Source organism: Neoaquamicrobium sediminum (genome assembly GCF_013240295.1).
GTDB lineage: Bacteria > Pseudomonadota > Alphaproteobacteria > Rhizobiales > Rhizobiaceae > Aerobium > Aerobium sediminum.
Genome location: NZ_JABETK010000002.1, coordinates 340,494 through 396,799 on the forward strand (window position 1 = coordinate 340,494; position 56,306 = coordinate 396,799).

Here is a 56,306-nt window from a genome sequence, read left to right on the forward strand (position 1 = left end):
AAAGCAGGCACGGCCGCGTCCGGTTCTCGAACATCGAGTCGGCGCAGGAGCGCAGGAGGAATGCGCGCTGAAGGGCGTTGATGGTGCGGTCGACCGCGCCAGCCGATGCGAACGGGCCGAAATAGTCGCCCTTTCGCGAGCGCGCCCCGCGATGCTTGAAGATGCCCGGCGAGGGATGATCGGTCATCAGGATATATGGAAACGACTTGTCGTCGCGCAGAAGCACATTAAAGCGCGGTCGCAAGCGCTTGATCAGATCGCTTCCAGCAGCAGCGCTTCGGTTTCCGTACGGGTGACGACGAATTCCATCGCCGCGGTCTCGCGCACCATGCGCCCGATGCGATTGGTGTGGCCGCGCCCCTGCGCGTAGTTGGTGACGCGCTTCTTGAGGCTGCGCGCCTTGCCGACATAGAGCACGTCGCCGGCTGTGTTCATCATCCGGTAGACGCCGGGCGCATTCGGCAGACGCTTCACCAGCTCTTGTATGACCTCGATGCCGGCCTTGCTCTCCCCGTGCCGGCCGTCAGTGTGCCCCATTCGATGTCGAGAGCGACTTCGGCTGCGGGTTCGGCAGTTTCTGCGAGCTCGGTATCGTCGTCAGCGTCATCGCCGGGCATGATCCCTGCGACGTCCTCATCGGCTTTCGGGCGAAGCGGGTCGTGTTTGGGGATGGGCGGCTTCATTCGGCCACTCCATAGACGTCCGGCGTTTTCCAGGAGAGGTGCTGGCCTCCGTCGAGCGCGATCATCTGCCCGGTCACCGAGCGCGCCTGCCACAGATAGCGGATCGTCGCGCCGAATTCGGACAGGTCCGGCCCCCGCTTGAGGAGCAGGGCGTCGCTCTGCTTGCGAAAGTCGTCCGTGTCCTGCCGTTCGTTCTTGAGCGTCGGGCCCGGCCCGATCGCATTGACGCGAAGGCGCGGGCCGAAGGCCTGCGCCATGGTTTGAGTGGCTGTCCACAGCGCCGATTTCGACAAGGTGTATGAAAAGAAGCGCGGGGTGAGCCGCCACACCCTCTGGTCGATAACGTTCACGACCAGGCCCTCGACGCCTTTCGGCAGGGATGTGGCGACATCCCGCGCCAGCGCCACGGGTGCCTTGAGGTGAACGTCAAAATGCCGGTCCCAGACCTGCCAGTTGAAATCGTCGGCCGCATCGTCCTCGAACAGGGATGCGTTGTTGACCAGCAATCTCACCGGGCCGAGAGCTGCCTGTACCTCTGGTATGATGCGATCGACCGCATTCATGTCGTTCAGGTCTGCCTGAACGACATGTGCCTGCCCGCATGCCGAGGCGATTTCAGCGGCCAGAGCGTCGGCCTCACCGCGCGAAGTGTTGCAGTGAATCGCCACGGCAAACCCGTTGGCCGCGAGGTCGCGTACGATCGCTGCGCCAACACGCCGCGCCCCGCCTGTAACCAGGGCGACTGTCAACTCTTCCTTTACCATGAAGCGGTCGTCCTCAAGGATTTGGCCGGTCTTCCATCGGCTCCTTCTCAGGATTCGGGAAGCCGGAAAACCTTGATATAGGCCAGCTTTCGCCTGCAACCAAGCCGGACCCCGGCGCTGCGCCACGGGCACCTGACACCGGTGTTGCCAAATCGCAACGTCAAGTTTCAGCCTCATTCTCGCCGATGAAACACCTACTTTCAGGTGTTGTTCAGCCGCAATCGGGGACCAAGTAGGGAACCGTGGACGCCGACGACCGTTTGCCTCCCGTTACGGCGAGGGCGTCAAACCAAGGGGGAAGCGCGTAAAGCTTCCTGCGGCAAAGGAGTTAGAATAACATGCAGACCAAGACCAGATTTGCCATCAAGGCAGCCGCAGGCCTGGGCCTGGCGGCATTCACCGTCCCGGCAATGGCGGCTGACGTTGTGTACCAGGAGCCCCCGGCACCTGCACCGATCGTTCAGGCCGCTCCGGTCAGCACTTGGGCCGGCCCTTACGCCGGTGTTCAGGCTGGTTACGGCTTCTCGGGCGACGTGTCCGATGGCACCGGTGGCTCGATCGGCACCAATGGCTGGCTCGGCGGTGCGTTCGGCGGTTTCAACATGCAGAACGGCCAGTTCGTGTACGGTGTTGAAGGCGACGTGAACTACAGCAACATCGACGGTTCCGACGGCACGTTCACTGCGCGTTCGCGCATGGACGGCTCGATCCGCGGCCGCGCCGGTGTGGCTGTGACCGACGACATCCTGCTCTATGGTACGGCAGGTCTCGCCGCTGAGCGTCTGCGCATCACCGAAGACGCGACCGGCAATGCCGACACCAACACCATGCTCGGCTACACGGTCGGCGCTGGTACGGACGTCAAGTTGACCGATCAGGTGTTTGCGCGTGGCGAGTATCGCTACACCGACTACGGCTCCAAGGAGTTCACGCTCCCGGGCGTCGGCACTGCGGACATCGATTCCAGCAACCACCGCGTGACGATGGGTGTTGGTATCAAGTTCTGATCGTCCAACGACGAACAGTAAAAGAAGGCCCGGAGCGATCCGGGCCTTTCTTTTGCGCGCCCTCTAGCGCGGCGTCAGCGCGGCGAGTTCCGGAAAACGCTCGTCGAAGCGCTTTGCCCAGCGTGTCAGCTTTGAGCGACCGCGCTCCCATTTGCCGTCGAAGCGCAATGCCAGGTAACCGAGCATCGCCCGCATGGCGATCTGCCCGCCGGTCGCCTTCTTGGTCATCTTCGGCGGGTTGGCGTTCAATGCGTCAAGCCCACGCTCGGCCTTCGCCCACTGTTTGTCGAGCCAGGGCTGGTGGACCATGTCTTCCGGACGGCTGCGGCGCTCATAAACATGTGCGAGCAGGCAATCGCAGATGCCGTCGGCCAATGCCTCCAGCCTTTCCGCTTCCAGCCGCTTCTGGGCGTTGCGCGGAAAAAGCGCATTGCCGGAGAGGCGATTGAGATACTGCGTGATGGCGCGACTGTCGTAGACGGTCTCACCGTCATCGGTGATCAGTACCGGGATCTTGCCCAGCGGATTGGCGTCGATCAGTTGTGCCGGTTCGGCATTGGTGTCGACCACCTTTGCATCGACTTCTATGCCGCACCATGCGGCTGCCATGCGAACCTTGGCACTGTAGGGGGAGGCGGGTGAGTACAAGACGACGGGCATGCGTGAACTCCAGGAGCGATTCATCCGGGGCAGACGCTATTGCTTTGCTCGGTTGGCATCAATCCGTCGGAGTTGGTCCAGCCTCAGCCCCCGGCGCCGGCATCAGGGCGCGGGGCATCCGGCAGGCGCGTGCGTTCACTTCCGCGCATGAGCGGAATTCCAGTTCCTTCGTCATGCAGATGCGCACCTCGCGCACGAAGCGCCCGTCGCAGGTCACCGCGATGCCATCCTCCGGCATCGTCGGATTGGCGGCAATGAAGTCCGCCTCGACATCGTCCGGCTCGATCTCCACGCGCTTGGCCGACCGGGCGAAGCGGGTAGGGATATTGATGCGATCGCGCGCGGCGCGCACCACGGAGAAATAGTCCTGCTGGCTCATGCCGGCGCAGGATCCATGTTTGCGCCATTGGTGGCCGACAAGACCAGCAGACGGCATCACGTCGAGCATCTGCCGCACAGTCGCGTCGGGAACGCGCTCCGGTTCGGTGCTGTCGCAGAATTCGGGCCAGCCGCTTTCGAACTGCGGCCATAGGCCGTGCACCACGAAAGCGTGATCCCGACCGGTCCCGCATTGCTGGCGATTGGCATCGGACCCTTCCGCCGCGCAGTAGCTAGGCGACCAGGATAACGATAGGACGAAGAAATCGAACCCGTCACCCGTAGGCAGGTCCGGCTGCTGGGACGCGGATGGAGCGCAGGCGCTCGCGACCAGCAACACTGCCAGCAGCGGCGCCTGAATAATTCTGGCCGTGAAGATTACCACTTTGCTGGGCGGAGGACCCGGCAGCGGCTGTTATAGACGTTCCAGCGGTCGAAGCCCGACACGCAGAACTCGACATTGCTGCCGATGCCGGCGAAGCCCATCGGGCGTTCGATCAGGTACCAGACGTCGCGGCTATGGCCATCGGAGAGTGCAGCGGTCGCATGGCAATAGCGCCTGTCGATCGGTCGCTCGGCATGGCTGGGCTGGTAACGCGTTTCGCTGATCCGGTAGAAATCGACGATGTCGACCTGCGGCAGCCGCGGCACGTTGCGCACCTGGTGGCGGAAGCGATTGGTGATCTTGCTCAGCACCTTCTCGTTGCCGCAGATGCCGGGCTCGTCGATGCGCACAGCAACCGGGTCGGCCGCCGACGCGGCAACGACTGCTCCCGACAGAGCGAGCATCGAAGCCAGAAGCAGTCTGGCGAAACGGATCATTGGGGCCTCCGGCCTGTTGTTGAGCGCGCGATTCCCGCCGCCGCGGCAGTCTGGTCAAAGCCTTGCCGCTGGTCAAGCAGGCGTCAGCCATACGGTTTCCGCAAGTGCCGACCGGTCTTCGGCAAGCACGTCGCGCAGCGCCGGCAGCAGAACCTTCAGTTCGTCCTCGAGGACATAGGGCGGATTGACGACGATCATCCCCGTACCATCGAAACGTGGTTCCGGCGAGGGCTGCCGCAGTTCGAAGACCACGTCCATGATCTTCGGTATGCCGGTCTGTTTCAGCATCTCGCGCATGGCCGTCACCGCATTGTGGTCCTTGATGGGATACCAAAGCGCGTAGGTGCCGCCCGGCCAGCGGCGATGTGCTTTCTGAAGGCCATCCACGATTCGCTTGAATTCGCCTTCCTTCTCGAATGGCGGATCGACGATCACAAGCCCGCGCTTTTCCTTCGGCGGCACCTGCGAGCCCATGGCGAGCCAGCCGTCGAGTTCGATTACCCGCACCTGCCAGTCGCCGGCAAAGCGTGTCCGCAGCGCGAAACAGTCATCCGGATGCAGCTCGATTGCGGTCAACCTATCGGCGCCGCGCAATAGCTGTTTCGTCAGGACAGGCGAGCCGGGATAGTAGCGGAATGGATGACCGACGTTGAACGCGCGAACCGCGTGGAGATAGGGCGCAGCCAATGACGCCGCCGCGTCAGGCAGCGCGGCATCGAGTAGCCTGCCGATGCCGTCGCGCCATTCACCGGTTTTCTGCGCTTCTTCCGAAGACAGGTCGTAAAGCCCGGTGCCGGCATGCGTATCGATCACACGGAATGCCCCCGGCTTGCGCTTGAGATATTCGATGATGCGCGTCAGCAGCAGGTGCTTGACCACGTCGGCGAAATTTCCGGCGTGATAGGCGTGGCGGTAGTTCATGCCTGCTCCGTCTGGCTTGCCTTTTGCGAAGCTGGCTCTACTCCGCGCGCTCGATTTCGGCTAGGTCTTACACCATGAACCAGCATGCCAAAATCCGCACCGGCCATTCGGCCTGCCCGCACGATTGCCCGTCCACCTGCGCGCTCGATGTCGAACTCCTCGACGAGCGCACGATCGGGCGTGTGCATGGTGCCAAGGACAACAGCTACACCGCCGGCGTCATCTGCGCCAAGGTCGCGCGTTATGCAGAACGCATCCACCATCCTGACCGGCTGACGAAGCCGCTCGTCCGCGCTGGAGCCAAGGGCGAGGGCGCATGGAAGGAAGCGAGCTGGGAAGCCGCACTCGACCTCGTGGCGGAGAAATTCATCGCGGCGGAGGAGAAATACGGCTCGGAGACCGTCTGGCCTTACTTCTATGCTGGCACCATGGGCCTCGTGCAGCGCGACGGCATCGAGCGGCTGCGCCACGCCAAGAAATATTCCGGCTTCTTCGGCTCGATCTGCACCAACCTTGCCTGGACCGGCTGGATGATGGGCACCGGCAAGCTCGCCGGCTCCGATCCGCGCGAGATGGCAAAGTCGGATTGCGTGGTGATCTGGGGCACCAACGCCGTCGTCACCCAGGTCAATGTGATGACCCATGCGATCAAGGCCCGCAAGGAGCGCGGCGCCAAGATCGTCGTCATCGACATCTACGAAAACGCCACCATGAAGCAGGCCGACATGGGCCTGACCCTCAAGCCCGGCACGGACGGCGCGCTCGCCTGCGCGGTCATGCACGTGCTTTTTCGCGAGGGCATGGCGGACTGGGCCTATCTCGAGAAATACACCGACGATCCGAAGGGCCTCGAGGCGCATCTGGCGACGCGCACGCCGCAATGGGCCTCTGGGATCACGGGCCTTTCGGTGGAGGAGATCGAAGCCTTCGCACGGCTGATCGGAACGACGAATAAGACGTTTTTCCGGCTGGGCTACGGCTTCGCGCGCCAGCGCAACGGCTCGGTCAACATGCACGCGGCACTGTCGGTCGCCGCTGTCACCGGCTGCTGGCAATATGAGGGCGGCGGTGCGTTCCACTCCAATTCCGGGATACTGAAGCTCGACACACAACTGCTGGAAGGCACCAGCCTGCGCGACCCGAACATCCGCCATCTTGACCATTCGCGCATCGGGCCGGTGCTGATGGGCCATGAGGACGCGCTCTATGGTGGGCCGCCAGTCACGGCGATGCTGATCCAGAACACCAATCCCGCAAACGTCGCGCCCGAGCAACGCCTTGTGAAGCAGGGCTTCCTTCGCGACGATCTCTTCACCTGCGTCCACGAACAGTTCATGACGGACACGGCGAAGCTGGCCGACGTCGTGTTGCCGGCAACGATGTTCATGGAACATGACGACATCTACAAGGGCGGCGGCAACCAGCACGTCACACTCGGCCCCAAGCTGATCGAGCCGCCGGAAGGTCCGTGCACCAATCATTTCGTGATCGAGGAACTGGCGAAGCGGCTCGGCGTCTCCCATCTGCCGGGCTTCGGCATGACGGAGCGCGAGCACATCGACGTCATGCTTGCTGCCAGGGGCCTCGGCACCTTCGACACCTTCCGAGAGCAGCGCTGGGCGGACCTGCAGCCGCCCTTCGAGGACGCGCATTACATCAAGGGCTTCGGCCATGCCGATGGAAGGTACCGCTTCCGGCCCGACTGGACCGGCCAGGCCGCGCCGAACCGCCCGCCGAAATCCATGGGCATCTTCGGCCCTCACCATCAACTGCCCGAGTTTCCGGACCATGTGGAGCTGATCGAGGTTGCCGACGAGGAGCACCCCTTCCGTCTCGCGACATCGCCGGCGCGCACCTTCCTCAATTCCAGCTTCACCGAGACACCTGGATCGCGGAAGCGTGAAGGGCGGCCCGAACTGTTGCTCCACCCGGGCGATGCCGAAGCGCTGGGTGTTTCGGACGGCGGACGGGTCGAGATCGGCAACACGCGCGGCGAGGTGGTGCTCCACGCGAAGCTGTTCGACGGCGTACGACGCGGCGTGGTGGTGGCGGAGGGCATTTGGCCGAATTCCGATCACGAGCGCGGCGAGGGCATCAATGTGCTCACCGGCGCGGACGCCCCTGCGCCCTACGGTGGTGCTGCTTTCCACGACAATAAGGTGTGGGTAAGGGCTCTCTGAAGCGGTGTGAGGCAGGGCTCACGTTGCCGGGTTTCAGCCAAGCTCTTTCGGCGTGACGAACCCTTCAAGCATAGCCGCGCCAGGTCCGAGCGCCCGCCATGGTCCGCCAAAGCCGAAGCGCGCAATGGCGGCCGTCGGAAACTTGGCTGACAGCCTCGCCATCGCCTCGTCGTTGCTTTCCTGCGAGGCTATAAGGGCGGCAAGTTCCTCAAGACCCGGATTATGCCCGACGACGAGCAGGCAGCCCGCTTCGTCAGGGGCTGACCTGACGGCCTCCAGAATACGCGCGGCCGGTGCCTCGTAGATCGCCGGCACGAAGTCGCGTGGAAAGTTGCCCCGCAGGATTTCCGCAACCAGTTCCCACGTCTGTCGCGTCCTCAGCGCCGGCGAGATGAGCGCGTGGTCCGGCTGCCAGCCGCGCAGCGCCATCTCCTCGGCAATCCTCGAAGCCGCCTCGCGCCCGCGCTTTGCCAGCGGCCGGTCGAAATCGTCGAGCGACGGGTCGTCCCAGCTCGATTTCGCGTGACGCAGCAGGAGCAGGCTTCTCTCCGTCATGCCTTCTTGCGGCTGTGATAGGTCAGCGCCAGCGCGATGCAGTGCTTCAACTCGTCTTCCGGCAACGCGTCCGAGGCGGAAAAATGCATGGCGCGATTGCCCTCGAACGCGAAGCTGTCGGGATAGAGACGCCGGAACGTCGCCACCAGATCGGTCTGGCAATGAAAATATATGGCGAAACGCTGCGGATCATCCTTGATCGCATCGATGCGGATCGTGCTGCCGCTACGCGTCTGCGGGGTCAGATAGCTTGGCTGCCCCCATTTCAGCGTTTCTTCGATGTGGCCGACACCTGCCGTCTCCGCCGCCGTGTCGAAGATCAGGCGGCGGAGGTCCAGGAGCTTGTCCTGCGACGGACGGGGGTAGCCGTCGAAAGTTGCGGCCACATCGGCATTGTCGAACGTTGGTGTCGTCTCTGTGTCAGGCATGGCCGGTCGCTTGTGGCAAATCCATTTTCGGCCATCCTAGCGCATTGCTGCTGCCAGCGCATGGCAGCAGTCTTCAGGGCGTCATGCGGGCAAGGCTCTCGATGTCGACGGCTTCGCTGGCCGATCCAGGCGAAAGCAGGCTGCCTTCTGCGCCCACGCCGCTGAGCACGGCGCGGCCGTTCTCCATGCGCGCCTTGCCCTCGGCAACGAGACGCAATGCCAGCGGATAGAGCTGGTGCTCCACGCCCAGAACGCGCGCGGCAAGCGTATCTGCGTCGTCGTTGGGCAGGATTGGCACCGCGGCCTGCGCGATGATCGGGCCGCCATCCATTTCCGCCGTCACGAAGTGCACGGAACAGCCGTGGATTCGCATCCCTTCCTTGAGCGCGCGTTCATGGGTATCGAGACCTTTGAAAAGCGGCAGCAGCGAGGGGTGGATGTTGATAAGGCGGCCGGCCCATTTCTCGGTGAAGGCTGGCGAAAGCAGCCGCATGTAGCCTGCCAGGCAGACGATGTCGGCGCGGAGCTCTTTCAGCTTCGCATCCAGCGCTTCGTCCATTGCTGCCTTGTCGGCGTGGTCCGCCTTGGTGATGGCCATCGTCTCGATGTCCTGCGCCGCGGCGACCGACAGGCCTTTCGCATCGGCCTTGTCGGCGATGACGCCGACGATCTCGGCCGGGTAGGCGGGGTCGCCGGTCGCCTCGATCAGGGCGTTCATGTTCGAGCCGCGTCCCGAAATCAGGATGACGACGCGTTTGCGTGCGGTACTCACAGGCCAATTTCTCCACGATATACGACGCCGGCCTCGCGGCGCGGCATGATCCGTCCGATGGTCGTCACCTCCTCGCCCTGCTGAGCCAGAACGGCGGCGACCTGTGCGGCCTGGCCGGCAGCCACCACCATCACCATGCCGATCCCGCAGTTGAAGGTGCGCATCATTTCCGCAGGGGCTACGCCGCCGGTCTTGGCAAGCCACGAAAATACCGGCGGTACGTCGATCGCGTCGAGGTCCAGCTCGGCTGCGAAATCCTTCGGCAGCACGCGGGGTATGTTTTCCGGAAATCCGCCACCGGTGATATGCGCCAGCGCCTTGATGCCGTGGGTCGAGCGGATCGCGGCAAGAACGGATTTGACGTAGATCCGCGTCGGTGTCAGTAGCGCCTCGCCAAGCGAGCGGTAACCGTCGAACGGTGCCCTGTCGTCCCACCCGATACCCGAGGATGCCACGATGCGGCGAACCAGCGAATAGCCGTTGGAATGAACGCCCGAGGAGGCGAGCCCCAGAACGATATCGCCTTCGACCATGTCGTCGGTCGGCAGCAATTGCCCGCGCTCGGCCGCACCCACCGCAAATCCTGCAAGGTCATAGTCGCCTTCGCTGTACATGCCGGGCATCTCGGCCGTTTCCCCGCCGATGAGTGCGCATCCCGCTTGCCGGCAGCCTTCTGCGATGCCGCTGACGATGGCCGCGCCCTGGTCGGGGTCGAGCTTGCCGGTAGCGAAATAGTCGAGGAAGAACAGCGGCTCCGCGCCCTGCACGACGAGGTCGTTGACGCACATGGCGACGAGGTCGATGCCGACCGTATCGTGCCGGCCCGCCTCGATCGCGACCTTCAGCTTTGTGCCGACGCCGTCATTGGCAGCGATGAGTATCGGATCGCCGAAACCGGCAGCCTTTAGGTCGAACAGGCCGCCAAAGCCGCCAATCTCGCCGTCGGCGCCGGGCCTGCGCGTGGAGCGCACCATCGGCTTGATTTTTTCGACAAGCGCGTTGCCTGCGTCGATGTCGACGCCCGCATCGGCATAGGTGAGGCCGTTCTTACGTTCGCTCATGGCTGCGCGCCCCGATCCTGATTCAAGGCGGGCTCTTCGCACGAAGCGACCGCGCGGGCAAGCACAAGCACGCCTGTGGACAGGCACGGGACGACTTAAACCGTGGATACGTGGACGGAGAAACGTGGCATCTTGATCGCAACGGCGGCCGCGATCATCTAACAGGCGCCGATGCAGCGCCATGGGAGAGAATTGCAGGCGTGACCATACCCAATTTCATCACGATCTTCCGTTTCCTGCTCGTCCCGGCGGTCATTTGGGCACTGGTGACGGACAACAAGGAATGGGCGCTGGTCTGCTTCGTCGTCGCCGGCCTGTCCGATGGCATCGACGGCTTCATAGCGAGGCACTTCAACCAGAGGTCCGAACTCGGCGCCTATCTCGACCCGATGGCCGACAAGCTGCTGCTGGTCAGCGTCTTCGTGGTCCTGGGCTATATGGGCGAGCTGCCGCTCTGGCTGGTGATTGCCGCGGTCTCGCGCGACGCGCTGATCGTCGCCGCGGTGCTGCTTTCGAACCTGATGGGGAACCCCGTTGCGATGAAGCCGTTGTTCGTTTCCAAGGCGAACACCGCGGCGCAGATCGTTCTGGCGATCGTCGTTCTCGCCGAATTGGCTTTAGACACCATGTTCGGTCCGGCTAGGTTGCTTCTGGTCATTGCTTCCGCCCTCTTGACCGTGGCTTCGGCGGCGGCCTATCTCGTGGAATGGCTGAGGCATATGGGCCGCTATGAACAAGCAGGAAGCTGAACTCCAGAAAAAGGCGGTCGAAGTCGTCGTCGCGTCGGCCTTTCGCCGGCAGGTGATCTTCTGGCTGGTGGCCGCTGCCGTCCTCATCGGCTTTCTCTACCTGTTCTCTGCGATCCTGCTGCCGTTCTTCGCCGGCATGATCCTGGCTTATTTCCTGGATCCCGTGGCCGACTGGCTGGAGCGCAGGGGCCTGTCGCGCATGGCTGCCACGGTCCTCATCCTCATCATGTTCCTGATCGCGCTGGTCATCGGGCTTATGCTCATCATCCCGGTTCTGGCCTCGCAGTTGGCTGACTTCATCGGTCGCCTGCCGGACTACATGTCCCGGCTGCAGGCGCTGGTGACTGGCGTCGACGCGGAATGGCTGAGCCAGCGTCTCGGCGTTGACCCTGCGTCGCTCCGCGATGGGCTCAACTCGCTGCTCACCCAGGCCGGGGGCTTCATCTCGGGTCTGTTCTCGTCGATCCTGAGTTCCGGCAAGACGCTGATCGACATCGCCGGCCTGTTCGTCATCACCCCCGTGGTGGCTTTCTACATGCTGCTGGACTGGGACAAGATGGTCGCGCGCGTCGATAGCTGGGTTCCTCGGGACCATCTGGGAACCGTGCGGCAGATCGCGCTCGACATCGACCGTGCCGTGGCAGGCTTCGTGCGCGGGCAGGGCACCGTCTGCATCATCCTCGGCGTCTTCTACGCCATCGGCCTCACCGCTGTCGGTCTGAATTTCGGCCTGCTGATCGGGCTGTTCGCAGGGCTCGTAAGCTTCATCCCCTATGTCGGCTCGCTGCTCGGCCTCGTTCTGTCGATCGGTGTCGCGCTGGTCCAGTTCTGGCCGGAATGGCACTGGGTGGCGGCGGTGGCGGCCATCTTCTTTGCCGGCCAGTTCGTCGAGGGCAACATCCTGCAGCCCAACCTCGTGGGCAAGAGCGTCGGGCTGCACCCCGTGTGGCTTATGTTCGCACTCTTCGCCTTCGGCGCGCTGTTCGGCTTCGTCGGCCTGCTCGTCGCCGTGCCAGCGGCAGCCGCGGTGGGTGTCCTGGTGCGTTTCGGCCTTTCGCGCTACCTAGCCTCGCCGCTCTATCGCGGCCACGCGGTGGACGAAGAGTCCGCGTCGAAGTAGGACAGTGCAACGCATGTCGACACGACCGAGGCAGTTGCCGCTGGACCTCGCGCACAACCCCGCGCAAAGCCGTGACGACCTCGTCGTCGGCCCGTCCAATATCGCTGCGACGGCGCTGGTGGATCGCTGGCCGGACTGGCCATCGCCCGTTGTCGTGCTCGCCGGGCCGGCCGGCTCGGGCAAATCCCATCTGGCGGCCATCTGGCGGGAGCTGAGCGGCGCTACCGAATTCGCGCCCGGCAGGCTCGCGGCGGAGGCTGTCGAAGCGTCGGGCAGGGGGCCTGTGCTGATCGACGACGTGGATTCCGCACCGATCGACGAGGCAGGCCTTTTCCATCTCATCAATGCGGTGCGCCAGGCCGGAACCACGCTGCTGCTGACGGCACGGCGTTTCCCGCTGGCATGGGGCGTAAAGCTTCCCGATCTGGAATCCCGGCTCAAGGCGGCGTCCACCGTCGAGATCCACGAACCCGACGATGCGCTTCTGGCCGGCGTGGTCACCAAGCTTTTCGCCGACCGGCAGGTCGAGGTCGAGCCGCATGTCGTGCAGTTTCTCGTCCGACGGATCGAACGATCCCTGTCGACGGCTATCGATGTCGTGGCACGGCTCGATCATGCCGCGCTGGAGCACAAATCGCGGATAACCCGGGCGCTTGCCGCGCAGGTGGTGGATGCGATGGATACGGGACAGGGCCGGTTCGACCTTTAGCGCTGGCGCCCCGCTAACGAACGGTTAACCATAATCGGGTCTACACTCGGCAAGCGCCGGCACGTTGGTCTGCGCTTCGCCCGCCCATCAAGTTCCCGCGTTGGCAGGTGGCTTTAGTTCGACATCGATTTGCGGAGTTCCGTCGATGCGCCAGCCACGCCGCATGGTTGCGATCCTGTCTGTCAGTGCGGCAGCAATCGTATCCGCCTGCGCGGGTAACCCGAAGCCCGATACCGTTGATCCGGTGACTGTATCGTCGACGACCCGCGATACCGCTCCCGGCACGGCTCCACGCACCGCCGCCGCGACGGATGCGGGCGCAGCAGCGCCGCAAACGCCGCCCAAGGGACCGCTGACGCTTGAAAGCGCGGTACAGCACGCTGTCTCTTACCACCCCTCCGTCGTCGAGGCCGTGAGCAGGCTCAACCAGCAGGGTGAGGCGGTCAACGAGGCGCGCGCGGGCTACCGGCCACGCGTGAGTTGGGGCGTGAATACCAATTTCGATTCGCGCGAGGGCGACTATCGGCCGAGCCTCGACGTCAGCGCATCGCAGATGATCTACGATTTCGGCAAGGTCGACGGACACGTGAAGATCGCGACTGCCGGCATAGAAGGCCGCAAGTCGCAGGTGCTTATGGCCGTGGATGATCTGATACGCGAGACGGCCCAGGCCGCGATCGAGGTGCAGCGCAACAAGGCGCTCGCCGGGGTGGCGAGCGACCAGGTGAAGGATACCAGCGCCATCCTCGATCTGGTCAAATCGCGCACGCAAAAAGGCGCCAGCACCCGGTCGGACGAGCTTCAGGCGGCCGCCCGTGTTCAGGCCGCAGAGGCGACGACCCTTGAAGTGCAGGCGCAGACCCGCCGTTGGACTAGCGCGCTCGCGGCGTTGACGGGCACAAATGGCGCGATGGCGCGCGGCGCACGCGCTCCGGGCTGGCTGTCCAAGGCATGCGATTCGGTCGACCCCGACTGGTCGCGCGTTCCGGCGGTGATGCAGGCGGAGGCGGAACGGTCCGCCGCCGTCGCGCAGATCGGCCTCAGCCGGGCCGAAAGCCTGCCCACGGTGTCGCTGGATGCGGGAGTAGGCACCGACCTGACGCGTATCGGTTCAAGCGACCCGGACTACACGATTGGCCTGAACGTCACCGGCAGCATCTATAATGGCGGAGAAGCCGGCGCACGTCGTGCCGCCGCCGGACACGCGCTGCGCTCGTCCGAGGCTGCCAAGCAGCGTGCGCAGGTGGAAATCCGTCGCAGCCTCACCGAGGCGACTGGTCAGATTGCAAGCATGCGCGCGCTTCTTGCATCGTTGACGAAGCGCCAGGCGATGATGGACGAAACACGCAGTCTCTATCAGACCCAGTATCTCGAGCTTGGCACCCGCACGCTGCTGGATCTGCTCAACGCGGACCAGGAGTTTCACGCGGCGCGGTTTGACGAGATCAACATACGATACGATCTTCAGAGGCTTGCCATCGACTGCGCTTACAGCGCTGGCGATTTGCGCGGAAAGTTCGCACTGGAGGGCAAACCGCTTTTCGGTGTGTCCCTGTAGCGGGGCATGGGCCCTGCCGCTGCCTGCAAATGGCGCAACTGTGCCAGTATGGCACGGCCGTCGCGCGTGTTTTCATCGCGGATAACGGGTGGATATGGATGGCGTAATGCCAAATCGGCTGCACACGATTCGTCGCTAAAGTAGAATCGCCTAGAAAGCGCCTTGCATATAAGTAAATGATAATCAGAAATATATGTAAAAACAACCATTGCGTAAAATTTTAATAAAAATGCGCGGTGGAACGTAGTAAGTTATAAATGCAAGCTTAACGTTTCATGTTCCGAACTGGCACAGTTGTGCGTTTCCATTTGCCAACATTTTCACGATATGGCCGATTGTGGGACATGAAGGCCGTATCCGCAGCAGGCGGAACGAGCCTGCGGCGGCTTGTATCGCAGTAGTTTGCCTGGGTAAGGCACCGCCGTCTCTGATTGAAAACTTGATGAAACGCTGTTTGGCGGGGGCTCGGCGATTGCCGAATCCTTGCGGCGGGCTCAGGCAATGAGGAGGCAGTCCAGTGGTGGCAGTTGTTACCGATAAATCCAATGGAACATCGCAAAGTTTCCCCGATGGCGATGTCGTCCTGAACAATCCCAGCGTGGTCAAGCTGTCGCTGTCGCCGCGAGATGTGGTTTCGGCGGCGCGCGAAGGCGACGATCTCGTGCTGCGACTGACGTCGGGAGAAGCTGTCAGGATCGGCAATTTCTACGCGGCGGGAGAGGAGCAGAGCCAGCTCGTTCTGGAGGACGAGGACGGCAATCTCTGGCTGGGCGAGCACTCAGAAGGCCTTGCCGATTTCCAGTTCTCGCAGATCGAGTCGGTCGACGAGCTTGTCGCTGCCTCCAGCGGGGATGATTCGATCCTCGGTCTTGCTGGCCTGGGCCTTCTGGCAGCCGGTGGTCTCGCCCTGGGCGGCGGCGGCGGTGATGATGGCGATGCAGACGCCGACTCGGATGCAGACGCTGATGCTGACTCGGACTCGGATGCCGACGCGGACTCGGATTCTGATTCGGATGCAGATGCCGATTCTGACGCAGACGCTGATGCCGATTCGGATTCCGACGCAGATGCGGACGCTGACGCGGATGCAGACGCCGATGCCGACGCTGACGCTGACGCTGATGCAGATTCCGACGCTGATGCGGATGCAGATGCTGATGCCGACGCAGATGCGGATGCTGACGCGGATGCAGACGCTGATGCGGATGCCGACGCAGATGCTGATGCCGACGCAGATGCGGATGCCGACGCAGATGCGGATGCTGACGCGGATGCAGACGCTGATGCGGATGCCGACGCAGATGCTGATGCCGACGCAGATGCGGACGCGGACGCAGACGCAGACGCCGATGCTGACGCAGACGCCGATGCCGACGCAGATGCGGACGCTGATGCGGATGCCGACGCTGATGCGGATGCCGACGCAGATGCCGATGCGGATGCTGATGCCGACGCAGACGCCGATGCAGACGCTGACGCCGACGCGGATGCTGATGCCGACGCGGATGCTGATGCAGACGCGGACGCAGACGCTGATGCAGACGCTGATGCAGATGCCGACGCCGATGCAGATGCGGACGCTGATGCAGATGCAGATGCGGATGCTGATGCAGACGCTGATGCAGATGCGGACGCTGATGCCGATGCTGACGCTGACGCTGATGCGGATGCGGATGCTGATGCTGATGCAGACGCAGATGCTGATGCAGACGCCGATGCCGATGCAGACGCTGATGCCGATGCTGACGCGGATGCGGACGCCGATGCGGATGCTGACGCCGACGCCGACGCTGATGCAGACGCGGACGCCGACGCCGATGCGGATGCTGACGCTGATGCAGACGCCGATGCTGACGCCGACGCCGACGCTGACGCCGATGCGGATGCTGACGCTGACGCTGACGCAGATGCGGATGCGGATGCGGATGCTGACGCAGATGCGGATGCGGATGCGGATGCTGACGCTGACGCAGATGCGGATGCCGATGCGGATGCTGACGCAGATGCGGATGCGGATGCTGATGCCGACGCTGACGCGGATGCCGACGCTGACGCAGATGCCGACGCCGACGCAGATGCCGATGCTGACGCCGATGCGGATGCAGATGCGGACGCCGATGCAGACGCGGATGCCGATGCTGACGCTGACGCAGATGCGGACGCCGATGCAGACGCCGACATCGAAGCTTTCGACGATATCGGCAACGCCGGCCTGAACATCCTGCCGACCTCGACGGACGTCGATCTAGGTGACGCGAACTACCTTGCGCTCGTGTCCGTGGGCGTGTTGGACCTGCAGGCAACGGTGCTCGGTACCCCGAGCGTGGAATTCAATGTCGAGGAAGGCCACACACTTGAAGCCGACTTCGACTACAGTGCGCTCGCGTCACTGGGCGTGCTCAGTAACTACGCAGTAGTGGTGCAGAAGTTTGATCCGGAGCTGGGCCAGTGGGTCGGTATAGACGGCTCGGGCGAGGCGACCGTCCTCGACATCGGTCTGCTTAGCGGCAACACCTATCAGGCCACCGCAACGCTTGATGCGGGTCAATATCGTGCCTTCGTGACATTCGAAGGTGTGGGCTTGGGTGTCCTTGGCGAACTCGGTGTAGGGGGAACCGATCTCGATTACACGGAGATCGGCGGCTACGAGGTGGAGCCTGCCAGCGGCAATGTCATCACCGATGTCAATGGCGATGGCGACTCCGATGTCGTCACGCCGACGACGATCGTCTCGGAGGTCAACGGCGAAGCGATCCTTGCCGGTGGCACGACGATCATCGGCACCTACGGCACGCTGGTGATCGACCAGGACGGCTCATACACCTACACGCCGAACGAGGATGCGGCCGCCATAGGCCAGGTCGATCAGTTCCAGTACACGCTGTTCGACCCGGATACGGGCAACACGGCGACGGCAACGCTCTACGCGCAGATCGGCAGCGACAGCGTGGCGCTGACGTTCGACCCCGCCAATCCGGACCAGCCGGCGACGTTGGGCTTCAGCACGACGGATGATGCAGGCGGCGCGTCGGTCGTCTGGGCCAATGTGAGCGATGATGCGTTCTTTGACGATAGCGGAGCGGCATCTCTGGGTGCACTCGGCGGAAGCACGTCGTACACCAGTGAGCTTTGTCATCACTGACCAGATGGACGTGTCAGGCAGCATCGATGTTTCTGTGGTGCTGGCGGCCCTTTCAAGCGGCACGCTGTTCCTGGAGCAGGAGACGAGCCCGGGCGTATGGGAGACCGTAGCAAGCGATCCATACAGCATGCTCGTTGGAGCCGTCGGCACGGTTGCATCCTTGGACCTCGGCGCATTGGCGCTTGATGAGGGGACGTATCGGGTACGCGTAACATTGACCAGTACACTGGTATCGACGGGAGTCAGCGTGACGACTGACGTCGATGTCACCTACCTCGACCAGTTCGAGATCGAGACCTCCACCGGTGACAACGGAAACCTGCTCGACAATGACGAGCCGGGGTCCGAGTTCACCACGGTTCAGATCTTCGACGCCGATCTCGGCTCCTTCGTCGAGATTCCGAGCGGGTCGCCGGTAACCGTTCAGGGCACATACGGCACCCTTACGGTCGATGCGGGGGCAACTACACCTACACCCCCGATCCAGCTTCCGCATACTTCGATACGCCGCAGCTCGACAGCTTCACCTATCAACTCGTCCATCCGACCGGTGCGGTCGTGACGGGCAGTGTCGATGTCACGGTGACCCCCTCGGGGGCGGGCGTCGCGGGTGCTCCGCTGGCATTGTTCAGCGACGATGTCGTGGGTATCGACGACCTCGAGGTGGCGTCCCAGGACGAACATCAGGACGGCGGGACGCATTCCACGACCGAGGAACTGGCCCTGACTCTCGACGAAGGCGACGACCAGGACATCCCGCTCGGCGGTATCGACAATCTCGGTGATGCACCGGCCGAGGATACAGCGTTCGATGGAGCGGCGGTCATGCAGGAAAGCATGGTCGAGGCAAGCACCGAGACCGTCGATCCGTTCGGCCATCTGGTGACGGATGACGACTGGACCGAAAACAACTCGGTCGTTTGACCGCCGAAATGAGTGCGCGCGGCGCTACGGCGCCGCGCATCGCCGGGCAACTGGAGAAAACTGAAGGCATCATGATCGACCCCGAGCTACAGATCGAACCAAACGTAGCCAGCGGCTTCGGACGGACTGAGCTGGAAGCCTGGATAGATGCTTTTGAGCATGTAGCCCGTCACTATAACGTTCCCTTTTCGCCGCGTGGCGCCCTGCAGCTTGGCCGCGCTCTTGAAGGCGACGACGCCGCCACCCAGATCGGTCGCCTCGCGCGCAAGCTGGGTCTGCGGGTGCGGCAGGCCGACCCGTTGTCGATCTCGCTGACGAGTTGGCGCCTGCCCGTCATCGTCCAGCTCAACGATCGCTCGGTCGGCGTCATCATGACGCTCAGCGGCGATGGTAATGCGTCGGTCGTCTTCAGCGGCGACGGCGGCCAGTCCGTTTCCATTCCCGTCGACACATTGATGCACGAAACGCGGCATCTCGTCATTCCGCGCCCCGAACGCGCAATGGCTGACGAGCGGGTGGATGCCTACATCGCGCCATATCGCCGGCACTGGTTCCGACGCCTGGCCTTCAGCGACATACGGCCCTATGGCCACGTGATGCTGGCCTCGCTGGTCGCCAACACGCTTGCCCTTTCAGGCGTGCTGTTTTCCATGCAGGTCTACGACCGGGTTGTGCCGGCGCATTCCTACAGCACGCTCTACGTCCTGTTCATCGGCGTGATGCTCGCGGTCGCGTTCGACTTCGCGATGCGCCGTGTGCGCACGCGCATCATCGACATCGTCGGCAAGCGCACCGACATGCGCATGTCGGACATGGTGTTCGGCCATGCCCTGCGGGTGAAGAACCGCGTGCGGCCAAGCTCCACCGGCACATTTATTTCCCAACTTCGCGATCTCGAACAGGTGCGCGAGCTGTTGACGTCGACGACACTCGCGGCCGTCGCGGATCTGCCGTTCTTCATCCTGTTCCTGTTTATCTTCCTGCAGATCGGCGGCGTGCTGGCGGCGGTGCCAGCCACGGCGCTGGTGCTCCTGGTCCTGCCCGGCCTGCTTGCTCAGCGCCGGCTGCGCGCGAGTGCCAACGAATCGATGCGCGAAGCGTCTCTCCGGAACGCCATGCTGGTGGAGGCGATCCAGGGCATCGAGGACATCAAGGCGCTGCAGGCGGAAGACCGCTTCCAGCAGCGCTGGAACCACCTCAACGCCGTCACGGCCGAGGCGCAGTTGCGGCAGCGCTCCATCACCAATTCGCTCACGGCGTGGAGCCATGGCGTCCAGACCAGCACTTTCGCGGTCATCGTCTTCATCGGCGCGCCGATGGTGATGGCGGGCGACATGACCACCGGTTCGCTCGTCGCCTGCTCCATCCTGGGTTCGCGCATGATGGCGCCGATGGCCCAGATCACCCAGGTGCTCGCGCGTTTCCAGCAGGCGCGTGTCGGGCTCAAAAGCATAGACAGCATCATGCACATGCCGGTCGATCATCCCGAGGCCGAGACCCGTGTCAGCGCGCCCGTGCTCAAGGGCGCGTACCGCATGAAGGATGCGGTCTTTCATTATGGCGATGCCGCCGCGAAGCCGGCGCTCACGGTTCGCGGCCTCGCGATCGGAGCGGGCGAGAAAATCGCGCTGCTTGGCAAGAACGGCGCCGGCAAGTCGACATTCCTGCTCGGTCTTTCCGGCCTGATGGAGCCTGCGCTCGGCGAGGTTCATCTAGACGATCTCGCCCTCAGCCAGATCGATCCCGCCGACGTGCGGCGTGGCGTCGGGTTGCTGACGCAGAATTCCCGCCTGTTTCACGGCACCATCCGCGACAACGTCACCATGGGCGCTCCGCACGCTGGGCAGCCGGCATTGCTGGACGCACTCGCCATGGTCGGCGCAGACGATTTCATCCGCAAGCTGCCGCGCGGCCTCGATCATCCCATCCTGGAAGGCGGGCGCGGGCTGTCCGGCGGCCAGCAGCAGGCATTGCTGCTAGCGCGGCTGCTGATCCGCGATCCGTCGATCGTGCTCCTGGACGAACCGACCGCCGCGATGGATGAAGCCACGGAGCGCGCCTTCATCACGCGTTTCCGGGCGTGGAGCCATGAGCGCACGGTGGTGATCGCGACCCACCGCATGCGGGTGCTCGATCTCGTCGACAGGATCATCGCGTTCGACAACGGGCAGGTGGTGCTCGACGAGACCAAGGAAGAGGCACTGAAGACACTGAAGGGGGTCAAGAAGGTAGTACCAGCCAATCTCCGCGGCACGCCGGAAACGGCTGCGCGCCGCGCTGAAGGAGCGTGATGCCATGGCTATGACAATGCGTGATACACCGGCCGACCTGGGAGAATGGAGCTATGGCGATGACGATGGCGTACGGCTTTCCCGTTCCGGTCGCATCGTCAGGATCGTCTTCCTCCTGCTCGCCTGCGGTCTCGTCTGGGCCTACTTCGCCGAGCTGGCCGAGGTATCGGCCGGCGACGGCCGCGTGGTGCCGACCTCGCGCGAGCAGGTCATTCAGTCGCTCGAAGGCGGCATTGTAGCGGCCCTGCACGTGCGTGAGGACGAGGTGGTGGAGCCCGGTCAGATACTTGCGCAGCTCGATCCCACCAAGTCGGAATCGAATGTCGAGGAGAGCGCCGCCAAATACCGTGCAGCACTCGCCGCGTCCGCGCGCCTGCGGGCAGAGGTCGAGCAGATCCCGCTCGTATTCCCGAAGGAACTCGACGGCTATCCGGAACTGATCGCTTCCGAAACCGAGCTTTACGAGGCGCGTCGCCGTGCCCTGGAGCAGTCGCTGGAGTGGGTCGAGGAATCGCTGGCGCTGGTCCGCAGCGAACTGGACATCAACGAATCGCTGACAGCCATCGGCGCCGCCAGCAATGTCGAGGTCATCCGTCTCAAGCGCCAGCTCGTGGAGCTCGAGCTCAAGAAGGTCGAGATGAATGCCGAGTATGTCGTGCGAGCGCGCGAGGAACTAACCAAGGCGAATGCCGAGGTCAATTCGCTGTCCCCGGTGGTCAAAGGCCGCTCCGACAGCCTTGCAAGGCTCACGCACCGCTCGCCGGTGCGTGGCATCGTCAAGAATATCGAGGTCTCGACGATCGGCGGAGTCGTTCCGCCCAACGGCAAGCTGATGGACATCATCCCGCTGGATGACAAGCTTCTGATCGAGGCACGCATCTCGCCGCGTGACATCGCCTTCATCCGGCCTGGACAGGAGGCGCGGGTCAAGATCAGTGCGTATGATTACGCGATCTACGGCGATCTGGAAGGGCATGTGACGACCATCTCGCCCGACACGATCCAGGACGAGGTGGACAAGGACATCTACTACTACCGGGTCTTCATCAAGACTGGAAAGGACGCCCTGACCAACGATGCGGGCAAGACGTTCCCCATCGTGCCGGGGATGATCGCAACCGTCGACATTCACACCGGCGGTAAGACGGTGCTCGAATATCTCATCAAGCCGTTCAACAGGGCGCGCGAGGCGCTGCGCGAGCGTTAGTCGCGCGCGCCGGTTATCGGAGGAGGTCTCCAGTGGACGTGAAACTCGACACCGTGGACAAGCTGTCTAGCATTCGCGCCTTCCTGCGCACCAGAGTTGAAGGCCTGCAACCGCCGTTTCCCCGCATCGTCCTGTTCTTCTCCGTCTCTGACGGCGATTCACGCGCCCGCGTGGTGAACGCTTCGGGCACCTCGCTGGAGTCGGCCTGGCAGAAGGGTCTGGCCGCGCTGCGCGAAATCATGAAAGGCGAAAAGCTGGCCGGTCGCTGGCTTCGGGTGGACTGGGTCGACCGCCCCGAGCGCAAGGACTGGCGCCGCCTGCGTGCTTTGCTCGTAAAGACCAAACGCAACTATTTCCGCTACGGAATCGCTTTCGACCCTGAGCTGAATTTCGCTTTCACCGAGCTTGAGCTCAACGCCAACGCGGCGCTTTACGGTGGCAACACCATCGCGCATGCTGTGTTCAACCAGAAGAACTTCGCCACCTATGCCGGCATCCGCTATCCCGACATTCGGGAACCCGATTTCGCCGACGAGGCCGATGTCTATCTGTTCTCAACGCGTGGCGTCTTTTGCGACGAGGCCGGCAATCTTCACGAACTGAATGGCGCGGGCTTGGATGCCGGCCGGCGCACCGTGGCCGAGCTTGGCGAAGGCGACGTGACCCCGTTGGTGCGCGATGCGTCGGCCTACCTTGCCCGGCAGGTCGAGCGCGACGGCACCTTCGTCTACGGCTATCACCCGTGCTTCGACCGGCGGATAGCCGCCTACAACACCTTGCGCCATGCCAGCACCACCTACGCCATGGTCGAAGCCTGGGAGGTTACACGCGACGCGCGCCTCAAGGCGGCGATCGACCGCTCATTGAAACGCCTGTGCGGCACGCTCATCCAGACATGCAGCCTGCCGGATGGGACCGAGGCGGCATTTCTGGTCGACGTCGGCAACGAGGTGAAGCTCGGCGGCAATGCTGTCGCGATCCTTGCGCTCTCCAAATACGCCGCCGTCACGGGTACCAAGGTCCATCACCCGATGATGGAGAAGCTCGCGCTCGGCATCCGCTACATGCAGGATGAGGAGACCGGTGCGTTCAGCCACGTGCTGAGCTTTCCGGATCTCGGCGTGAAGCAGGACTTCCGCACCATCTACTACGAAGGCGAGGCCACCGTCGGCTTGATGCGGCTCTATGGCCTGACCCGCGATCCACGCTGGCTCGAAATGGTCGAAAAGGCCTTTGGTCACTTCATCCGCAATGACCACTGGAAGCACCACGACCACTGGCTTAGCTACTGCGTCAACGAGCTGACGCGCTACCGCCCGGAGGAGCGCTATTTCCGTTTCGGCATTGCAAATGTCGCCGGCTATCTCGACTTCGTCTCGGATCGGATCACCACCTTCCCGACATTGCTCGAACTGATGATGGCGGCGCGCGAAACGCTGGCGCGCATCGACGAGCGACCCGAGCTGCACCATCTGTTTGACGGTATCGATCTCGAGCGGTTCGAAAACGCTCTGGAGAAGCGCGCCCACTACCTGCTCAACGGGCATTTCTGGCCCGAACTCGCCATGTACTTCCGCAAGCCGGACAGGATCGTCGGATCTTTCTTCATCCGCCACCACGCATTCCGCGTGCGCATCGACGATGTCGAGCACTATCTGTCCGGTTTCGTCGCCTATCGCCGCTATCTGGAAGAACGTGACGCGTTCCAGCGCCTCGTCGCAAGGCATACCGCCCCTCAGTCCGAACTGGCCGATCCGGACGCGATCTGGACTGCCGCGCATGTGGAGGCCGCGACCGGCGGAACCTGGGTCCGTCAACCGCCGCAGGACTGGTCGGCACGGGGGCTTTCGACCTTCGCGCCCGCCATGCAGCCGGGCGACATGGCCGTCGTGCGAACCGGCGACGAAACGGTCGGCATGCTGCCGCAGGTGGTCCGTCGCATGAACCCGCCTCCGGCCGCCCTGATCGCACGCGATCCCGAAGCGGTCGACGTGACGGACGTGCCGCTGCTCACCGTACCCGATTGCGACGAGGCCGTGCTTGCTATGGGCCGCTACGCGCGGGCGCGCATGACCGGCAAGGTGCTGGGCGTGACCGGCAGTTCCGGCAAGACCACCGCGGTGGCCATGCTGGCGCATGCGTTGTCTGCACATGGAAGCGTTGCCAAGAGCGCGCATAACGCCAACCTGCCGCATGGCGTGGGCTGGAACCTGGCTTCCATACCTTGGGACACGCAGCATGTTGTGATGGAGCTCGCCATCGGCCGCATGGCCGTCAGCGCGCGGATGGCGCGGCCTCAAGTCGCGATCTTCACCAACATAGCGCCTGCCCACCTCAACGAGACGAGCACCGTCACGGATGTCGCGCGCACGAAGAGCGCGATCTTCCTCGGCATGTCGTCGGGCGATGTCGCAGTCATCAACCGCGACATGATCGAATGGGAGACGGTGCGCGCCGCCGCCGAGAGCCGCAGCCTGCGCATCGTCCATTACGGCGAGCACGCCGATTGCGCGTTCAGGCTCGTCTCGCACAACGCGCGCGACGGCCTTGTAACGGCCAGCATCGAGGGCCGCGAGATTAGCTATCGCCTCGGCGCCGCAGGCCGTCACATGGCAATGAACAGCCTTGCTGTGCTAGCCGCAGTCTCCGCCCTCGGCTACCCGCTGGAGCGCGCAATCGCCAAGCTCCAGACATTCGCGTCACTGCCGGGCAGGGGGCAGATTTGCGACCTCTCGCTTGGTGGACGCAAGCTTACGGTCATCGACGATGCCTACAATGCCAATCCGGGCTCGATGGAAGCAGCCTTCGACCAGTTGAACGACTATCCGGGCGCACGGCGCCGGGTCGCCGTGCTGGGCCAGATGGCCGAGCTTGGCCCGCAGTCGCCGATGTTTCATACGCAGCTTGCGAAGCTGATAGAGGACCGTGCCATCGACCGGGTCTATGTGACCGGAGAACTTTATCAGGACTTCTGGCGCGCGCTGCCACGATCCCGAAAGGGGCTCTATCTAGGCTCGCTGGATGCGATGAAGGAAGTGCTGGAGGAACAGCTCGCCGATGGCGATGTGGTGCTGGTCAAGGGCTCAAACAGCACCCGCATGTACGAGATCGTCGCCTGGCTCAAGGAAATGGCGCAGGCCGACCTGGAACGGCCGGCTGCCGAATAGGGGCTATTCGCGCTGATCGAGTTCGAAGTCGGTCAGCGCGCGGCGAATCTCGTTAGTCGAACGGCCCTGCGCCAGCAGCGCGGCGGCAAGCCGGCCGTTCAGCGCCAACAGGTGCCGTCGCGGATCGGCCGCCTGCGCGTAGACGTGCTGCGGATCGAAACCTGCGCTACGCAGGCGTCGCACATAATAGAGCTGGCTGAAGAATGGCACGACACGGTCTTCCGGGTCCGAGATCACGTAGATCTGCGGCTTCGGATCGGTGGCGATCCGGTCGATCTCGTCCACCGGATCGTAGAAGTTGCGCGAATCGTAAAGCAGCCGGCCGGGCAGGGAGCGCCGCCGCTCCCAGAACCTCGATACCTGCTTCACGGATACGAGGCCGGAACTCATCACGGCAGCCGAGATGTCAGTTCGCCGGTTGAGCAGCCCGGCGACGATCTGCGCGCCAGCCGAATGGCCGCTCAGGATGAACGAGGAGACGTTGTAGCGTTCCTTGATCATGTCGACGGCCCGGTTCATCAGCGCGATCTCGCGCGGATGGCGGCGCATGTTGTGGTCGCCGGAAGAACCGTAGATGCCCGGTCGCGCAATATAGATCGTGGGTCGCCCCGCTAGCGTCGACCACTCGGCCATGTCCGACGCGATGGAGGCTGGCGAGCGCTCGATATACGACCCGGTGATGAACCGCACGCCGCGCGTGTTGCGCAACATGACATCCCCGGCGAAATAGATGAGCACGCTGCGATTGCCGCCCTCGGCCAGCCCGTGGGGATAATATCTGATGCAGTCGCCGCGCCCTTCATGTTCGATCCAGAGCCCGTTTGGAACCTGTGCGCAGTGCTCAGGAGAGCTGAAACTGCCGTTCAGCGCCTCGAAAGGGCTAAAGTGCTCGTCGCCCGTGGGCACCGCAAGCTCCTGCGGCTGCGGCAGTTCGAACGGACCGAGCCGCGGCGCATCGGCATGCGCGGCCTGCGAAGCGCCCTGCACCGACAAGGCCAGCAGCAGCCAGCGCACCAGATGCCAGCTCAGTGTGTGACCGTCTCCGCTCATCGCACAACCATGCGCTTTACTTGTCTCTCCATGTGCAGAGCCATCCATCTGGAAGCTCCGGACGCAAGGCCGCACTCGCCCGGCGTCGCGACATGGTTAGCGAAACGATAATCCGCACCACGAAAAACGCCGCCGAGGTGAGCGAGGAACTGTCTATCGTCGTAAGGCTGGGGCAGATCCGGGTTTTAGGCGAGAAGTGGCGCGCGATTATGATCTGCGTCGCGAATATGGCGATCCCGGCAGGATTCGAACCTGCGACCATCGGCTTAGAAGGCCGGTGCTCTATCCAGCTGAGCTACGGGACCGTCGCTGCGCCTTGGTCGGCCGCGAGATCAGGGCGCGTCAGTGTGTCCAGGGCGTTTTGCGGTCATAGCGGAAATTCTCCGCGTAGGAAATCTGCCGCCGGCGCGTTTCCTTGGGTTCCTGGACCCGGTAGGCAAGCCCGTTCTTCTTGGCGTAGGCGATGGCCTCTTCCAGCGTGGGGAAGGTGAGGCGGATCTGGCTCTTCATGTCGCCGGAGGAGGTGTAGCCCATCAGCGGGTCGATCTTGCGCGGCTGCTCGGGATCGAATTCGAGAACCCAGTGGCCGGTCTTCGCCTTGCCGGACTGCATGGCGGTCTTCGCCGGGCTGTAGATGCGCGCTGACATGTGAGCCTCGTTCCTTGCCTGTGCCGGCCTGCCGGTGGTCGGAGCGGCAGGATTCGAACCTGCGACCCTCTGGTCCCAAACCAGATGCGCTACCAGGCTGCGCTACGCTCCGTGGCCGGTCAAGACCGCTGGTTCCCATAAGTTTTCGTCGGCGGCGAGGCAAGCCTTTATTTTGCCACCGGCCTTCATGTCGCTGCGCGAACGGCTTCAGCCGGCCGCCGCCGCAAGCCCTCGCGCCAGGTCCGCCTTGATGTCTTCCGGGTTTTCGAGGCCAATCTGCAGCCGGATGACCGGCCCCTGATAATCGCCCTTGGCAACGGTCCGGTCGCCCAGAAACACGTGTACGGCAAGGCTTTCATAGCCGCCCCACGAATAACCGAGGCCGAAAATCTCCAGGGCGTCGAGGAAGGCATGCGCCTCGCGTTCGCCGCCGCCCGACAGCACAATGGAGAAGATGCCGCTGGCGCCGGAAAAGTCACGCTTCCAGATGTCATGGCCCGGAAAGCTCTCGAGCCCCGGATGCAGCACGCGCGCCACGCCTTGCTGGCCCTCCAGCCAGCGCGCGACGTCGAGCGCGTTTTCCTCGTGCCGCTCCAGCCGCACACCCATGGTGCGCAGGCCGCGCAGGACCTGGTAGACGTCGTCGGGCGCCGCGCAGCAGCCCATCGTGAAATGCGTTTCCTGCAGCCGCTTCCAGCAGGCCTCGTTCGCCGAGACGGTTCCGAGCAGCACGTCCGAATGGCCTGCGGGGTATTTCGTCGCCGCATGGATGGAAATGTCGACGCCGTGGTCGAGCGGACGGAAATAGAGCGGCGTGGCCCAGGTGTTGTCCATCATCACCACCGCGCCGCGCGCCTTGGCTTCCCGGGCGATCGCAGGGATGTCCTGCATCTCGAACGTGTTCGAGCCGGGCGATTCGGTGAAGACCACCTTCGTGTTGGGTTTCATCAGCGCGGTGATTCCGGCGCCCACCAGCGGGTCGTAATAGTCGACCTCGACGCCCAGCCGTTTCAGCATCGTGTCTGCGAAGTTGCGTGTCGGGTGATAGACCGAATCGACGATCAGCACGTGGTCGCCTGCTGACAGGAACGCCAGCAGCGGTATCGTCACAGCCGCGAGGCCGGACGGCACCAGGATCGTGCCTGAGGAACCTTCGAGCGTGTCGATAGCGGAGCTCAGCGCATCGGTCGTCGGCGTGCCGCGCGTACCGTAGGTATATTTCTGGTTGCGCGCCGCCATGGTCGCGGCGTCGGGGAAGAGCACGGTGGATGCATGGACGACGGGCGGGTTCACGAAACCGAAGAACTCGCGTGGATCGTTACCGATATGGGCAAGCCTGGTGTGGATGCCCTTGTTCGCGTAGTCGCCCTTGCTCATGAAAACCTCGCCTCTTGCTGCAGGCCTGAACGCATATCGGTTGCCCTGCGAACCTGCAACCGCCACAGCGGCACTGCCCGGTGGGGCACATTCGCAAGCGCTTGATTTGCCATGGATTGCGGCAGGCGCAGCCCATAAAACGCGCAGTGCTGCCTGTGCGGTCACCAATTAGGCGGCGTGTTTCATTCGCACTTGACCGGCGCTGAATAATGGCCTTCGATGCCGGTCGTGAGTGGGAGGTGGAGCACGCGCGTCTGCAACGATGCCGAGTTCCGGTCAGGGGCCGGGACGGAATGCTGCTTCCGTACGGAATGAACAGGGGCGAAGACCCCGAAACAGAAAAGGGTATGTGGGCATGAAAAAGCTAGTAACGGGTATTCTCGGCTCGGCCGCGCTGGTGTTTACGGCTTCGGCTGGCTGGGGCGCGACGCTCGACGATGTGAAGGAACGCGGCACGCTGCGCTGCGGTGTGCATACCGGTCTTGCCGGTTTCGCGGCTCCCAACGACCAGGGTGAATGGTCGGGTTTTGACTATGATATGTGCCGCGCCATCGCGGCGGCCATCTTCGGCGATCCAAGCAAGGTCGAGGCGGTTCCCACCAACGCCACCGAGCGCTTCCCTGCGCTGCAGTCGGGCGAGATCGACGTTCTCTCGCGCAACACGACGTGGACGCTCAGCCGCGACACGTCGCTGGGCTTCAACTTCACGGGCGTCAACTACTATGACGGCCAGGGCTTCATGATCAACTCGACGAAGCTGCCGGGCATCAACTCGGCGCTGCAGCTTTCGGGCGCCGCGATCTGTGTGCAGACGGGCACGACGACCGAACTCAACCTGGCCGATTACTTCGCGGCCAACAACATGGATTACAACCCGGTTGTCTTCCAGGGCTTCGACGAGACCAACGCAGCCTACGAGGCCGGCCGTTGCGATGCCTACACCACCGATCAGTCCGGTCTCTATGCGCTTCGCCTGACGCTCGCCAACCCTGACGAGCATGTCGTGCTGCCCGAGATCATCTCCAAGGAGCCGCTCGGACCTGCCGTTCGCCATGGCGACGACCAGTGGTTCGACATCGTCAAGTGGACGCTCTTCGCGATGATCCAGGCCGAGGAACTCGGCATCACCCAGGCCAATGTCGAGGAGATGAAGGGTTCGGATAACCCGGAAATCCGCCGCATACTCGGCCAGGAGGATGACTCCTCCATCGGAACGGTGCTCGGCCTCGAGAACGACTGGGTCGTCAAGATCGTGTCGGGCGTCGGCAACTACGGCGAGGTCTTCGAGCGCAACATCGGCCAGGAAAGCCCGCTCAAGATCGCACGTGGTCTGAACCAGCTCTGGACAAAGGGCGGCATCCAGTACGCTCCGCCGATCCGCTGATCGAGATACTGCTCCGGAAGGCTCCAGCAGCCTTCCGGAGTGGTCGGCATCACTGAATCGGGAAGGAGGGGGCATGGCTTCCCCGACGAGCGTTCATGACCGCGCACCTGCGCGCGCGTCCCTGCTTTACGATCCCCGCGTGCGCGGCATCGTCGTCCAGGTTGTGGTCGCGATCGCGCTGGTCCTCATCGTCTACTGGATCATCGGCAACACGACCGAGAACCTGCAGCGCGCCAACATCGCATCGGGTTTCGACTTTCTAGGCCGCCGCAGCGGTTTCGACATCAGCCAGACCCTGATCGACTATTCGGCCAACTCGACTTTCGGCCGCGCGATCCTGGTCGGCCTGGCCAACACCATCCTCGTTGCCGTCATCGGCATCGTCACCGCAACGATCATCGGCTTTCTCATCGGCGTCGGGCGGCTGTCTCGAAACTGGCTGATCTCAAAGATCTGCACGGTTTACGTCGAGGTGTTCCGCAACATTCCGCCGCTGCTGGTGATCTTCTTCTGGTATCTCGGCGTGCTCGCCGTGCTGCCCGGCGCGCGCGAAAGCCTTGACCTGCCGCTGGGCACCTATCTCAACAATCGCGGCTTCTACATGCCGATGCCGATCTGGGGGAGGGGGCGTGGCTGATCCCCGTGGCGTTCGTGATCGCCATCGCGATGTCCTTCTTCGTGGCGCGCAAAGCGCACCAGCGGCAGATGGCGACCGGCCAGCGCTTCCCCGTATTGTGGACGTCGCTCGCGCTGATCGTCGGTCTTCCGCTGCTTGCCTTCGCGGCAACGGGATTTCCGCTGACGTTCGACATGCCGGAACAGGGATCGTTCAACCTTGTCGGTGGCTTCTCGATCAAGCCGGAGTTCCTTTCGCTTTATCTGGCATTGTCCTTCTACACGGCCTCCTTCATCGCCGAGATTGTCCGTGCCGGCATTCTCGGTGTAAGCAAGGGACAGACGGAAGCAGCCCACGCGCTTGGCATCCGCCCCGGCCCGACATTGCGTCTGGTCATCATTCCGCAGGCCATGCGCATCGTCATTCCGCCGCTGACCAGCCAATATCTCAACCTGACCAAGAATTCGTCGCTCGCCGTCTTCATCGGCTACCCCGATCTCATCCAGACCGGGCAGACGACGATGAACCAGACCGGTCAGGCGATCGAGGTGGTGGCGATCTGGATGCTGATCTATCTGGGCCTGAGCCTGTCGACGTCGACGTTCATGAACTGGTTCAACGCCAAGATGGCGCTGGTCGAGCGATAGGAGAGATTGATGCAACAGGAAGATCTCTCCTTCGTCCGAACCGAGCTGGAGCCCGAACGACCGGCTCCAGCCCGCGAGCGCGGTATCGCCCGGTGGCTGCGGATAAACTTGTTCGCGACGCCGCTCGATTCGGTCCTCACCGTGCTGGGCGTGCTGTTGATCGTGTACTTCGTTCCACCGATGATCCGCTGGGCGTTCATCGACGCGGTTTGGAGCGGGCCGGATCGCTCGGTCTGCGCAACGGTCGCGCAGGGCGGCATCCAGCCCGAAGGCTGGTCGGGCGCCTGCTGGGCGTTCGTCAACGCCAAATTCGAACAGTTCATGTACGGCCGCTACACGGTCTCCGAGCGCTGGCGGGTCAATCTGACCGCCGTGATGTTCGTTGCCTTGCTGGTGCCGCTGCTGATCCCGCGCGTGCCGCACAAGTTTCTCAACGCGGTGGCCTTTTTCATCGTCTTCCCCATCATCGCCTTCATCCTTCTGGTGGGCGGCTGGTTTGGCCTCGATTACGTGGCGACGAGCCTGTGGGGAGGCATGCTGGTGACGATGGTGCTGTCCTTCGTCGGCATTTCGGTGTCGCTGCCGCTGGGCATCCTGCTCGCGCTGGGGCGTCGTTCCAGGATGCCTGTGGTCAAGATGCTGTGCGTCGCCTTCATCGAGACTGTGCGTGGCGTGCCGCTGGTGACGGTGCTGTTCATGGCGAGCGTGATGCTGCCGCTGTTCCTGCCCGCCGGCATGACCTTTGACCGCTTCCTTCGGGCATTGGTGGGTGTCGCGCTCTTCGCATCGGCCTACATGGCCGAGGTGGTGCGTGGCGGCCTCCAGGCAATTCCCAAGGGGCAATATGAGGGCGCGGATCGCTCGGTCTCAGCTACTGGCAGTCGATGGGATTGATCGTCCTGCCGCAGGCGCTGAAGCTGGTCATTCCGGGCATCGTCAACACCTTCATCGGCCTCTTCAAGGACACCAGCCTCGTTTACATCATCGGCATGTTCGACCTGCTCGGGATCGTCCGTCAGAATTTCGCCGATGCGAACTGGATTTCGGCGCAGACGCCCATGTCGGGCCTGATCTTCGCCGGGTTCATATTCTGGATATTCTGCTTCGGCATGTCGCGCTATTCCATCTACATGGAACGCCGGCTGGATACGGGCCACCGACGGTAGGGCGGAAGAATAACAACAGGCCAAAGCGCCAAAAAGGGGAATGATATGGCCACTGAAAACGCAGTCGCCGCGGACCAGATCGCAATCGACCGATCGCGGATGCAGATTTCGGACACCGAGGTCGCCATCGAGATTGAGGGCATGCACAAATGGTACGGCGATTTTCACGTTCTCAAGGACATCAACCTCAAAGTCATGCGTGGCGAGCGGATTGTCGTTTGCGGCCCCTCTGGCTCCGGCAAGTCGACGATGATCCGCTGCATCAACCGTCTTGAGGAGCACCAGCAGGGACGCATCGTCGTCGACGGTATCGAACTGACCAACGATCTCAAGAAGATCGATGAGGTCCGCCGCGAGGTCGGCATGGTCTTCCAGCACTTCAACCTGTTTCCGCATCTGACCATCCTGGAGAACTGTACGCTGGCGCCGATATGGGTCCGCAAGATCCCCAAGAAGCAGGCGGAGGAAACCGCCATGCACTTCCTCGAGCGGGTGAAGATTCCCGAGCAGGCCAACAAATATCCGGGCCAGCTCTCCGGCGGTCAGCAGCAGCGTGTCGCCATCGCGCGGTCGCTGTGCATGAACCCCCGCATCATGCTGTTCGATGAGCCGACCTCCGCGCTCGATCCGGAGATGATCAAGGAAGTGCTGGAGACGATGGTGGGCCTCGCCGAAGAAGGCATGACCATGATCTGCGTCACCCACGAGATGGGCTTTGCCCGCCAGGTGGCGAACCGCGTGATCTTCATGGATCAGGGCCAGATCGTGGAGCAGAACACGCCCGAGGAATTCTTCGACAACCCGCAACACGAGCGCACCAAGCTGTTCCTCAGCCAGATCCTGCACTGAGACGCCCGGCATTTCCTTGAGCCGCGCGACGGGAATGATACGCCGTGCGGCTCTTGCTTTAGCGGTCTTGGCTGCACTTGCCGCCGTGGCAGCACTTCTGGGCGCGGCGCTGCCGCGTCCGTTCCTTGCGGCCGAGAGCGAACAGGACGCGGGGCCGCTGAGGCGTATCCTGATATTTGCCAATCCAATTCATACCGATATTGCGCTGCCGCCGGATCCGGATGTGCTGGCCAGCTTTGCGTTTCTGCGTGAAGACGGCTTGCCGATCGACGATCCCGTGGTCGGATGGATCGCGTTCGGCTGGGGTGGGCGTTCCTTCTATCTGGAGACCCCGACCTGGGCCGAATTGAAGCCCGGCCCCGCATTCCGGGCTCTGACGCTGGACAGGGCCGTCATGCATGTGGCGCTGGCAGGCGAAGTCGACCCGGCGCAGGCTGGCGTTCTTGCGCTCGACCTCACGCCTGCGCAATTCCAGCGGCTTGTGGATAATGTCCTTGCCAGTTTCACGCGGAATGCCGAAGGCGCCGTCGTTCCGATCGAGGGGCGTTCCTACGGTCCCTACGATCGTTTCTACGAAGCAAACGGCTGGTTCAACGCGCTCGTGGGATGCAATGTCTGGACGGCTTCGACATTGCGCTCCGCGGGCTGCGCACCGGGTGGTGGAATCCGCTGCCTTTGAGCCTGCTCTGGTCCGTCGAAACCTACAATCCGGTCTGAGAAGGCTGGTTTGTTTCAAGGCTCGCCGATATCGCAGCCGTAAAGCCAGTCGAAGTCGGCGGCGAGCGTTTCCGGTTTGCGCAGCGCGAGCACCCGGTCGCGTACAAAGGCGACCGGACCGGACGCATGCCATGTGAAGCGGTTGAACGCGCCACGCGCCGCGACGCGCTTGACCCGCTTGCGCCGCGCGTGTTCGTAAAGCGACAGCGCAGCCGCCAGACTGGTGGGTTCGCAGGCAAGTGCCGCAGCCAGCGCGACCGCGTCCTCTATCGCCATTGCGGCCCCCTGTGCGGCGTAGGGGCTCATGGCGTGTGCAGCGTCGCCGATCAGCGCGATGCCTTCCTTAGCCGTCCAGGCGCCGTCCGGCGGCACTTCGTGGATCGGCCAGGTCGTCCAGTGGTCTGCTGCCTGCACCAGTTGTTGAAGGGCAGGGAGGCGCCGCCCATTGCCGCTACCAGCATCGACAGGTCAGCCGTGTTGGACCATCTGCGCGTCAACTCCGGCGCGCGCGTCACGGCAACCAGGTTGATCGCCTCACCGGCGCGAACGGGATAAGCGACCAGGTGAAAGCCGGCGTGCAGCCATGCGGTGACGCGGTCGTTCGGCGGCAGTGCCGCATCCGTTCCGCTCCCCGCCTGCGCGGACGGCAACATCGCGCGCCAGGCAACATATCCCGAATAGCGGCTTTGCCGCCCATGCCCGCCCAGTTCGCGCAATGTCGACCATACGCCGTCGGCGCCAACTGCGAGTTTGCAGCCAAACTCCTCGATCCGTCCGTCGCGGTCGACCGAGAGCGTGACCCCATAGTCATGGAACGCGGCGTCGCGCACGGTCGCGCCGGTCGCCAGGTCAATCTCGGGCTGCCGTTTCACCGTGGCAAGAAGCGCGCTCTGCAGGTCGGCGCGATGGACTGTCAGATAGGGCGCCCCCAGCGGCGCACCGCCTTCTCGCCAAGAGGGACGGACGCGAGCCGGCCAAGCGTTCGCGCACTGCGGATTTCCACGGCCTCGGCGCGCACCGCGATCGGTTTCAGGATCGAAAGAACGCCCAGCCTGTCGAGCAGGCGCGTCGCGTTTGGTGAAAGCTGCAGTCCGGCGCCGACTTCTTCCAGCCGGTCGGAGCGTTCGAAAAGCCTGACCTGAAAACCACGCTGTGCGAGCGCCAGCGCTGCCGTCAGGCCCGCAATGCCAGCCCCGGCAATCGCGATCGGCCCGGCGCGGAGGTCCACTTCAGGCTCAGGCGGCCTGCGGATGGTAGAGCGCGCCGGCGGGCGAGGTCTCGGTGGCCTTCAGCTTCGCATTGTAGCGATAAAGCGTCGAGCAGTACGGGCAGACCTTTTCGGCGTCGTCGCCCATGTCGAGGAAGACATGCGGATGGTCGAAGGGCGGATTGGCGCCCACGCACATGAATTCCTTCACGCCGATCTCGATCGCGGCGTGACCTGCGTCGTTCTGGAAATGCGGTATCGCGTGGCCGGCCATCGGAAGCTCCCGGATGCTGCAAACTCGAAGCGGATTGCCTGCGTTTGCAGCATAAACCCGGTCTTTGCAAGTCGATGATATGAAACTGTCGCAAAAGCCTGTCACGAGGTAGATTGGCGGCTTGTCGCCTGGCAAACCTTTGGGGCACTGAGGAGATCATGAACGAACTGAGACCGGCAACGAGTGAATTTACCGGCGAGATGCAGGCGCTGGCGGCCGCGCCCGACGGCAATCCGGACCGGTTCGTGAACCGCGAATTTTCCTGGCTCCAGTTCAATCGCCGCGTGCTCGACGAATCGCAGAACCCCTGCCATCCGCTTCTGGAGCGCGTGCGCTTCCTGTCGATCTCGGCGACCAATCTCGACGAGTTCTTCATGGTGCGCGTCGCTGGTCTGGCCGGCCAGATCCGCGAGGGGATTGCCATAAAGAGCCCGGATGGACGCACGCCCGAACAGCAGCTCGAACTGCTGCTGCTGGAGGTAAGCCGCCTCCAGGAAGACCAGCAGCAGAGCTATTCGCTGCTGACCGGTCTGATGCGCAAGGAAGGGATCGAGATCGTCCGCGCCACCGCGCTCGTAAAGGACGAGAAGGCGTGGCTGGACGAGCATTTCATGGAGGCGATCTTCCCGGTGCTGACACCGCTGTCGATCGACCCGGCACATCCGTTTCCGTTCATTCCCAATCTCGGTTTCTCGATCGCGCTGAACCTGCGCCACCGCAGACAGGCTGAGGAGATGACGGCGCTGCTGCGCCTGCCCGTAGCCCTGCGCCGCTTCATCCGGCTGCCGGACCGCAAGAGCACGGTGCGCTACATCGCGCTGGAAGACGTCGTCGGCATGTTTATCGGCAAGCTCTTCCCCGGCTACGAGGTGAAGGGTTCGGGCACATTCCGCATCATCCGCGACTCCGACATCGAGGTCGAGGAGGAGGCCGAGGATCTCGTGCGCCTGTTCGAAAGCGCGCTGAAGCGCCGCCGCCGCGGCCAGGTCATTCGCATCGAATTCGATGACGAGATGCCGGAAGGCCTGCGCGATTTCGTTGCCAGCGAGCTTGGCGTCGGTTCGTCGCGCATCAGCGTCCTGAAGGGGCCGCTGGCGGTCAACCAGATTTCCGAGATCGTGGCTCTCCCGCGCGACGATCTCAAGTTCACGCCCTACAATCCGCGCTTCCCCGAGCGCATCCGCGAGCATGGCGGCGATTGCTTCGCCGCGATCCGCGAGAAGGACATTGTCGTGCACCACCCCTATGAGAGCTTCGACGTGGTGGTGCAGTTCCTGCGTCAGGCCGCGCTGGACCCGGAGGTCGTCGCCATCAAGCAGACGCTCTACCGCACCTCCAACGACAGCCCGATCGTGCGCGCCTTGATCGACGCGGCAGAAAGCGGCAAGTCGGTGACGGCGCTGGTCGAGCTCAAGGCGCGTTTCGACGAGGAAGCCAACATCCGCTGGGCGCGCGATCTCGAGCGCGCCGGCGTGCAGGTCGTCTTCGGCTTCATCGAGTTGAAGACGCATTCGAAGATGTCGCTCGTGGTTCGCCGCGAAGACGGCAAGCTGCGCAACTACGTGCATCTGGGCACGGGCAACTACCACCCGATCACCGCGCGCATCTACACCGACCTGTCCTATTTCACGTCCGATCCGGTGATCGCGCGTGACGTTGCGCAGGTTTTCAACTTCATCACCGGCTACGCGGAGCCCGCCAACGAGATGCATCTCGCCATCTCGCCGCTGACGCTGCGAAACCGCATCCTCGAGCACATCCGTGCGGAGAAGGAGTTCGTCGCTGCGGGCAAGCCTGCACAAATCTGGATGAAGATGAACTCGCTGGTCGACCCGACCATTATCGACGCGCTCTACGATGCAAGCCGCGCCGGCGTGGAGATCGACCTCGTGGTGCGCGGCATCTGCTGCCTTCGTCCGCAGGTGCCGGGGCTGTCGGAAAACATCCGCGTCAAGTCGATCGTCGGCCGCTTCCTGGAACACAGCCGCATCTACTGTTTCGGCAATGGTCACGGGCTGCCGTCAGACGATGCGATCGTCTACATCAGCTCCGCGGATCTGATGCCCCGCAACCTTGATCGCCGCGTCGAAACGCTGGTGCCGATCACCAACGGGACTGTGCATGAACAGGTGCTGGGCCAGATCATGCTCGGAAACATCATGGACAACCAGCAAAGTTTCGAAGTATTGGCGGACGGTACCTCGCGGCGGATGACGCCCGAGGAGGGAGAGGAACCGTTCAACGCGCAGGAATATTTCATGACGAATCCCAGCCTGTCCGGTCGAGGTGACGCCCTGAAATCCCATGCGCCGAAGCGCATTGCGCAACACAAGCGCCGCAAGAAGGCCAACACAGCCGAGACTGCATGATTCATACATCCCAGGGCCGGCTGCAAGATCGCCAGCCACTGTCGATCATCGACATCGGGTCGAACTCGATCCGTCTCGTCGTCTATGAGGGTGTTGCGCGTTCGCCGACCGTGCTCTTCAACGAGAAGATGCTGGCGGGATTGGGGCGCGGCATCGTAACGACCGGCAAGCTCGACCCTGAAGCCGTTCGCCGCGCTGTGGACGAGTTCAGGCGCTTCCGGGCGCTATCCGAGCAGGCAGGTTCCGAGTATCTGCACGTGATCGCCACGGCCGCCGCCCGCGAGGCTGAAAACGGCATGGATTTCATCCATCGCGCGGAAGAAATCCTCGGCGCTGAGATTCGCGTGCTTTCAGGCCGTGAAGAAGCCCACTATTCGGCCCTCGGCGTCATCTCCGGCTTCCACAAGGTGGATGGCATCGCCGGCGACCTTGGCGGCGGCAGCCTCGAGCTCGTCGACGTGAAGGGCGAGACGATCGGCGACGGCATCACCCTGCCGCTCGGCGGCCTGCGATTGCAGGACATGGCCAAGGGTGCGCCGGACGCGGCGGCCCGCATCGCCCGGCGCGAGCTCAAGCGTGCCAGTCTGCTTGCGGGCGGCGAAGGCCGCACCTTCTACTGCGTCGGCGGCACATGGCGAAACCTCGCCCGCCTTCACATGAACGCCACCGGCTATCCGCTCAACGTGATGCATCACTATGAGTTCGACGTCGAAGGTTCCGGTGCCTTCCTGAAGCAGGTTGCCAGCGGCGACATCGGCAAGATGAAGGGCATCGAGCGCATTTCCAAGTCGCGACGGGCGCTGCTGCCTTACGGCGCCACCGTGCTGCAGGAAATCATTACGGCGATGAAGCCGAAAAACATCGTCGTCTCGGCGCTGGGTGTTCGCGAGGGCTATCTCTATTCGCTGCTGGAGGAAGAGGATCGCCGCCGCGACGCGCTGCTTTCGGCAGCCGAGGAACTTGCGGTCCTGCGCGCCCGCTCCGTCACCCATGCGCGCGAGCTGGCGGCGTGGACGGGCGAGGCGTTCGAGGTTTTCGGGCTGGAGGAAAGCGAGGAGGACGCGCGCTACCGGCAGGCGGCCTGCCTGCTCGCCGACATCGGTTGGCGCGCGCATCCGGAATATCGTGGCACGCAGTCGCTCAACATCATCGCGCACGCATCCTTCATCGGTGTCGACCATCCGGGCCGCGCTTTCATCGGCCTCACCAGCCTGTTCCGGCATGAAGGCATCTATGAGGATGCGGTCTCGCCGACGATGCAGGCGCTTGCGGGCGCGCGCCACGTGGAGCGGGCACGCATCCTCGGCGCGCTCCTGCGGGTGGTCTATCTGTTCTCGGCATCCATGCCAGGCCTCATGCCGCGGCTCAAATGGCGCAAGGGCGAGGGCGACAGCCTCACGCTCGTAGTGCCTGCCTCGCATGCCGGCCTGCTGGGCGAGCGCCCAGAGGGACGCATGGCCCAGCTTTCAAAGGTGCTCGGCAGGCCGATGGACATCGCCGTCGGCGAGTGATCGGGCGGCTGGCCTCAGTAGGACAGCTTCGGATACCAGTCCGTGCCGCGTCCGCCGGGCGTGAGATCGAGGATCGACCACAACGAGGCGATGTCCGGCGCGAGGCGCGGGTCCTGCCCGGGGTCTGCCGCGGCAGACGGCATTTCGGCCGCCCAAAACAGCCGCACTTCGCCGCCCTTGCGTGAAAAGACCACCAGCGCCGGGTTCTCCGTGCCGTCCTCGTTGATGAGGCCCAGATCGTTGGCGTAGTCGTCGCCGACCGTCTGCACGAAATCGAGGTGTTGCCAGCCGCGCTCTTTCGCAAACGCCTGCTGGCGTTCGACCGGGCTGCGGCCGAAGATCTTGAGAGACACCCGCTGCTCGATATCGGCCGCGTTGCCGTCGACCGCGCCGAGCCAGTTTGTGCACATGGGGCAGGGGCGTTCGCGCTGCGGCCCATACATCCAGAAATAGCTGACAAGGGTGTCGTGCTTTCCGAACAGGTCCGCGAGGCCGAGGTCGTTCCCTGCAGCATCCCGGAACCTGTAGTCCTTGTCTATGACCGGGCCAGCCGGCAGGGACTGCCGCTGCTCGCACAGACGCGTCATGTGGCGGCGAAATTCGATCTCCTCGGCCAGCAGCGCCTGGCGCGCCTTGCGGTATGCCTCGCTTTCGCCGGGAAACGGCGGTTGCCTGAGGGCAGCCAGCTCGGCTACCTGCGGGAGTGAATTGGCCATGTCAGCAACTCCTTCTTTTGCGACCTTACTGAAAGACGCACTGCGTTTGCCGGTTCCGACAATCCTGCAACGTCAAGTCGGCCGGTCGGCGGGAACATAGGTCAACCTGACCGCTTCCTCGCCGATGCGCTCGCTTGCCGTCAGCCGCAGCTTTGGCGGGGGAGAGGCAAAGTACGGCTTGCCGCTGCCAAGGGCGACGGGATGGACGTAGAGGCGGTAGGCGTCGATCAGGCCAAGCTCTGTCAGGCTCTGTGCCAGCTCCGGCCCGCCGACCTCGATTTCACCGTCGAACTCTTCTTTCAAGCGGTATACCGCCGCGCCGACATCTCCGGTGATCAGCGTCGCGTTCGGGCCGACTGACTGCAACGAGCGCGACACGACCCATTTCGGCTGGTTGCGCCAAGCCTCCGCGAAGGCTCGGAGATCCGGCGTCCACTCCGGATGCTCCTCGTCCCAATAGCGCATCACTTCGTAGAGGCGTCGTCCGTAAATACTGCCTGTCTGTTCCTGCGCCTGCTCGATGAAATGCTGAAACAGTACGGGGTCGGGCCCGAATTTGTCGTGGTCGACGTAACCGTCGAGCGATACATTCATGCCGAAAACGAGCGTTGCCATGGCGTTGGTCCTCCCTGGCGCCACGTAACCGGGGCGCGTTCGATAGCGGATAGGGGATGTAAACGGGTACGAGACGCTGACGTGGTCAAGCCATGGCGTAGCGCATCAACACGCCGCCGTTTGAGAGTGCTTTTGCCTCCAGCAGCTTCAACGAGGTCTTTTCCTTGGCCGTCTTGAACAGCGGCGTGCCCGCGCCCCGAAGCACCGGCGCGATGCAGATGCGGTATTCGTCCACGAGACCTTCGGCGATCAGCGTCGTGAGCAGGTCGGCGCTGCCGAACACGTAGATGTTGCGGCCGTCCTCGGCCTTCAGTCGGCGGATCGCGTCGCCGACGTCACCTTCGATCAGCGTCGAATTGTTCCAATCGACGCGCTTGAGCGTGCGCGAGGCGACGAGCTTCGGCACCGTGTTCATCGCCGTGCCGATCTCACCTTCGCTGTTCTCGGTCCAGTGCGCTGCCATGCCCTCGTAGGTCTTGCGGCCGAAAAGGATGTAATCGAGGTCTGCCAGTTGATCGGTCGACAGTTTCTCCAGTTCGGGACCCCACACGGTTTCGTGGAAGTCGAGCTCCCAGGGTTCCGTTCCCTCGAAATAGCCATCGAGCGTTGCGACGTTCCAGGCGATTAGCTTGCGCATTGTCTTTCTCCCTAATCTGATTGCTAATTGCAACCGGTATGTGACTTCTCTCACATCCGATTGCTGATTGCAAGTGGTATTCTTTGAAGCTCGCAAAGGTGCCCGAACCGGACGGGAGAGGGTGCCGGCCCGGGTTGTGCGCAGCAGGCGGTCTGGTTCTACAAATCCGGCGCCGGATACCGCTCCCAGAAGCCTGGAGCGGGCTCCGTCTGCTGCACGACATCGACCAGCACACCGGCCGGATCGCGTGTCATGAAGCGGCGCTGGCCCCATTCCTCATCCGTCAGAGGATGCACGATCGGCGCGCCGCTGGCTGAAAATCGCTCGTAGATGGCCGCTGCATCACTGACCTCGACGGTCAGGATCATGCCGAGCCCGCTGAAGGATTCGGGGCCGGGCGGATTGGACGGGTGATCGGGATGCATGAATGCCAGCGTCGCGCCGCGCGTCTCGCCGTCGGCGGGGCCGGACAGATAGACGAACCAGCTTACCTCGAACAGTACGTCGAACCCGAAATGCGTGACGTAGAAGTCGCGCGCTTCGAACAGCGCCGGCGTGGTGATGAGCGGGTAGAGGTCGCGAACTTTCATGGCCTGTTCCTCCTGCGGTGTGGCAGCATTGTCTGCAAGGGCGGCTGTGGACGGTGCCGTGGCGGCCAGCATTGCGCCGGCGACGAGGCTTGCGATCGCGCGCGCGCAACGGCGCGCCGGCCCCCGCCTGGGGCGGCTCTGGTATTTCATGGCAGGTTCCTTTCTTGTGGGGGCAGGTGGTCACATGACCACCAGGCCTGCCGCGAGATTAGGCTTTGCCGGAAGCATAACAATTATCCGCAAGGTAATGGCGAAGACGAGCTTTGCGGTAATCGGCCGGGCACCTTGGGGGCCGCTCCCCATCCTCGCACCGACAAGCGGTGCATGACACACAATCGGTCTTCTCATGTGGTATGTTATACTATAACAGATGCCTGCCAACAGATATGGAGGTTAGGCAATGAAGTCTATTTCACGCTGGACGTGGCTGGTTCTCGCCGCCGGCGTCGCAGCCGCTTCGGTCGCAGGAAACGCGAAGGCCGATGAGGATTCGCATTGGCGGCTTTTCGTCGGCGACCACACCGATCCCGTGGTGCGAGCCATAGAGCTGGATGACGGAAAGGAGGCGGGCCGGTTCGACCTCGATTCCTATGCGAGCCTTTATCGAAGCAAATCGGGCCGTACCGTGTTCGCTGTCCAGGGCGAAGCCGGCAAGGTCGCGATATTCCGCTCAGGTCTTGCATTGGAGGATCATGGCGAGCACGTCGATCTCGACATTGACGATCCGGAACGCCTCGAAACGGGGTTTTCAGGTGAGAAGCCTGCGCACTTCTTCGAAAATGGCGGCCGCATCGCCATGTTCTACGATGGCGAGGGGCGTGCCGACATCTTCCCCGAGAGGCAGGTGCTCGACGGAAAATTCAGCCCGCTCACCCTCGATGTCGGAGCGCCGCATCACGGCCTGGCCGCATCCTTCGGCGACTACGTGATCCACTCGGTTCCCGATCCCGAGGATGCGTCGCGCCGGCCTGTGGCGCTGCGCATAAAGGATTCCTCGGGCAATCAGGTCGGCGAAGACGTCGCGTGCCCGGGCCTTCACGGCCAGGCGGGTTCCGGCGGCGTTCTGGCTTTCGGATGCCATGATGGCATCGTGGTTGCCATGTCCGCAGGGGCGGCCGCTCCCGAGTTGCGGCACGTGCCGACCGCGGAGCTTGGAGAAGGCAACGTCTCGACCCTGCGTGGCGGCACGGCGCTGCAGTTCTTCCTGACGAACTATGGCCCGAGCGCCGTGGTTCTGGTCGAGCCGGGCGCCGAGACCACGTTCCGTAAGGTCGATCTGCCGATGCGGCGTGTCGATTTCGCGGTGGACCCGGCCAAGACGCGCAACACCTACATCCTTACCGAAGACGGCAAGCTGCATCTGCTCGACGTTCTTTCCGGCAAGATCGAGAAGAGCCTGCAGTTGACCGAGCCCTATTCGATGGACGGCCACTGGCGCGATCCGCGTCCGCGGCTGGCGGTCGCCGGCGACTATCTGGCCGTGACCGACCCGCTGAAAGGCGTCATCCGGCTTGTCGATACGGATAGCTTCGCGGAAGAGCGCACGATCGCCGTGGAGGGCATGCCCTACACCATCGTCGCCGTCGGCGGCTCCGGGAAGCAGCACGATTGATCGGGCCAATCGCTGGTCTTAGCCGGCGACATCCCTCTCCCCGTCGATCGGGGGAGAGGTGGTCTGCAAAGCCAACCGGATTGGGGGCGAATCGCGAAGGTTCAGGTCGCCAGTTGGTCAGGCGTTTCGAAAATCGCGATCTTGCGTTTGTGGAATTTCAGCGCGATCTCGCCGCGCACCAGGCTGAGCGCGCGTTCGCCGAAGACCTCGCGGCGCCAGCCCTGCATCGCCGGCACGTCCGCTTCCTCGCCAGCCGCGGCGATCTTCTCGATGTCGTCGCTGGAGGCGAGAACCTTGGGCGCCACGCCCTGCTGTTCGGCCACCAGCTTCAGGAGCACTTTCAGCAGTTCGGCGGCCGCACCCGTGCCCTCGGGCTGCTGTACGAATTTCGGCAGTTTCGGCAGCTCCTCCTTCGGCAGGTCCAGCGCTGCGTTGACGATACCGAGAAGCGCGGTCGCCGTCGCCGAGCGCTCCCAGCCCTTGGGCGTGGTGCGCAGACGGCCGAGCGCGGTGGTGTCGCGCGGCCCCTGCTGGGCGATCTCGAAAATGGCGTCGTCCTTGAGTACACGTCCGCGCGGCACGTTGCGTTCGCGCGCTTCCCGCTCGCGCCAGGCAGCGACAGCCTGCACGACCGCAAGCTCCTGCGGCTTGCGCACCCGCATCTTGAGCCGTTTCCACGCGTCGTCGGGATGCGGATCGTAGGTCTCGCGGGCCGTCAACACCTCCATCTCCTCGTTCAGCCAGTGGGCGCGGTCCTCGCGCTCGAGCTGGTCTCGAAGATGATGATAGACGTCGATCAGCCAGGTGACGTCGGCGAGCGCGTATTCGAGCTGCTTGTCAGAGAGCGGCCGGCGGCGCCAGTCGGTAAACCGCGACGACTTGTCGAGCCGCGTTCCGGTCACCTTCTGCACGAGCTGGTCGTAGGAAACGCTGTCGCCGAAGCCGCACACCATCGCGGCGACCTGGGTGTCGAACACCGGATGCGGGATGAGCGCGCCCAGATGATAGATGATCTCGATGTCCTGCCGTGCGGCGTGGAAAACCTTGACCGTCGATTCATCGGCCATCAGCCGGAAGAACGGCGCGAGGTCGATGTCGGGCGCAAGGGGATCGATCAGCGCCGTGACGCCTGGCGCGGCCATCTGGATCAGGCACAGTTCGGGCCAGAAGGTGGTCTCGCGGATGAATTCGGTGTCGATGGTGATGAAATCGGAACGGCCGAGCGCGTCGATGGCAGCTTCGAGTTCGTCCTGGCGTGTGATGAGGTCCATATAGCTACTTTTTTCGTGCAATCCTGCCTCAATTCCAGCAGCGGGCGCTCCCGTCAACCCTTTCGAAAGGGGGAGGGCTACCTTTCCCGGCCGTTCGTGTCTTTGCTGCCGCCGCGCTGCGCCAGTCTGGCGAAGATAGTGGAGGTGCGCAGCAGCGCGGTGAACCGCCCGCGTTCGGTGCTGGGCGCGGGCGCGCGCCGCCGCATCCGGTAGAGGATGAGCGTTATGAAGATCGCGTAGACCATTGCGCTGAACAGGAACAACGCCTGCGGTCCGAACCATTCCATGACGGTCGCCGCCGCGAACGGACCGCCGATCGCCCCGAATGAGTAGAACAGCATCAGCGCGGCGTTGAGCATGACATACTCGTTCTTTGCCGCTCGATCGTTGGCATGCGCTGCCGACAGCGAGAAGAGCGGCATGGCAAACGAGCCGAAGACGAACACCAGCGCGAAATTCAGCAGGCGATCGCCGCCCGCGAACAGGCCGAGCGCCAGCGCCGCTGCCATAGCGAGGCCGGTCGTGACCAGCAGCACGATGCGCCGGTCGTGGCGATCCGACGCGTAGCCGAGCGGATACTGGATCAGCACACCGCCGATGATCGACACGCTGACGAAGGTCGCGACATCGGCGACGGACATGCCGATGTCCTGCGCATAGACCGGGGACAGCGTGCGAAACGCACTGTTGGTGACGCCGACCGCGATGCAGCCGATCGCAGCGACCGGCGAGATCTGCCAGGCGCGCTTCAGATCGAGCTTCACGTCTTCGGGTGGCGACGGATTCGACCGGTCGCCGAGCGAGACCGGCACGAGCGAAAGCGTGATCATGATCGCCATGACGGCGAAGATCGGGAAGCCCTCCACACCGACGATGGGTATCAGGAACTGCGAACCGGTCACCGCGCCAAGGTCGATGATGCGATAGAAGGCGAGCACCCGCGCCCGGTCGGCATTGGCGACGCCGGAGTTGAGCCAGCTCTCCATCACGGTGAACAGGCCTGCGAAGCAGAAACCGGATACGAATCGCACCGCCGTCCACATCGTCACGTCTATGGCGATCGCCATCAGCAGCGTGCCGGCCGCCGCGATGGCGGCAAGGGCGGAGAAAGCGCGGATGTGCCCGACGGCGCGCAGCATCCTTACGATAACGAGGCAGCCGATCAGGAAGCCGGCGAAATAGGCCGTGCCCATGAAGCCGATCGCGGCCGGGGAGAAGCCTTCCTGCGCGCCGCGCAGCGCAATCAGCGTGCCCTGAAGCCCGTTTCCCCCGAGGAGAATGCCCGCGGCCGTCAGGATGGGAATGAGGGGACGCAGGCTCGTCATCGGACCGGGACAGGGAGGGCGCTCATCCCTCTATAGTCTGGCCCGCCCGATTGCGCCAAGGACAGTTTGTCAGGCGTGCTGGTCCAATCCGACGCAGCGTCAGCGTCGTGAAGCCCAATCCTGTCGTTTCAGGCTGTAGAGCACATGCCGCTTGAGCTGCGGATGCGTGTCCGGCACGCGTGGGTGGTCGAAATCGCCTTCCGGGTCGCGCGTCATGCCGATCCGGCGCATGACAGCGGTCGAGCGTTCGTTGTTCCAGACAGCGAACGAGATGACCTCGTCGAGCCCCAGTTCTTCGAATCCGGATGCGAGCAGCGCCCTGGCCGCCTCGGTGACGTAACCCTTGCCCCAGAATTCAGGGGCGAGCCGCCAGCCGATCTCGACCGCGCCGGCAAGCCGGCTCGGGGCGACATCGTCCGGATAAAGTCCCGCGAAACCGATGCACGCGCCGGTCTCCTTCAGTTCCAGTGCCGCAAAGCCGTAGCCGCGCGCCTCGTTCTCGGCACGAATGCGATCGAGGAAGGCGTCGGCCTCGGCGCGGCTGCGCCGGAAGGGAAAGAACTGCATCACATCGTCGTCGGAATTGATGCGATGGAACAGCTCCCGGTCGCGCTCTTCCCAGTTGCGGATGATGAGCCGCTCGGTCTCGAGCCGCATCATGCGACGAACTCCTCCTGGCGATAGCCCTGCATGTAAAGCAGCGCGGTGAGGTCGCCATGGTCGATCCTAATACGCGCCTGGGATGCAACCGCAGGTTTAGCATGCAACGCGACGCCGCTACCCGCCATCGCCAGCATGTCGAGATCGTTCGCGCCGTCACCCACGGCGATGGCGTCGGCGGCAGTTATGCCTAGCCGGGCCGCGATTTCCCCCAGCGCTTCTGCCTTCGCCGCGCGACCCAGGATCGGCTCCGCCACGGTGCCGGCAAGACGGCCGTTCTCCTCGATCAGTCGGTTGGCACGGTTCTCCCGAAAACCGAGCTTGCCGGCGATCGGACCGGTAAACGACAGGAATCCGCCAGAGACCAGCGCCGTCCATGCGCCGTTGGCGTTCATGGTGGCAACGAGCGCCGGCCCGCCAGCGGCGAGCGTGATGCGGTTTTCGATGATGCGCTCGATGACCTCGGTTCCGAGCCCCGCAAGCAATGCCACGCGTTCGCGCAGCGCCGGTTCGAATGCGATCTCTCCGTTCATCGACCGCGCGGTGATGTCAGCGACGCGCTCCTTAAGCCCGACCTCGTCGGCCAGCTCGTCGATGCATTCCTGGTCGATCATGGTCGAATCCATGTCGGCGATCAGCAGCTTCTTGCGGCGTGTCCCGACGTCCTGCACAACCACATCGACAGCCGCGCCGGCCAGCACGTCGGCTGCGATGGTCCGTGCCGCCTCCGCCAAGGCATCCTCCGGCAGGAATAGGTCGGCCGCGATCCCGTCGGCGAGCCAGTCGATACGGCTTGCGCCAAGTGCGGCGAACGCCCTATCTGCCAGTTGACGATCCAGAACCGGGCGCGCGGGATTGGCGATCAGCGTTGCGACGAGGGGCATGAGCATTTCCGATTGGACTGGCCCGCAGGGGCCGTTGAAGAACGCGATCCTGATAGCCGGGCCGACCGCCAGCGGCAAGTCGGCGCTGGCGTTGCGGCTGGCGCGGGAAACAGGCGGGACCGTGGTCAACGCGGATTCCATGCAGGTCTACGGCGTGTTGCGGGTGCTGACGGCCCGCCCGGAGGACGCGCAGCTCGCGGCCGCCCCTCACAGGCTTTACGGTCATGTCGATCCGCGCGAGGCCTATTCCACCGGCCGATGGATGCGCGATGTCGAGGAGCTCATCCGTTCAGGCGAACTCGGCAAGCCGGCGATCTTCGTCGGTGGCACCGGGCTCTATTTCCGTGCACTGCTGGAGGGCCTTTCAGCCATGCCGGAGGTTCCGACCATGGTAAGGCAGCGGTGGCGAAACGCTCTTGCCGAACATGGGGCGAATGCTCTGCACGATCTGTTGGCCGAGCGAGACCCGGCCGCGGCTGGCACGATCCGCTCCACCGATGGCCAGCGCATCGTGCGCGCACTGGAAGTAATGGACGCATCGGGCAAGCCGATCTCTCAGTGGCAGGCACGCTCCGGCACACCAATTGTCGATCGATCATCGGCGCAACTTATGGTGATCGAGCCGGACAGAGTGGTTCTGAAGGCCCGGATCGACCTGCGCTTCGACGCGATGATCGCGGAGGGTGCGCTTGACGAGGTGCGCGCGATCGCTGCGCTCGACCTCGACGACGCGTTGCCGGTGATGAAGGCGATCGGCGTCCGCGAGCTTATCGTTGCAGATCGTGGCGAAACGGGGTTCGAGGAGGCGATTGACAGGTCAAAGATCGCCACCCGTCAGTATGCAAAGCGTCAGTCGACCTGGTTCCGCAATCAACTGGGTCCCGAATGGCGGCGGATTTCGATGCAGGAATAGACCCTGCGCTGCGCCGACGCGAGCGACATATTGCCGGCCTTTAAACGAAAAAAGTTCGCGTTTTAGTTGTTTAAATTAACTTCCCGTAAGCAACAGCGTGCAATAACCAAGCCTGCATTATCCGGTGGGGAGCAGATGCGGTTTCACAAGGCCGAGTCGGCTTTTTTTGTCTTTATCGTCGTCATCCTCGCCGCCGGCGTGCTGATCCTGCACGCCTACAATACGGTCTATGCGAACGCGCGAACGCCCGATATAGCTGAGTGGGCCTCCACCCTGGATTGGTTCCCGCGTCTGCTCTTCGCCACGGGAGTCCTGCAGGCGACCGCATTGTTCTTTGGTGTCTTCTTCATCTATCCGCTCATCCGCACCCAGGTCAGGGAAGAGGGCAAGCTGCGCGCCATGACCGCCTCGCTCAGCGCGCGCTCGGAAACTCTGGAGCATGCCGCCTTAACCGATGGCCTGACGGGCATGCAGAACCGGCGCTTCTTCGACGATGCGCTGCGTGAATACATCGAAGAGTTCCGCAGGATCGACAAGCCGGTCGGCTTGATCATCCTCGACCTCGATCATTTCAAGGCGGTCAACGATACGCACGGCCACGATGTCGGCGACCAGGTGCTGAAGGCCGTCGCAAACAGCCTCATGGACATGACACGCTACCACGACGTGGTTGCCCGGCTCGGGGGCGAGGAGTTCGCCGTCGTCGCTCCCAACATGGACGAGGCGCTGCTGATGAAGCTGGCCGAGCGCATCCGCAAGGCGATCGCCGGGCTGGTGATCGTATCCGGCAATGTGCGGCTCAAGGTTACCACGAGTGTCGGACTTGCGGTCTGGGACCAGCACGAAAGCGCGGAGGAATTCTACCGTCGTGCCGACAAGCATCTGTATGAGGCGAAGCGGCTTGGCCGCAACCGTGTCTGCGCCTAGGCGATAATTGGTTGAGTTGTCGGGCGGGGCCTATTCGTAGAGCCGTCTGAAGGACTCGTCGTCGAAGCGGCGCTGCGGCCTGCTTGCAGGTTGTTGTGCAGGCGGCTGGGTCGGTTGCGGGGCAGCGGGCTCGCCGGCCTGACGGAATGTCTCGACCGGAGAGCCCAGCATCGACGGTGTCGTTTCCTGCTGCAGCATATGTCCCACGCTGCGAAGGTTGCGAACAAGCGAGGCAAGATCGACTTCACGCTCGCCATTGGCCGCTTCGGCCACGTCGTCGCCCGTCGTTCCCGGAAGCAGTGAGGGCGGCAGATACTCGAACTTCATGCGCATCGTCGTTGCCACGCCTTCGCCGAAGGCGATCGCCTCGCGCTGTCCCATCGATGAGAGGAAAGCAAGCGTGGAAGCCGACGAATCCGCGATGGCCGAACGTACGATCTCCTGGTCGATCTCGTTGGCAAGCCGCATCGCGAACACCGTAGAACATTGCGACAGAACGGTCGGGTCAAGCTCTCCCGGGCGCTGGGTGACGATGCCGAGATAGCAGCCGTATTTGCGGCCTTCCTTGGCAATCCGCGAAAGCGCATGCCGCGTGGGCGCAAAGCCCAGCCGGCTGTCAGCCGGCATGTAACGGTGCGCTTCCTCGCACAGGACCAGAAGCTTGAGCCGTCCATGGCTGTTCAGCGCCAGGTCGAAGGCAAGCCGCGCCAGCACTGAGCAGACCGAATTGACGACTTCCGAAGGCATGCCGGCCAGCTCGAAACAGGTGATCGGCCGGCCTTCGTGCGGCACGCGGAAGATGCGGCCGATGGTTTCGTGAATGTTGTCGTCGATCAGCCGCGAGCCGAACATGAACCTGTAGCGGGGATCGTTCAGCGCTGCGTCGATGCGGGCGCGTAGCGCGCGGTAGAACGGGCGGTCGTTCTTCGTCTCCAGCATGCCCATGCGCTCGTCGATGATGCGCAGTACATCTGCAATGCGATAGGGGACGGGCGTATCGGCGGTAAGCGCATTGGCGTCGGCGGCCCTGCGCATGAGCCCCGCCTGACCCGAACTGCGGTAAAGCTGCTTGGCGAGCGGCACCAGATCGCGCAGGAGGTCTACTTCTTCCGGCACCGAGTCGCGGCCGCGGAACAGGACCTCCACCAGTTCCTCGAGGCGAAACAGCCAGAACGGCAGGTCCAGCGTCGTCGTGTCGATGCGGATCGAGCGATCCGGAAATGCAGAGGAAAATTCGTTGTGCGGGTCGAGGATCAGCACGCGCAGGTCCGGCCGCGCCTCGATCGCCTTGCGCAACAACAGCGACACCGCCGTCGACTTGCCCACGCCGGTTGTGCCGACGACGGCGAAGTGGCGGTTGAGCGTGTCGTCGATCGCGATACGCGCGTCGATCGCTGTGTCCTGCGACAGCTGGCCGATCGTCAACGTGCGGCGGCCTGCAAGATCGTAGACTGCCGCGAGGTCGCGTGCGCGGATGCGGTGCGAGATCGCGCCGATATGCGGATAGGTGGTGATGCCGCGGTCGAAGACTGGCTTGCCGTCTTCGGTATCGCGCACCTCGCCCACGAGTTCGACATGAACGTTGATCGGGTTCGGCTCGTTCTCGCTCCAGGTGCCGACCGGCGTCTCGATGCGATAGACGAGGCCCACCGTGCGGATGTTGCCGAGGTTGATCGAGATCATGCGGCCGACGGTCCAGAGACCGCGCATGGCTTCGCTGCCATCAGATGCAAACGCAGCCAGCATCGCGCGGGCGCCGTCGCACTGAACGACACGTCCCAGAACGCGCGAATCCGATTGAGAACCGTCGCGCCGTTCCTGACTCGTTGCCTCGCCGATCTCCGCGCGTTCAACGAACATTGATCACACACTTCCCCGCTTACAATCCTCCCAACTTAGCACCAGGACGGTTAAGCGGCGGTGTGGCTGCATGGTTGAGGGGACGTTAAGCTTAACCGGCGCGTTTGAACTTTGTGGGCATGGGCGAGGGTGGCGTGACGCCTGGGCTCACGCAGGCCGCTCCCGAACCGTTGTCGATGGCCAGGCTGGCATCGGTGATCGTGTAATTGCAGCTGACCGTCACGCCATTGCCGGATGTCAGCGCCACTCGGCCCTTGCTGGCGAGCTTCCAGTCGAGGCGAAGCGTGTAGCCCCTGTCATACTGGTAATCGAAGACGCCGTCGGCTTTGAACTCGACATTGCGGCCGGATCCGTCGTCGGGCAGCCAGATTGCCGTCAATGCCGTCCTGTCGGCCTCGGTTGCCGGCTCGCCGCAGCCGGGAAGCAGGACAGTGGGCACGATCAGAAGCCATTTGCGCATGGTGGCCCCCTCCAGGATGCGCGATCATGCCGGATTTCCGATTGACAGTCATCGGATTGCGCAATTAATGTCCGCTCCGATGACAAATATAGCGATCATTCTCGTAGGAAGGCGCATGGGCAAGGCGGTGTAACCGCCGGGCGAAAGCTCCCATGCGCGAAACACAGGCTCCTCAGGGGCCTTTTTTATTGCCCGCAAGACCGATAAACGACCATGGCGCGATACGCGAAGACAGGAAGAGACCGATGAGCAACGCAGGAAGTGACGCTGGCAGGCGCGAGATGAGCGGCGCGGAGATGGTGGTGCAGGCGCTAAGGGACAATGGCGTCGAGCACATCTTCGGCTATCCGGGCGGTGCGGTCCTTCCAATCTACGACGAGCTTTTCCAGCAGGACGATATCCAGCACGTTCTGGTGCGCCACGAGCAGGGCGCAGGCCACGCGGCGGAAGGCTATGCACGCTCGACCGGCAAGGCTGGCGTTTTCCTCGTCACTTCCGGCCCCGGCGCGACCAATGCGGTGACGCCGCTGCAGGACGCGTTGATGGATTCAATCCCGCTGGTCTGCATCACCGGCCAGGTCCCGACGACGCTGATCGGCTCCGACGCGTTCCAGGAATGCGATACCGTCGGCATCACGCGGCCCTGCACCAAGCACAACTGGCTGGTTAAGGACGTCAACGACCTGTCGCGCATCATCCACGAGGCGTTCCATGTCGCCACGACCGGCCGGCCCGGTCCCGTGGTGGTCGACATTCCCAAGGATGTCCAGTTCGCCAAGGGCATCTACACGCCGCCGCAGCAGGCCCCGCGTACATCCTACAGCCCCAAGGTGCAGGGCGACATCGAGGCCATCAAGCAGGCGGTCGCATTGATGGCGGGCGCCAAGCGGCCCGTGATCTATTCCGGCGGCGGCGTGGTGAACTCGGGCCCAGAGGCCAGCCATCTGCTGCGCGAACTCGTCGACCTGACCGGCTTCCCGATCACCTCTACGCTGATGGGGCTCGGCGCCTATCCGGCTTCGGGCAAGAACTGGCTCGGCATGCTCGGCATGCATGGCACCTACGAAGCCAACATGGTCATGCACGACTGCGACGTGATGATCTGCCTCGGCGCGCGTTTCGACGACCGCATTACCGGCAGGCTGGACGCGTTCTCGCCCAACTCGAAGAAGATCCATATCGACGTCGACCCGTCCTCGCTGAACAAGAACGTGCATGTCGACATACCGATACTCGGCGATGTCGGCCGGGTGCTGGAGGATTTGGTCCGGCTGTGGCGCGCCACCGTCAAACCCGAAAAGTCGGCTCTGCACCCGTGGTGGGAGCAGATCGCGCGCTGGCGCTCGCGGGACTCGCTCGCCTACCGCAGCAGCGATGACGTGATCATGCCGCAATACGCGATCCAACGGCTCTACGAACTGACGAAGGACCGTGACACCTACATCACCACCGAGGTCGGACAGCACCAGATGTGGGCCGCCCAGCATTACGGCTTCGAGAAGCCGAACCGCTGGATGACCTCGGGCGGCCTCGGCACCATGGGCTACGGCCTCCCGGCAGCGCTCGGCGTGCAGATCGCCCATCCCGACGCGCTCGTCATCGACATTGCCGGTGACGCGTCGGTGCAGATGACGATGCAGGAGATGTCGACGGCGGTTCAGTACGAGGCGCCGATCAAGATCTTCATCCTCAACAACCAGTATATGGGCATGGTGCGCCAGTGGCAGCAATTGCTCCACGGCAACCGCCTGTCGCACTCCTACACGGAGGCGATGCCTGATTTCGTGCTGATGGCGCAGGCCTTCGGGGCGCACGGCATCCGGTGCGAAAAGCCGGGTGACCTCGACGCCGCGATCCAGGAGATGATCGACGTGAAGAAGCCGGTCCTGTTCGACTGCCGCGTGGCAGCCCTCGCCAACTGCTTCCCGATGATCCCCTCCGGCAAGGCCCACAACGAGATGCTCCTGCCCGACGAGGCGACCGACGAAGCCGTCGCCAACGCCATCGACGCCAAGGGCAGGGAACTGGTTTGACATACAATTGAAGTAAGACGCGGTAAGGCGTATATTCGTCTTACCGCATCTTACTTGGAGCAACGCGATGAACGCGCGGGCAAAAATCTCGAGCAAGGGTCAGATCGTCGTACCGAAGGCGGTTCGCGACGAGCTAGGCCTTGGCGAAGGCAGCGAAGTCGAGTTCATCCGCAAGGGAAAGGGATTCTTCGTGCAGCCGGTCGAGAAGTTGGATCCGAGATTCCCGCCTCAACCCAGAGGCGCGTTCCTCAAGCACGTGCTGAAGGTCGATCGGCCGTTTCCCACGGATGCCGAGATCGATCGCGCGATGATGGCCGAGGCGGCCAGACGGTTCGATGCCACTCGCCGTTGACACGAATGTCCTCGCCCGGGCGTTGGTTGACGACGGGTCGGATCAGTCGAAACGTGCGCAGAAGCTCTTGACCGACGAAGAGATTTTCATCGCAGATACGGTCCTTTTGGAGACGGAGTGGCTGATGCGCAGCGTCATGAATGTCGCCCGGGAAGACATCGGCGGGATATTCGCCGTGCTCGTGGCAACCGAGAACATCTTCTTTGCGGACCGCGGGCGGGTCGCAAACTGCATCCTGGCTCACCAGGCCGGGCTCGACTTCGCGGACGCCATGCATCTGTACGCCGCAGCCGGCAACGATGCCTTCGCCACATTCGACACCGGTTTTCGCCGCAAGTCCAAACGCTTGGCAAGCAGTGTTCCAGTGATCGCGGCATAGAATGAAACTTCAAATTCGGAAACAGTTATGAACGCCCAGCTTCAGCCCACCGGCTCCGCCTATTTCATCGCCAAGGAAACCGAGAGCGCGGAAAAGCACACGCTTTCCATGCTCGTCGACAACGAGCCCGGCACGCTTGCCCGCGTCATTGGCCTGTTCTCCGGCCGCGGCTACAACATCGACAGCCTGACCGTGTCGGAGACCGAGCATGAGAAGCACCTGTCGCGCATAACGATCGTGACGCGTGGCACGCCGCACGTGCTGGAGCAGATCAAGCACCAGCTCGAGCGCATCGTGCCGGTGCATCGCGTCAACGACCTGACGGTCATCGCGCGTGAACTTGGGCAGGAGCGCCCGCTGGAGCGCGAGCTTGCGCTGGTCAAGGTGGCCGGCACCGGCAATGCGCGGGTAGAGGCGCTGCGGCTGGCCGAAGCGTTTCGCGCCAACGTGATCGATGCAAACACAGGCCATTTCATCTTCGAGATCACCGGCCGTGTGTCCAAGATCGAACAGTTCATCGCCATCATGCAGCCGCTCGGCCTCGTCGAGGTCTGCCGCACCGGCGTAGCCGCCATGAACCGCGGTCCGCAGGGCATGTAGCGGGCGCCTGCGGTGATCGTCGGAGCGGTTTGCTTGAATTGTCACCGGGACAACAATGCGCTTGGAGTCGCTGTTTTAGGTCAGTAACATTGACTTAAAACGTCCTTCGGAAACGCCCCATGTCCACCGACCTTTTGCTTGCGCTGGTCGTCTTCGCCTTCGTGACGTCAATCACGCCGGGCCCGAACAACTTCATGCTGCTGGCGTCCGGCGTTAATTTCGGCTTCCGGCGCACCATCCCGCATATGCTTGGCATTGGCGGCGGCTTTCTGTCGCTGCTGCTGGGCGTCGGCTTCGGGCTCGGCGCGCTGCTCACGGCCTATCCGTCGCTTCATCTTGCGCTCAAGCTCGCCGGCGGCGCCTATCTCCTCTATCTCGCTTGGCGTACCGCCATGTCGCGTTCACTGTCGGAAAAGGACGGCAAGGCGGCGCGGCCGATGACGTTCCTGGAGGCTGCGGCTTTCCAGTGGGTCAATCCCAAGGCGTGGGTGATGGCCGTCACCGCGATGGCCATCTACGCCGATCCGGCGGCGCCGTTCCTGTCGGTGCTGGTCGTTGCGCTCGCCTTCGCGCTGGTGAACCTGCCGAGCGTCTCGACCTGGGCCGGGTTCGGCATGGCGTTGCGCGGCTTTCTGGCCGATCCGGTGCGTCTGAAGTGGTTCAACATCGCGATGGGGGTGGCGCTGGCGGTCAGCCTTTGGCCGATGCTGCGCTAACACGTGGGCTGACGCTGGGTAATCGACGCGCAAAATCGTTGCTGCTAGGGTCTCGGGCATGATTGAGAAGCTCGTCTCGTTCAAAGGACTGGTGCTGGTGGCCGTGGTGCTGCTGGTGCCGCTGTTCGCGCTCGGCTGGCTGACCCGGGAGGATCCTGCCGATAAACCCTATCTGCGCATCGTCGGCGGCGGCTTCATCTTCAATTACCGTGTTTCCGACGTGTACTACGGCTTCACCGCCATCGTGCAGAAGCCGCTGCCGACGGGCACCATCGTCGAGGCTGCATTCGAGGACCCGGCTGGCGGCACGGTGCATACCGTGCGCCAGCGCATCGGCGGGCCGGAGATGGCGAAGTTTGCCATGCGTTCACCCTCCGTGCGCGGTGTCGAGGCTGGCAAGCCCTACAACGTGGCGATCCGCGTTTTCGATCGCGATGAAAAGCACCTGCTGTGGCAGGATGACATGCAGTTCACCAGCCAGGTCAGCGATGCGGTGGTGCCTGATGCGCCGCTCACTGTTGGGCCGGGCTACGCCCGCAATCCCAATGCCGGCGGATAAGACGGGAATTCAATGAGCGGCCACGCACACGACCACCACGATCACCATCACGACAATCATCTCGACCCGATGGATGCTCGGGTGAGGGCGCTCGAGACGATCCTGACCCGCAAGGGCCTCGTCGATCCGGCCGCGATCGACGCCATCGTCGAGACCTACGAGACGAAGGTCGGCCCCCGAAACGGCGCGGCGGTGGTGGCAAAGGCTTGGGCCGACCCGGCCTATGCCGACTGGCTGAAACGCGATGCGACGGCGGCGATTGCCGAACTTGGCTTCACCGGCCG

At 63.4% G+C, this 56,306-nt stretch carries 52 protein-coding genes, 2 tRNA genes and 6 pseudogenes (2 of these 60 cut by a window edge); 31 read left to right on the top strand and 29 right to left on the bottom strand.

The genetic code is table 11. The annotated features are described in order from the left end of the window. A pseudogene (gene uvrC / locus HK436_RS13435) lies at window positions 1-683 on the bottom strand (excinuclease ABC subunit UvrC) (it extends 1,385 nt beyond the left edge of the window). Then, the gene (locus HK436_RS13445) at window positions 680-1,447 is read right to left on the bottom strand and encodes an SDR family oxidoreductase (RefSeq protein WP_173190515.1); all 768 of its coding nucleotides are present in this window, start codon (window positions 1,445-1,447) and stop codon (window positions 680-682) included. The pseudogene uvrC and the gene HK436_RS13445 overlap by 4 nt, the downstream one beginning before the upstream one ends. A 338-nt stretch (window positions 1,448-1,785) precedes the next feature. Here HK436_RS13445 and HK436_RS13450 point away from each other — a divergent pair, with 338 nt between their 5' ends. Continuing rightward, window positions 1,786-2,454 carry an outer membrane protein gene (locus HK436_RS13450; RefSeq protein ID WP_173190517.1) on the top strand — a complete coding sequence of 223 codons (669 nt, stop codon included), beginning with the start codon at window positions 1,786-1,788 and terminating at the stop codon, window positions 2,452-2,454. A gap of 63 nt (window positions 2,455-2,517) precedes the next feature. Here HK436_RS13450 and HK436_RS13455 read toward each other — a convergent pair whose 3' ends face one another. The 4 genes from HK436_RS13455 to HK436_RS13470 form a co-directional block, all read right to left on the bottom strand. Next, window positions 2,518-3,114, bottom strand: coding sequence for a glutathione S-transferase family protein (locus HK436_RS13455; RefSeq protein WP_173190519.1), 597 nt, complete (start codon window positions 3,112-3,114; stop codon window positions 2,518-2,520). 58 nt (window positions 3,115-3,172) lie between these two features. Further along, window positions 3,173-3,877: a ribonuclease T2 family protein gene (locus HK436_RS13460; RefSeq protein ID WP_312860598.1), complete on the bottom strand. Its 705-nt coding sequence runs from the start codon at window positions 3,875-3,877 to the stop codon at window positions 3,173-3,175. Further along, window positions 3,871-4,314 carry a hypothetical protein gene (locus HK436_RS13465; protein ID WP_173190521.1) on the bottom strand — a complete coding sequence of 148 codons (444 nt, stop codon included), beginning with the start codon at window positions 4,312-4,314 and terminating at the stop codon, window positions 3,871-3,873. The genes HK436_RS13460 and HK436_RS13465 overlap by 7 nt, the downstream gene beginning before the upstream one ends. Before the next feature lie 72 nt (window positions 4,315-4,386). Next, window positions 4,387-5,235, bottom strand: a complete 849-nt coding sequence (locus tag HK436_RS13470) for a 23S rRNA (adenine(2030)-N(6))-methyltransferase RlmJ (RefSeq protein ID WP_173190523.1) — start codon at window positions 5,233-5,235, stop codon at window positions 4,387-4,389. Between the two features lie 74 nt (window positions 5,236-5,309). Here HK436_RS13470 and HK436_RS13475 point away from each other — a divergent pair, with 74 nt between their 5' ends. Continuing rightward, on the top strand, window positions 5,310-7,415 hold the full coding sequence (locus HK436_RS13475) for a molybdopterin-containing oxidoreductase family protein (protein WP_173190525.1): 2,106 nt from the start codon (window positions 5,310-5,312) through the stop codon (window positions 7,413-7,415). A 33-nt stretch (window positions 7,416-7,448) separates the two neighbouring features. Here the strand turns inward: HK436_RS13475 and HK436_RS13480 are convergent, their stop codons facing one another. From HK436_RS13480 to purM, 4 genes are all read right to left on the bottom strand, one after another. Then, entirely contained in the window at window positions 7,449-7,970 is a 522-nt protein-coding gene (locus tag HK436_RS13480; RefSeq protein ID WP_173190527.1) for a SixA phosphatase family protein, read from the bottom strand. Continuing rightward, window positions 7,967-8,398: a DUF1801 domain-containing protein gene (locus HK436_RS13485; RefSeq protein ID WP_173190529.1), complete on the bottom strand. Its 432-nt coding sequence runs from the start codon at window positions 8,396-8,398 to the stop codon at window positions 7,967-7,969. The genes HK436_RS13480 and HK436_RS13485 overlap by 4 nt, the downstream gene beginning before the upstream one ends. A 73-nt stretch (window positions 8,399-8,471) precedes the next feature. Further along, the gene (gene purN / locus HK436_RS13490) at window positions 8,472-9,170 is read right to left on the bottom strand and encodes a phosphoribosylglycinamide formyltransferase (RefSeq protein ID WP_173190531.1); all 699 of its coding nucleotides are present in this window, start codon (window positions 9,168-9,170) and stop codon (window positions 8,472-8,474) included. Continuing rightward, entirely contained in the window at window positions 9,167-10,231 is a 1,065-nt protein-coding gene (purM, locus tag HK436_RS13495; RefSeq protein WP_173190533.1) for a phosphoribosylformylglycinamidine cyclo-ligase, read from the bottom strand. The genes purN and purM overlap by 4 nt, the downstream gene beginning before the upstream one ends. A 200-nt stretch (window positions 10,232-10,431) precedes the next feature. Between purM and HK436_RS13500 the strand changes: the two genes are divergently transcribed. The 12 genes and pseudogenes from HK436_RS13500 to HK436_RS13550 all read left to right on the top strand — a co-directional run bounded on the left by HK436_RS13500 (window position 10,432) and on the right by HK436_RS13550 (window position 25,098). Beyond that, window positions 10,432-10,980 carry a CDP-alcohol phosphatidyltransferase family protein gene (locus HK436_RS13500; protein WP_173190536.1) on the top strand — a complete coding sequence of 183 codons (549 nt, stop codon included), beginning with the start codon at window positions 10,432-10,434 and terminating at the stop codon, window positions 10,978-10,980. Continuing rightward, complete coding sequence (locus HK436_RS13505) at window positions 10,961-12,100, top strand: AI-2E family transporter (protein WP_173190538.1); 1,140 nt, start codon at window positions 10,961-10,963, stop codon at window positions 12,098-12,100. Before HK436_RS13500 ends, HK436_RS13505 begins: the two co-directional genes overlap by 20 nt. Before the next feature lie 13 nt (window positions 12,101-12,113). After that, window positions 12,114-12,809, top strand: a complete 696-nt coding sequence (gene hdaA / locus HK436_RS13510) for a DnaA regulatory inactivator HdaA (protein WP_173190540.1) — start codon at window positions 12,114-12,116, stop codon at window positions 12,807-12,809. Between the two features lie 145 nt (window positions 12,810-12,954). Beyond that, entirely contained in the window at window positions 12,955-14,367 is a 1,413-nt protein-coding gene (locus HK436_RS13515) for a TolC family outer membrane protein (protein WP_244648950.1), read from the top strand. 520 nt (window positions 14,368-14,887) lie between these two features. Beyond that, window positions 14,888-15,214: pseudogene (locus HK436_RS33580) on the top strand (BapA/Bap/LapF family prefix-like domain-containing protein); the annotation flags it as partial. A 172-nt stretch (window positions 15,215-15,386) separates the two neighbouring features. Beyond that, window positions 15,387-16,583: a hypothetical protein gene (locus HK436_RS31410; protein ID WP_244648952.1), complete on the top strand. Its 1,197-nt coding sequence runs from the start codon at window positions 15,387-15,389 to the stop codon at window positions 16,581-16,583. 173 nt (window positions 16,584-16,756) lie between these two features. Next, window positions 16,757-17,509, top strand: a pseudogene (locus tag HK436_RS31415) (BapA/Bap/LapF family large adhesin); the annotation flags it as partial. Further along, on the top strand, window positions 17,490-18,071 hold the full coding sequence (locus HK436_RS13530) for a hypothetical protein (protein ID WP_173190542.1): 582 nt from the start codon (window positions 17,490-17,492) through the stop codon (window positions 18,069-18,071). The pseudogene HK436_RS31415 and the gene HK436_RS13530, both read left to right, overlap by 20 nt. Then, the gene (locus tag HK436_RS13535) at window positions 18,068-18,433 is read left to right on the top strand and encodes a hypothetical protein (RefSeq protein WP_173190544.1); all 366 of its coding nucleotides are present in this window, start codon (window positions 18,068-18,070) and stop codon (window positions 18,431-18,433) included. The genes HK436_RS13530 and HK436_RS13535 overlap by 4 nt, the downstream gene beginning before the upstream one ends. Before the next feature lie 8 nt (window positions 18,434-18,441). Beyond that, window positions 18,442-20,724 (top strand): type I secretion system permease/ATPase, encoded by a 2,283-nt coding sequence (locus HK436_RS13540; RefSeq protein WP_244648954.1) that lies wholly within the window; start codon window positions 18,442-18,444, stop codon window positions 20,722-20,724. 4 nt (window positions 20,725-20,728) lie between these two features. Continuing rightward, on the top strand, window positions 20,729-21,931 hold the full coding sequence (locus HK436_RS13545) for a beta-barrel domain-containing protein (protein WP_312860599.1): 1,203 nt from the start codon (window positions 20,729-20,731) through the stop codon (window positions 21,929-21,931). 32 nt (window positions 21,932-21,963) lie between these two features. Next, window positions 21,964-25,098, top strand: coding sequence for a UDP-N-acetylmuramoyl-tripeptide--D-alanyl-D-alanine ligase (locus HK436_RS13550; protein ID WP_312860600.1), 3,135 nt, complete (start codon window positions 21,964-21,966; stop codon window positions 25,096-25,098). A gap of 3 nt (window positions 25,099-25,101) precedes the next feature. Here the strand turns inward: HK436_RS13550 and HK436_RS13555 are convergent, their stop codons facing one another. The 5 genes from HK436_RS13555 to HK436_RS13575 all read right to left on the bottom strand — a co-directional run bounded on the left by HK436_RS13555 (window position 25,102) and on the right by HK436_RS13575 (window position 28,173). Then, window positions 25,102-26,148, bottom strand: coding sequence for an alpha/beta hydrolase (locus HK436_RS13555; protein ID WP_173190546.1), 1,047 nt, complete (start codon window positions 26,146-26,148; stop codon window positions 25,102-25,104). Window positions 26,149-26,376: 228 nt separating this feature from the next. After that, window positions 26,377-26,453, bottom strand: a tRNA-Arg gene (locus HK436_RS13560). Window positions 26,454-26,490: 37 nt separating this feature from the next. Beyond that, a complete protein-coding gene (locus HK436_RS13565) occupies window positions 26,491-26,796 on the bottom strand; it encodes an ETC complex I subunit (RefSeq protein ID WP_173190548.1) in 306 nt (101 codons plus the stop codon). 35 nt (window positions 26,797-26,831) lie between these two features. Continuing rightward, window positions 26,832-26,908, bottom strand: a tRNA-Pro gene (locus HK436_RS13570). 95 nt (window positions 26,909-27,003) lie between these two features. Further along, complete coding sequence (locus HK436_RS13575) at window positions 27,004-28,173, bottom strand: cystathionine beta-lyase (protein ID WP_173190550.1); 1,170 nt, start codon at window positions 28,171-28,173, stop codon at window positions 27,004-27,006. Window positions 28,174-28,528: 355 nt separating this feature from the next. On the opposite strand from HK436_RS13575, the gene HK436_RS13580 reads away from it, so the two are divergent. The 5 genes and pseudogenes from HK436_RS13580 to HK436_RS13600 all read left to right on the top strand — a co-directional run bounded on the left by HK436_RS13580 (window position 28,529) and on the right by HK436_RS13600 (window position 33,552). Then, window positions 28,529-29,557: an amino acid ABC transporter substrate-binding protein gene (locus tag HK436_RS13580; protein ID WP_173190552.1), complete on the top strand. Its 1,029-nt coding sequence runs from the start codon at window positions 28,529-28,531 to the stop codon at window positions 29,555-29,557. A 73-nt stretch (window positions 29,558-29,630) separates the two neighbouring features. Continuing rightward, window positions 29,631-30,820, top strand: a pseudogene (locus tag HK436_RS13585) (amino acid ABC transporter permease). 9 nt (window positions 30,821-30,829) lie between these two features. Continuing rightward, window positions 30,830-31,986 (top strand): annotated as a pseudogene (locus tag HK436_RS13590) (amino acid ABC transporter permease). 45 nt (window positions 31,987-32,031) lie between these two features. Further along, a complete protein-coding gene (locus HK436_RS13595) occupies window positions 32,032-32,835 on the top strand; it encodes an amino acid ABC transporter ATP-binding protein (RefSeq protein ID WP_280515678.1) in 804 nt (267 codons plus the stop codon). Window positions 32,836-32,869: 34 nt separating this feature from the next. Then, window positions 32,870-33,552: pseudogene (locus HK436_RS13600) on the top strand (TIGR02117 family protein). Between the two features lie 15 nt (window positions 33,553-33,567). Here the strand turns inward: HK436_RS13600 and HK436_RS32980 are convergent. The 4 genes from HK436_RS32980 to HK436_RS13620 are packed head-to-tail and all read right to left on the bottom strand — an operon-like array spanning window position 33,568 to window position 35,033. Continuing rightward, window positions 33,568-33,924, bottom strand: coding sequence for an FAD-dependent monooxygenase (locus HK436_RS32980; protein WP_312860601.1), 357 nt, complete (start codon window positions 33,922-33,924; stop codon window positions 33,568-33,570). Continuing rightward, window positions 33,879-34,424 (bottom strand): Rossmann-fold NAD(P)-binding domain-containing protein, encoded by a 546-nt coding sequence (locus tag HK436_RS32985; RefSeq protein ID WP_173190554.1) that lies wholly within the window; start codon window positions 34,422-34,424, stop codon window positions 33,879-33,881. The genes HK436_RS32980 and HK436_RS32985 overlap by 46 nt, the downstream gene beginning before the upstream one ends. Window positions 34,425-34,465: 41 nt before the next feature. Next, window positions 34,466-34,780 (bottom strand): FAD-dependent oxidoreductase, encoded by a 315-nt coding sequence (locus HK436_RS32990; RefSeq protein ID WP_173190556.1) that lies wholly within the window; start codon window positions 34,778-34,780, stop codon window positions 34,466-34,468. A gap of 7 nt (window positions 34,781-34,787) precedes the next feature. Then, window positions 34,788-35,033, bottom strand: coding sequence for a zinc-finger domain-containing protein (locus tag HK436_RS13620; RefSeq protein WP_173190558.1), 246 nt, complete (start codon window positions 35,031-35,033; stop codon window positions 34,788-34,790). Between the two features lie 158 nt (window positions 35,034-35,191). Here HK436_RS13620 and HK436_RS13625 point away from each other — a divergent pair, with 158 nt between their 5' ends. Together HK436_RS13625 and ppx are read left to right on the top strand one after the other, a co-directional pair. Next, window positions 35,192-37,402 (top strand): RNA degradosome polyphosphate kinase, encoded by a 2,211-nt coding sequence (locus HK436_RS13625; protein WP_173190560.1) that lies wholly within the window; start codon window positions 35,192-35,194, stop codon window positions 37,400-37,402. Further along, window positions 37,399-38,913 (top strand): exopolyphosphatase, encoded by a 1,515-nt coding sequence (gene ppx / locus HK436_RS13630; protein ID WP_173190562.1) that lies wholly within the window; start codon window positions 37,399-37,401, stop codon window positions 38,911-38,913. Before HK436_RS13625 ends, ppx begins: the two co-directional genes overlap by 4 nt. 14 nt (window positions 38,914-38,927) lie before the next feature. Here ppx and HK436_RS13635 read toward each other — a convergent pair whose 3' ends face one another. From HK436_RS13635 to HK436_RS13650, 4 genes are all read right to left on the bottom strand, one after another. Next, complete coding sequence (locus HK436_RS13635; protein ID WP_173190564.1) at window positions 38,928-39,629, bottom strand: DUF899 family protein; 702 nt, start codon at window positions 39,627-39,629, stop codon at window positions 38,928-38,930. Window positions 39,630-39,701: 72 nt separating this feature from the next. Next, complete coding sequence (locus HK436_RS13640; protein WP_173190566.1) at window positions 39,702-40,244, bottom strand: dihydrofolate reductase family protein; 543 nt, start codon at window positions 40,242-40,244, stop codon at window positions 39,702-39,704. 85 nt (window positions 40,245-40,329) lie between these two features. Continuing rightward, window positions 40,330-40,881, bottom strand: a complete 552-nt coding sequence (locus HK436_RS13645; RefSeq protein ID WP_173190568.1) for a dihydrofolate reductase family protein — start codon at window positions 40,879-40,881, stop codon at window positions 40,330-40,332. Between the two features lie 158 nt (window positions 40,882-41,039). Continuing rightward, the gene (locus HK436_RS13650) at window positions 41,040-41,621 is read right to left on the bottom strand and encodes a VOC family protein (protein WP_244648957.1); all 582 of its coding nucleotides are present in this window, start codon (window positions 41,619-41,621) and stop codon (window positions 41,040-41,042) included. Between the two features lie 250 nt (window positions 41,622-41,871). On the opposite strand from HK436_RS13650, the gene HK436_RS13655 reads away from it, so the two are divergent. Then, window positions 41,872-43,083, top strand: coding sequence for a metallochaperone AztD (locus HK436_RS13655; RefSeq protein ID WP_173190570.1), 1,212 nt, complete (start codon window positions 41,872-41,874; stop codon window positions 43,081-43,083). Window positions 43,084-43,184: 101 nt separating this feature from the next. On the opposite strand, the gene rnd is transcribed toward HK436_RS13655, so the two are convergent. The 4 genes from rnd to serB form a co-directional block, all read right to left on the bottom strand. Continuing rightward, on the bottom strand, window positions 43,185-44,354 hold the full coding sequence (rnd, locus tag HK436_RS13660) for a ribonuclease D (RefSeq protein WP_173190572.1): 1,170 nt from the start codon (window positions 44,352-44,354) through the stop codon (window positions 43,185-43,187). Between the two features lie 77 nt (window positions 44,355-44,431). Then, a complete protein-coding gene (locus HK436_RS13665; RefSeq protein WP_173190574.1) occupies window positions 44,432-45,679 on the bottom strand; it encodes an MFS transporter in 1,248 nt (415 codons plus the stop codon). Between the two features lie 99 nt (window positions 45,680-45,778). Beyond that, window positions 45,779-46,339, bottom strand: a complete 561-nt coding sequence (locus HK436_RS13670) for a GNAT family N-acetyltransferase (RefSeq protein WP_173190576.1) — start codon at window positions 46,337-46,339, stop codon at window positions 45,779-45,781. Continuing rightward, a complete protein-coding gene (gene serB / locus HK436_RS13675) occupies window positions 46,336-47,223 on the bottom strand; it encodes a phosphoserine phosphatase SerB (RefSeq protein WP_173190579.1) in 888 nt (295 codons plus the stop codon). The genes HK436_RS13670 and serB overlap by 4 nt, the downstream gene beginning before the upstream one ends. Here serB and miaA point away from each other — a divergent pair. After that, complete coding sequence (miaA, locus tag HK436_RS13680) at window positions 47,222-48,136, top strand: tRNA (adenosine(37)-N6)-dimethylallyltransferase MiaA (protein WP_173190581.1); 915 nt, start codon at window positions 47,222-47,224, stop codon at window positions 48,134-48,136. The two genes, serB and miaA, sit on opposite strands and share 2 nt — an antisense overlap. Window positions 48,137-48,271: 135 nt before the next feature. Then, window positions 48,272-49,063: a GGDEF domain-containing protein gene (locus HK436_RS13685; RefSeq protein WP_173190583.1), complete on the top strand. Its 792-nt coding sequence runs from the start codon at window positions 48,272-48,274 to the stop codon at window positions 49,061-49,063. A gap of 30 nt (window positions 49,064-49,093) precedes the next feature. On the opposite strand, the gene HK436_RS13690 is transcribed toward HK436_RS13685, so the two are convergent. After that, the gene (locus tag HK436_RS13690) at window positions 49,094-50,923 is read right to left on the bottom strand and encodes an ATP-binding protein (RefSeq protein WP_173190585.1); all 1,830 of its coding nucleotides are present in this window, start codon (window positions 50,921-50,923) and stop codon (window positions 49,094-49,096) included. Between the two features lie 91 nt (window positions 50,924-51,014). Beyond that, window positions 51,015-51,383, bottom strand: a complete 369-nt coding sequence (locus HK436_RS13695; protein ID WP_173190587.1) for a hypothetical protein — start codon at window positions 51,381-51,383, stop codon at window positions 51,015-51,017. Between the two features lie 245 nt (window positions 51,384-51,628). Between HK436_RS13695 and HK436_RS13700 the strand changes: the two genes are divergently transcribed. The 7 genes from HK436_RS13700 to nthA all read left to right on the top strand — a co-directional run. Beyond that, on the top strand, window positions 51,629-53,416 hold the full coding sequence (locus HK436_RS13700) for an acetolactate synthase 3 large subunit (RefSeq protein WP_173190588.1): 1,788 nt from the start codon (window positions 51,629-51,631) through the stop codon (window positions 53,414-53,416). Between the two features lie 67 nt (window positions 53,417-53,483). After that, window positions 53,484-53,768, top strand: coding sequence for an AbrB/MazE/SpoVT family DNA-binding domain-containing protein (locus HK436_RS13705; protein ID WP_173190590.1), 285 nt, complete (start codon window positions 53,484-53,486; stop codon window positions 53,766-53,768). After that, the gene (locus HK436_RS13710) at window positions 53,752-54,147 is read left to right on the top strand and encodes a type II toxin-antitoxin system VapC family toxin (protein ID WP_173190592.1); all 396 of its coding nucleotides are present in this window, start codon (window positions 53,752-53,754) and stop codon (window positions 54,145-54,147) included. The genes HK436_RS13705 and HK436_RS13710 overlap by 17 nt, the downstream gene beginning before the upstream one ends. A gap of 27 nt (window positions 54,148-54,174) precedes the next feature. After that, window positions 54,175-54,747 (top strand): acetolactate synthase small subunit, encoded by a 573-nt coding sequence (gene ilvN / locus HK436_RS13715; protein WP_173190600.1) that lies wholly within the window; start codon window positions 54,175-54,177, stop codon window positions 54,745-54,747. A gap of 119 nt (window positions 54,748-54,866) precedes the next feature. Continuing rightward, on the top strand, window positions 54,867-55,463 hold the full coding sequence (locus HK436_RS13720; RefSeq protein ID WP_173190602.1) for a LysE family translocator: 597 nt from the start codon (window positions 54,867-54,869) through the stop codon (window positions 55,461-55,463). Window positions 55,464-55,521: 58 nt separating this feature from the next. Next, window positions 55,522-56,022, top strand: coding sequence for a hypothetical protein (locus HK436_RS13725; RefSeq protein WP_173190603.1), 501 nt, complete (start codon window positions 55,522-55,524; stop codon window positions 56,020-56,022). Between the two features lie 12 nt (window positions 56,023-56,034). Next, window positions 56,035-56,306, top strand: the 5' portion of a protein-coding gene (gene nthA / locus HK436_RS13730) for a nitrile hydratase subunit alpha (protein WP_173190605.1). The gene runs 358 nt beyond the window's last position; the window shows 272 of its 630 coding nt (coding positions 1-272); it begins with the start codon at window positions 56,035-56,037; its stop codon lies beyond the right edge, outside the window.

Excerpts from the sequence above, each read along its gene's own strand:
- HK436_RS13515 (WP_244648950.1), top strand. The coding sequence starts at position 12,955 with ATGCGCCAGCCACGCCGCATGGTTGCGATCCTGTCTGTCAGTGCGGCA.
- HK436_RS13470 (WP_173190523.1), bottom strand. The coding sequence starts at position 5,235 with ATGAACTACCGCCACGCCTATCACGCCGGAAATTTCGCCGACGTGGTC.
- HK436_RS13700 (WP_173190588.1), top strand. The coding sequence starts at position 51,629 with ATGAGCAACGCAGGAAGTGACGCTGGCAGGCGCGAGATGAGCGGCGCG.
- HK436_RS13455 (WP_173190519.1), bottom strand. The coding sequence starts at position 3,114 with ATGCCCGTCGTCTTGTACTCACCCGCCTCCCCCTACAGTGCCAAGGTT.
- HK436_RS13640 (WP_173190566.1), bottom strand. The coding sequence starts at position 40,244 with ATGGCAACGCTCGTTTTCGGCATGAATGTATCGCTCGACGGTTACGTC.
- HK436_RS13655 (WP_173190570.1), top strand. The coding sequence starts at position 41,872 with ATGAAGTCTATTTCACGCTGGACGTGGCTGGTTCTCGCCGCCGGCGTC.
- hdaA (WP_173190540.1), top strand. The coding sequence starts at position 12,114 with ATGTCGACACGACCGAGGCAGTTGCCGCTGGACCTCGCGCACAACCCC.
- HK436_RS13705 (WP_173190590.1), top strand. The coding sequence starts at position 53,484 with ATGAACGCGCGGGCAAAAATCTCGAGCAAGGGTCAGATCGTCGTACCG.
- HK436_RS13670 (WP_173190576.1), bottom strand. The coding sequence starts at position 46,339 with ATGATGCGGCTCGAGACCGAGCGGCTCATCATCCGCAACTGGGAAGAG.
- miaA (WP_173190581.1), top strand. The coding sequence starts at position 47,222 with ATGAGCATTTCCGATTGGACTGGCCCGCAGGGGCCGTTGAAGAACGCG.
- HK436_RS13555 (WP_173190546.1), bottom strand. The coding sequence starts at position 26,148 with ATGAGCGGAGACGGTCACACACTGAGCTGGCATCTGGTGCGCTGGCTG.
- HK436_RS31410 (WP_244648952.1), top strand. The coding sequence starts at position 15,387 with ATGCCGATTCTGACGCAGACGCTGATGCCGATTCGGATTCCGACGCAG.
- HK436_RS13580 (WP_173190552.1), top strand. The coding sequence starts at position 28,529 with ATGAAAAAGCTAGTAACGGGTATTCTCGGCTCGGCCGCGCTGGTGTTT.
- ilvN (WP_173190600.1), top strand. The coding sequence starts at position 54,175 with ATGAACGCCCAGCTTCAGCCCACCGGCTCCGCCTATTTCATCGCCAAG.
- HK436_RS13445 (WP_173190515.1), bottom strand. The coding sequence starts at position 1,447 with ATGGTAAAGGAAGAGTTGACAGTCGCCCTGGTTACAGGCGGGGCGCGG.
- HK436_RS13575 (WP_173190550.1), bottom strand. The coding sequence starts at position 28,173 with ATGAGCAAGGGCGACTACGCGAACAAGGGCATCCACACCAGGCTTGCC.
- HK436_RS13545 (WP_312860599.1), top strand. The coding sequence starts at position 20,729 with ATGGCTATGACAATGCGTGATACACCGGCCGACCTGGGAGAATGGAGC.
- HK436_RS13645 (WP_173190568.1), bottom strand. The coding sequence starts at position 40,881 with ATGCGCAAGCTAATCGCCTGGAACGTCGCAACGCTCGATGGCTATTTC.
- HK436_RS13450 (WP_173190517.1), top strand. The coding sequence starts at position 1,786 with ATGCAGACCAAGACCAGATTTGCCATCAAGGCAGCCGCAGGCCTGGGC.
- HK436_RS13690 (WP_173190585.1), bottom strand. The coding sequence starts at position 50,923 with ATGTTCGTTGAACGCGCGGAGATCGGCGAGGCAACGAGTCAGGAACGG.
- HK436_RS13665 (WP_173190574.1), bottom strand. The coding sequence starts at position 45,679 with ATGACGAGCCTGCGTCCCCTCATTCCCATCCTGACGGCCGCGGGCATT.
- rnd (WP_173190572.1), bottom strand. The coding sequence starts at position 44,354 with ATGGACCTCATCACACGCCAGGACGAACTCGAAGCTGCCATCGACGCG.
- HK436_RS13505 (WP_173190538.1), top strand. The coding sequence starts at position 10,961 with ATGAACAAGCAGGAAGCTGAACTCCAGAAAAAGGCGGTCGAAGTCGTC.
- HK436_RS13695 (WP_173190587.1), bottom strand. The coding sequence starts at position 51,383 with ATGCGCAAATGGCTTCTGATCGTGCCCACTGTCCTGCTTCCCGGCTGC.
- purM (WP_173190533.1), bottom strand. The coding sequence starts at position 10,231 with ATGAGCGAACGTAAGAACGGCCTCACCTATGCCGATGCGGGCGTCGAC.
- HK436_RS13685 (WP_173190583.1), top strand. The coding sequence starts at position 48,272 with ATGCGGTTTCACAAGGCCGAGTCGGCTTTTTTTGTCTTTATCGTCGTC.
- HK436_RS13720 (WP_173190602.1), top strand. The coding sequence starts at position 54,867 with ATGTCCACCGACCTTTTGCTTGCGCTGGTCGTCTTCGCCTTCGTGACG.
- HK436_RS13465 (WP_173190521.1), bottom strand. The coding sequence starts at position 4,314 with ATGATCCGTTTCGCCAGACTGCTTCTGGCTTCGATGCTCGCTCTGTCG.
- HK436_RS13625 (WP_173190560.1), top strand. The coding sequence starts at position 35,192 with ATGAACGAACTGAGACCGGCAACGAGTGAATTTACCGGCGAGATGCAG.
- HK436_RS13565 (WP_173190548.1), bottom strand. The coding sequence starts at position 26,796 with ATGTCAGCGCGCATCTACAGCCCGGCGAAGACCGCCATGCAGTCCGGC.
- serB (WP_173190579.1), bottom strand. The coding sequence starts at position 47,223 with ATGCCCCTCGTCGCAACGCTGATCGCCAATCCCGCGCGCCCGGTTCTG.
- ppx (WP_173190562.1), top strand. The coding sequence starts at position 37,399 with ATGATTCATACATCCCAGGGCCGGCTGCAAGATCGCCAGCCACTGTCG.
- HK436_RS13485 (WP_173190529.1), bottom strand. The coding sequence starts at position 8,398 with ATGCCTGACACAGAGACGACACCAACGTTCGACAATGCCGATGTGGCC.
- HK436_RS13725 (WP_173190603.1), top strand. The coding sequence starts at position 55,522 with ATGATTGAGAAGCTCGTCTCGTTCAAAGGACTGGTGCTGGTGGCCGTG.
- HK436_RS13540 (WP_244648954.1), top strand. The coding sequence starts at position 18,442 with ATGAGTGCGCGCGGCGCTACGGCGCCGCGCATCGCCGGGCAACTGGAG.
- HK436_RS13710 (WP_173190592.1), top strand. The coding sequence starts at position 53,752 with ATGCCACTCGCCGTTGACACGAATGTCCTCGCCCGGGCGTTGGTTGAC.
- HK436_RS13475 (WP_173190525.1), top strand. The coding sequence starts at position 5,310 with ATGAACCAGCATGCCAAAATCCGCACCGGCCATTCGGCCTGCCCGCAC.
- HK436_RS13650 (WP_244648957.1), bottom strand. The coding sequence starts at position 41,621 with ATGAAATACCAGAGCCGCCCCAGGCGGGGGCCGGCGCGCCGTTGCGCG.
- HK436_RS13635 (WP_173190564.1), bottom strand. The coding sequence starts at position 39,629 with ATGGCCAATTCACTCCCGCAGGTAGCCGAGCTGGCTGCCCTCAGGCAA.
- HK436_RS13620 (WP_173190558.1), bottom strand. The coding sequence starts at position 35,033 with ATGGCCGGCCACGCGATACCGCATTTCCAGAACGACGCAGGTCACGCC.
- HK436_RS13480 (WP_173190527.1), bottom strand. The coding sequence starts at position 7,970 with ATGACGGAGAGAAGCCTGCTCCTGCTGCGTCACGCGAAATCGAGCTGG.
- HK436_RS13595 (WP_280515678.1), top strand. The coding sequence starts at position 32,032 with ATGGCCACTGAAAACGCAGTCGCCGCGGACCAGATCGCAATCGACCGA.